The organism is Salinicola peritrichatus (assembly GCF_003206715.1).
Taxonomy (GTDB): Bacteria; Pseudomonadota; Gammaproteobacteria; order Pseudomonadales; family Halomonadaceae; genus Salinicola; species Salinicola peritrichatus.
In genome coordinates this window covers 4613-61171 of sequence record NZ_PZJU01000037.1, presented here as the reverse complement: position 1 = coordinate 61171, position 56559 = coordinate 4613, and the positions used below count along the sequence as shown (strand labels likewise).

The window sequence follows — 56559 nt, the reverse complement described above, 5'->3', positions numbered from 1 at the left end:
GAGGCGATGGGTCTCGAGCGTGTCAAAACCGAGATATCGGCACAGTACGTCGATCACAACCTGATCCAGGAGGACAATAAGAACCCCGACGACCACCGCTTCCTGCAGACGGCAGCGCAGCGCCTCGGGGTCTGGTTCTCGCGCCCCGGTAACGGCGTCAGCCACCCGACCCATCAGCAGCGTTTCGGCAAGCCCGGCAAGACGCTACTGGGTTCCGACAGCCATACACCGGCCGCCGGTTCGCTGGGCATGCTGGCGATCGGCGCCGGCGGCATCGACGTCGCCATGGCGATGGCCGGCGAGCCTTTTTATACCCGGATGCCGGAAGTGTGGGGCGTGCGTCTCGATGGCCGCCTGCCCGACTGGATCAGCGCCAAGGATGTCATCCTCGAGATGTTGCGCCGTCACGGCGTCAGCGGCGGGGTCGGCCGCATCATCGAGTACTACGGCCCTGGGCTCGAGCAGCTCTCGGCCATGGATCGCCACGTGATCGCCAACATGGGAGCCGAACTCGGCGCCACCACCAGCGTGTTCCCTTCAGACGCCGCGGTGAAGGCATTCCTATGCGCGGAGGGCCGGGGCGACGACTGGCAAGAGCTACTGCCCGACGACGGCTGTCGCTACGACTGCCGCGAAGAGATCGACCTGAGCCATCTCGAGCCGCTGATCGCCAAGCCGTCGAGTCCCGCCAATGTCGTGCCGGTGCGCGAGATCGCCGGCGAGCCGCTGTCGCAGGCCTATATCGGCTCCTCGGCCAACCCCGGCTACCGCGATTTCGCCGTCGCGGCCGCCATGCTCGAAGGGCGCACCGTCGACGACGACGTCTCGCTGGAGATCAATCCCACTTCACGCTCGATTCTCGAGACCCTGACCCGAGACGGGCATCTGTTCAGCCTGCTGGATGCCGGCGCACGCCTGCATCAGGCCGGTTGCAACGGCTGTATCGGCATGGGGCAAGCCCCAGCCAACGAGGTCAACAGTCTGCGCACGGTACCGCGCAACTTTCCCGGCCGCTCCGGCACCCGCGAGGATCGCGTCTTCCTGTGCAGCCCGGAAACCGCCACGGCCTCGGCGCTCAATGGCGTGATCACCGACCCGAGGACCCTCGACATGCCCTATCCCCGAATCGAGGAGCCCAGCGACCCGATCGTCAACACGCGCACGCTGATACCGCCGTTGGACGAGGAGAAGGCGCGCAAGATTCATCTGATCAAGGGACCGAACATCGAATCGCTCCCCGATTTCGAACCGCTGGAGACGCGCCTGACCCTTCCGGTCCTGGTGAAGGCCGGCGACGATGTCTCCACCGACGAGATCATGCCCGCCGGTGGCGAAGTGCTGCCCTACCGCTCCAACATTCCGAAGATCGCCGAATTCGCCTTTCGCGGGGTCATGGAAGGCTATGCCGCTCAGGCTCGCAAGACCGGCGATCATATCGTCATCGGCGGCAACAACTACGGTCAGGGTTCGAGTCGCGAGCACGCCGCCATCGCACCGCGCTATCTGGGGCTGCGCATCGTGCTGGCCAGGAGTTTTGCGCGCATTCACGAGCAGAACCTGATCAACTTCGGCGTGCTGCCGCTGACCTTCGTCGACGCCAGCGACTACGACACGCTGGAGATCGGCAGCGAGGTCGCGTTCGAGAATCTGCGCCAGGCGCTGGAAGCCAGCAATGAGATTGGCGCCAGGGCCGGCGACAAGACGCTGCGCCTCGAACACCGTCTGACGCCGCGCCAGATCGAGATACTATTCAGCGGGGGCTTGATCGCCTGGATGCGCGAACATCGCGCCGCCTGATTCCCGAATGCAGCGAGGATACTGACAAACGTAGCGAGCGATGGCCAGGCAAGGCGAAATCCGCCGAAGAAGCACAGTTTACGGGGTGTAAATGAGCATTCTGAGGCGGACTTCAACGCCGCATGGGCGAGCGCAGTAGTTTGTCAGCATTCTCAGCGGTCCCGCGAAGGGACCGCGCTTATGCCCAACGGGACAGCTTCAAGCACCGCCCGGGGCGGATTTGGCAGTCGACGTCTTTTTCATGCCGTCGTAGGTCATGTTGCCATCGGCGTCGATCTGGCAGGTAAGGTTGTACATTGCGTTGCCTCGGCCGAGCAGATCGACGAGGAGTTCGAATTCTTCGCCTTGTTCATAGTCCTTGGCGTTGGTCTCGTAGATGGATTTGCCGTCTATCTCTTCGGAGTGGTCTTCTTTTTGCACGGCGAGATCGCGGCACGCCTTCGCGAGTCGAGGGGCCCCCTGCGCTTGCACATCGGTTTCATGAGCCCCTTCCTGCTCATCGATCTGCGCACCCGATTGTTTGTTGACCTCGGGCTGATCACTCATCTTGTCCTGCGCCAGCGCGCTGCCGGTGATCATCATTGCGCCTAGCGCCAGTCCCATGCCGGCGCTCATCATCCTTTTCGGTAACATTGCACATCTCCCTGTTGTGCCAACTTGCACTCGCAGTATAGGAGAGCACATGCCGTCTGCACGCGCGGCAAACGCAAGAACGCCCCGATGCGTTGCACCGAGGCGTTCTTGCGTTCTGGACGTTCGCCCTAAGCCGTAGCCTTGGCGTGCCGGCTCAATCGCCCAGCGCTTCGGGCAGGTCGGTCACCGCGCCCTTGGAGGCGGAGCTGACCGTGCGCGCGTACTTGGCCAGGGCGCCCCGGGTATAACGCGGTGCCGGGCGCTTCCATGCCGCGCGCCGACGTGCCATCTCAGCGTCGTCGATGTGCAGGGTCATGACATCGTTTTCGGCATCGATGGTGATCTCGTCGCCATCCTCGATCAGCCCGATCGGACCGCCGACGAAGGCTTCCGGGGTGATATGCCCCACCACGAAGCCGTGGCTGCCGCCGGAGAAGCGGCCATCGGTGATCAATGCCACCTTGTCGCCCAGGCCGCGGCCCATGATCGCCGAGGTCGGCGTCAGCATCTCGCGCATGCCGGGGCCGCCCTTCGGCCCTTCGTAACGGATGACCACGACATCGCCGGCAACCACGGTGAGGTCGTTGATGCGCGCCTGCGCTTCCTCTTCGGAATCGAACACGCGGGCGCGGCCGGTGAAGCGGGTGCCTTCCTTGCCGGTGATCTTGGCAACCGCGCCTTCCGGGGCCAGATTGCCATAGAGAATGCGCAAGTGGCTGGTCGCCTTGATCGGTGCGTCCAGCGGCTTGATGATCTGCTGATCGACCGGGTAAGGCTTCACGTCGGCGAGGTTCTCGGCCAGCGTCTTGCCGGTGACGGTGATGCAATCACCGTGCAGCATGCCGGCGTCGAGCAGGATCTTCATCAGCGGCTGGATACCGCCGATCGCCACCAGCTCGCTCATCATGTAGTGGCCGCTGGGGCGCACGTCGGCGAGCACCGGCACGCGCTTGCCGATCTCGGTGAAATCGTCGAGCGAGAGTTCCACGCCAATGGTATTGGCGATCGCCAGCAGGTGCAGCACGGCATTGGTCGAGCCGCCGAGCGCAATGACCACGGTGATGGCGTTCTCGAACGCCTTGCGGGTCATGATATCGGACGGCTTCAAGTCCAGCTCGAGCAGCTTGAGCACCGCCTCGCCGGCGGCGCGGCAATCGTCGTGCTTGGTCTGCGAGACCGCTTCCTGGGCCGATGAGTTGGGCAGGCTCATGCCCATCGCCTCGATCGCCGAGGCCATGGTGTTGGCGGTGTACATGCCGCCGCAGGAACCCGGCCCGGGGATCGCGGTCTCCTCGATCTGCTTGACCTCGATCAGCGACTTGTTGCCCTGGGAGTAGGCGCCCATCGCCTCGAACACCGAGACGATGTCGGTGTGACCGGCGCCGGGCTGGATGGTGCCGCCATAGACGAAGATGCTGGGGCGGTCGAGGCGCGCCAGGCCGATCATGCAGCCGGGCATGTTCTTGTCGCAACCGCCGATGGCGACCACGCCATCGAAGCCTTCGCAGCCGGCCACCGCTTCGATCGAGTCGGCGATGATTTCGCGCGAGGCCATCGAGTACTTCATGCCCTCGGTACCGTTGGCGATGCCGTCGGAAATGGTGATGGTATTGAAGATCACGCCCTTGCCGCCGGCGGCGTCGGCGCCGTCACTGGCCGCTTCCGCCAGCACGTTGATATGGCTGTTGCACGGCGTCACGCGGCTCCAGGTCGAAGCGATGCCGACCTGCGGCTTCTGGAAGTCCTCGTCGGTGAAGCCCACCGCGCGCAGCATCGCGCGACTGGCGGCCTTGCCGGGACCATCGACCACCGGTGCCGAGTGGCGACGACGATGGTCGGCACCGGCCGGGGAATCCGGCTGATTCATGCCGGGGGAATCCTGCTGGCTCATCAAGCGCTCCTGTTTATTCGACTCAATCTGGCTGATCTGATTGCCTCAATCGGCAAAGATCGGTGAACGCCTACCGGGCTGGGGTGAAGCAGCGAAAGAGGACGATCGGCGTATCCTGGTGTCACGGTCAGGTGACTTTGCGCGAACGTAGCGGCTCTTGTGAAGCGGATCGAATACGCCCGACGCAGAAAGGGTTCCCCATTGTAGCGACGTTGGCCGGAATCGGACATCCGGCCTGGCGGAAATCGTGCCGCCGACCCGCCGGCGTCGGTATGCAATACTGACGCGTCTGCAGCCAGCTCATCCCATTCACCGCGCACCGGGTCCGCCATGTTCGACTTCAAGGAAATCGAAGCCTTCGTCTGGATCGTCCGCCTGGGCTCGTTCCGCCTCGCGGCGCGCCACCTGCACCTGACCCAGCCATCGGTGTCCGATCGCATCGCGCGGCTGGAGTCGATCGTCGGCGAGCCGTTGCTGGAACGCACCCAGCGTCCGATCAAGCCGACGCCCAAAGGACGTCAGTTCCATCGCCACGCCCTGCGATTGATGGAGGCACGCCAGGAAGCGCTGGCGATGCTCGAGCTGGCCACGCCCTTCCAGGGCACGCTGCGTCTCGGCGTGGTCGAATCGATCGCGCACAGCTGGCTGCCGCAGTTCCTCGCCGAACTGTCGCGCCGTTTTCCCGAGATGACGCTGGAGCTCGAAGTCGACAGCTCCCCGGGGCTCGCCAACAAGCTGCACAGCCGCGACATCGACATGGCGTTTCTGATGGGGCCGGTCAACGTCCAGGAGGTGCTCAATCGCTTTCTCTGTCATTACACCATGGGCCTGATCGCGAGCCCTGCGCTCGGGCTGGATCCCGAGGATTTCTCGTTGCAGCGCCTGCGCGGCCTGCCGCTGATCACCTTCGCCCGCGACAGCCGCCCCTATCGGGAGCTGGGTTCGTTGCTGCATCAGCAGAAGCTCGAACATCTCAAGCTGCATTGCTCGAGTTCACTCTGGACGATCGTGCGCATGACCCTGGACGGGCTGGGCATCGGCGCGATTCCGCCCCGCCTGGCGCACGAGGAATTGGTCGAGGGAAAACTGGTCGAGTTGCCGATCGCGCTGCCCGAGCTCGAATTCACCGCGTCCTGGCCCCGGCATCTCGACAACGACCTGGCCACAGGCATCACCGAGCTGGCGATAGAGATCGCCGGACTCGATCAACAACGCCATTTTCAGTATGCCCAGCGCCGCCAATGAAAGGATTTATCAATCAGTAAAAATCAAAAAAATCGATTTGCCTTATCAATGACCGCTTTCTATCGTCGGAACATAATCACAACGCGAGTCGCCTCATGACCGACGCTCAGATTCATGACCTCAGACAGCCCCTCGGCGCGCGACAGGCCATCCGTCATGGAGGATGGGACCGACATACCAGTGGCCTCGCGCCGGGTTACGCCCAGGCCAATCTGGTGATCCTGCCGGCGCGCCATGCCGAGGACTTCCTGCGCTTCTGTCAGCGCAATCCCCGCGCCTGCCCACTGCTGGACGTGACCGATCCCGGCGACCCGCATCCGCGATCGCTGGGTACCGATATCGATCTACGCCATGACGTGCCGCGTTACCGCCTTTATCGAGACGGAATATTGAGCGAGGAACCCACGGATATCGCCGATTGGTGGCAGGATGATCTGGTTACCTTCTCGATCGGCTGCTCGTTCTCGTTCGAGGATGCGCTGATGGCCGACGGGCTCGAAGTGCGTCATGTCCAGCTCGACCGTAACGTGCCGATGTACCGCACCCGGATACCGCTCGAACCCAGTGGGCCGTTCGGCGGCAATCTAGTCGTTTCGATGCGCCCGTTCACGCCGGCGGACGCCATCCGCGCGATCCAGATCACCACCGACATGCCGAGGGTGCACGGTGCTCCGGTGCATATCGGCCTGCCGGCATCGCTGGGCATTGCCGACCTTGCACAGCCGGATTTCGGCGATGCGCCGATCATTCACGATGATGAATTGCCGGTGTTCTGGGCTTGCGGCGTGACGCCCCAGGCCGCGATCGAGGCAGCGCGCCTGCCGCTGGCGATCACGCACAGTCCGGGGCACATGCTGATCACCGACATTCCCAACCAACGCTTGAAGTACGGCTAGCCCGAGCCGAACGGGCCTAGCTCAGACAATGCCAATTCAAAAATGCCCACCCCGACAATGCCAACAAGAGGTCCGACATCATGATTTGTTCTTCCCAAGTATGCGCCGACTGGCGCAAGCCGGTCGCCGTCCTCGCTGCCGCCGTTCTCTCGACCGCCGCCATGGCGATGCCCGCCATGGCGGAAACGTCGCTCAACGTCGTCGGTAGCTGGGGCAGCCTGGAGCTGCATCAGAAATTCGAAAAGCCGTTCTGGAGCGAGACCCTGCCGGAAGCCAGTGATGGTGACATCACCACCCAGGTCACCAGCTTCGATCAGATGGGAATCGCCAGCGGCGATGTCTTCCGCTACCTGGGCGACGGTCTGTTCGATGTCGGCATGACGGTCGGTGACTATACCGTCAGCGATGCCCCGGAACTCGAAGGCCTCGACCTGCCGATGATGGCCACCGAGGCCAGTAAGGCTCGGGCGGTGGCCGACGCCTTCCGCCCGATCGCCGAAAAGGCCATGAACGATCACTTCAACAGCCATGTACTGGCGATCGTGCCTTATCCCGCCCAAGTGCTGTTCTGCAACACGCCGATCTCGGGACTTTCCGATCTCGAGGGCAAGAAGGTTCGTGGCAGCGGTCGCTCCACCGGGGAGTTCCTCGAGGCGCTCGGCGCCCAGAGTCTCAATATCGCCTTCAACGAAGTGCCCGGCTCGCTCGAGCGCGGCGTCATCGACTGCGCCGTGACCGGCTCGATGTCCGGCTACAGCGCCGGCTGGTATGACGTTTCGAGCCATATATTGCCGCTGCCCATCGGCGGTTGGGACTATGTCATCACCGCGATCAATCAGGACAAGTGGGGCAGTCTGAGCGCGGACGAGCAGCAGTTGATTCAGGATCAGGTCAACCAGCAGTTCGTGGCACCGGTCTGGGCCAACGCCAAGACCGAGACCCAGCGCGGAATCGCCTGCCTTACCGGCCAGGGCGAATGTCCGCTGGGCGAGCCCGCCGACATGACGCTGGTCAAACCGACCGACGCCGATATCCAGCGCGCCCACCAGGCCCTGGAGGAGAGCGTCCTCCCCGCCTGGGCCGGCCGTGTCGATGCGGATACCCTCACCCAGTGGAATGCCAGCGTCGGCAAGATCGTCGGCCTGCAGGCCAAAACGCCCTGAAGCGGCCCCAAAGCGCGCTGGCCTGTCGGCCGGCGCCCTCCGATAGGAACACACCATGTCTGGATTGACCCGAAGTCTGGACGGGCTGGTACGTATCACCCGCGGCATTTCACGTCTCGCCGCGCGCCTGATCGGCCTGGCACTGATGGCGGTGGTACTGTTCATCGGCATCGAGATACTGCTGCGCAAACTGGCCGGTCATTCACTGCCCGGCGTGCATGAATACTCGGGCTACGTATTGGCCGTGCTGTCGGCCTGGGGGCTCTCCCACACGCTGCTAGAACGCGCGCATATCCGGATCGACGTACTGCATGGACGCCTTCCGGCGTTGTCGCAGCATACGCTCAACGTGATCTCGCTACTGGCGCTCAATCTGGTCGCCTGGATGATCGCGCTGAACGCCTATCCGGTGCTGACCAAGTCGCTGGCCAATGCCTCCACCGCCAACACGCCTCTGGCCACGCCTCTCTGGATCCCGCAACTGCTGTGGGCAACGGGATACTGCTGGTTCGCCTTCACCACCAGCGTCCTGGGGCTGCGGGTGCTGGCCGCACTGTTCCAGCGCGACACCAAAACGCTCGATGCGCTGATAGGCATGGACAACGGCGAGCTTGGCGAAGCCTCGACCCGGGAGGAGTCACGCTGATGCTGGGCTTTCTCTCGATCGGTATCGTGGTGCTGCTGCTGGCCGGCATTCCGGTGGCGGTAACGCTGTTCCTGCTGGCCTTCGGCGTCGACCAGTTCTTTTCCCTCTTTCCGCTGACCAAGGCGCTGGGACAGAATCTGTGGTCGGCGGCGGATTCCTTCCTGCTGATCGCGATTCCGCTGTTCGTGCTGATGGGCGAGATCATCGTGCGTGCCGGCATCGCCGAGAAGGCCTACCGAGCGATGGATCACTGGCTTTCGTGGCTGCCGGGCGGCCTGATTCACGCCAACATCACCACCGCCGCGCTGTTCTCCGCCACGTCCGGCTCCTCGGTGGCCACCGCCGCGACGATCTCGACCGTGGCTCTGCCCCAGGGCGAGAAACTTGGCTACGATCCGCGACTCTTCTGCGGCAGCATCGCCGCCGGCGGCACGCTGGGCATCCTGATTCCGCCTTCGATCAATCTGATCGTCTACGGCTTTTTGACCGAAACCTCGATTCCCAAGCTGTTCATGGCTGGACTGCTGCCCGGGCTGGGCCTGGCGCTACTGTTCATGCTGATGGCCCTGGTGTTGTGCTGGTGGAAACCCAGCCTCGGCGGCCCGCGCCATGTCGCCAGCTGGGAAGCACGCTTTCGCAGCCTGGCGTTCCTGCTGCCGCTACTGGTGCTGTTCGTGGTCATCGTCGGCTCGATCTATCTCGGCTGGGCCACTCCCACCGAAGCCGCCGCCGTCGGCGTGATCGTGTCGCTGGCGCTGGCCGCCTGCAATCGACGGCTCGACCGCCGCATGCTGATGGCAGCACTCGATGGCACGGTGAAAACCACCGCGATGCTGCTGTTCATCATCCTGGCGGCCTCGTTTTTGAACTTCGCGCTGACCTCATCGGGACTGGTGCAGAAACTGACCACGCTCTTGAACACCTACGACCTGTCGCCCTATGGCCTGCTGCTGGCGGTCATCGTGCTGTTCATCGTGCTCGGCTTCTTCATCGAGACGCTGTCACTGATGGTGATCACGATTCCCATCGTCACCCCGCTGATCGCCGCCGCCGGCTTCGACAAGGTGTGGTTCGGCGTGGTGATGATCCTGTTCGTCGAGATGGCGCTGATCACCCCACCGGTGGGGCTCAATCTCTATATCGTGCAGGCAGCGCGGCGCGGCAAGCCATTCGCGGACGTGGTAACCGGCACGCTGCCGTTCATCGTCGCCATGCTGCTGATGGCGGGCCTGCTGGTGGCCTTTCCCGGCCTCGCCCTGTGGCTGCCCAGCTCCTTGTGACCTTTTTCTGATCAGGACGACTCTCATGCTGACTTTCGAAACGCCCCAGGGCACGCTCTCCCTCGAACCGCAACGCCTGGCCATCGCCGGCTGGGCCGGCCGCGACCAGGCCGGCGTGCGCCATCACATCGAGGAGCTCGCCGAACTCGGCGTCAAGCCCCCCTCGACCACGCCGCTGTTCTATCGCGCCAGCACCCAGCTGCTGACCCAGGCCGAGAACGTCGAAATGCTCGGCGGCGAAGGCTCCGGCGAAGCGGAAGTCTGCTTGGTCAGCGATAGCGATGGCCGCTTGTGGGTGACGCTGGCTTCCGACCACACCGACCGTAAACTCGAAGCGGTGGGCGTGGCCGAATCCAAGCAGCTCTGCGCCAAGCCGATCGCCACCCAGGCGTGGGCGCTGGAGGAAGTGCGAGAACACTGGGATTCGCTGGAGCTCGAAAGCCGGATCGAAGAGAACGGCGAGGTCGTCGCCTATCAAAAAGGCACGCTCGCCGAGCTGCTGGATGTCGATACGCTGCTGGCCAAACTGCCCGCCGCGCTCAAGCAGGGAGAGTTCCTGGCACCGAATACGCTGCTGCTGTGCGGCACCGTCCCGGCCATCGGCGGCATTCGGCCCAGCCCGCGTTTCTCGATGACGCTCAACGATCCCGTTCTGAATCGCCGCCTGAGTCACAGCTACAGCGTCATCGAACTCGAGGTTGCCCAATGAACGGACAGGACGCAGCACGAGCCTTCTGGTCGCGCCCTCCCCGCCAACGCCGGCTGGCGGATTGGCGGGCCGCCTTTCTGCGCGGAGACTTCACCCCGGGCGATGCCGTCGAGGTGCTTGCCGAGCGCGTCCAGGCGCAACCGGACGTTGTCGCGAAGACATTCATCGAATTCGACGCCGATCGCCTGCGAGCACAACTGCCACGCATCGATGCCGGCGCCCCGCTGGCTGGCCTGACGCTCAGCATCAAGGATCTGTTCGACGTGCGCGGCGAGATCACCAAGGCCGCCTCCAAGGTGCTCCGCGGTGCGCCGCCGGCCGGCGCAGACGCCCCCGCCGTCGAGCGCTTGCGCCGGGCGGGGGCGGTACTGACCGGCCGCACCAACATGAGCGAGTTCGCGTTCTCCGGGCTTGGGCTCAATCGGCATTACGGTACGCCGCCCAACCCGTTCGATGCCGATCGCATCACCGGCGGCTCGACCTCCGGCGGTGCCGCTTCCGTGGCCTTCGGCCTGGCTGCCGCCACGCTCGGCAGCGACACCGGCGGCTCGCTGCGGATTCCGGCGGCCTTCTGCGGCCTGACCGGGTTCAAGCCCAGCCAGGAAGCGGTGCCCGGCGAAGGCGCCTATCCGCTGGCACCGAGTCTCGACTGCGTCGGCCCGATCGCCCCCAGCGTCGATTGCTGCGCCCGGCTGTGGTCGGTACTCGCCGGCCAGCCGATGCCGGTGCTCGATCCCACCCCGCGCCCGCTGCGCCTGGCGATTGCCGAAGGCGGCCTGTTGGGCGAACTGGATGATACCGTCCGCGATGGCTTCGAAGCGGCCGTGGCCCGGCTCGAAAAGCTGGGCTGCCATATCGAACGCCTGCCGATGGCCGCCATCGACGGTACCCTGGCGATCAATCAGCAAGGCGGCCTGGTGGTGCCGGAAGCCGCCGCGCTGCACCGCGCAATGCTGGAACGCGCCGAGTCCGACTATGACCCACTGATTGCCGAGCGCTTGAACGGCGGCCACGGCGTCAGCGCGGCCGACTATCTCCAGCGCCTGTGGCCGAGGACGGGCTGGCAACGCCGCTTCAAAGAGGAAGTGGCAGGATTCGACGCCGTACTGCTGCCCACCGTGGCTACTCTTCCGCCAAAGCGGGCCGAACTCGAGAACGACGCCGCCGCGTTTCAGCGGGCAAACCGGCTGGTGCTGCGCAACACCAGCGTCTTCAACTACCTCGACGCCGCCTCGATCTCGTTGCCTTACTTTCCGGCAGGTAGCGACTTGCCGATCGGCCTGATGCTGTCGCGCCCCCAGGGCGACGACGCGGCGCTGCTGCAGCACGCCTGCGTCGTGGAAGCGATGCTGGATGCGTGATGGCGCCCGCTGTAACGATGTCTCGGGAAGATGCGCTCGCCTGGCCGGCGACCTCACCGTTGGCTTCAGCGTCTATCGGTCCGGGCACCAAGCCAACCGCCGAGTCTCCGGCCGATCTTCTCGATCAACCACAGCGGCGGCATGGCCGGCATGTAGAAGCGCGGGATCGGGGGTGACGGCGGGCGTGCCATATCCATCCGCGGGGAAACGTTTTGACTCGGCTCCGTGCCGCTCCCCTGCCTATCCGAGTGATATCCGGCCAGCACCGTCGCCAGGGCGATCACCGCAAAGACAACGAAGCAGACAGTGTATCCTGCGCTGCCGATCAGATAGCCGGCCAACGGCGAGCCGATGACCTGGCCGATAGCGATCATCAGAAAAGGCAGCCCCAGCCCGATCGCCGGCCGATCCGCGTAGAGCCTGACGCCCCAGACCAGATAGACCCCGGTGAGCATGATATAGGCGGCGCCGAAGAGGCCCGCGGAGACGAACACCATCGGCAGGTTCGAGGGGCTCAATACCAATAGCCACAACGACAGCGCCAGCATTGCCAGCGTCCCCCGATGGACGACATTGAGCCCAAGTCGGTCGATCAGATCGCCGGCCGCCGCGCCCGCCAGTCCGGCCATGCCGATCACGATCCACGTCACATTGGCCACGCCCTGATCGAGATGCCCCTGCGTGAGGATGACATCGCTGGAGAAGGTCCAGAAAGCGGCGCTGGCCATGCCCATGCCGGTGGCCGCCGCGATCAGCACCAGCGCACGCGGGCGCTGGAGAGCTCCGCCATGAACCTGTTGCCGGACATCACGCCGACGGTCGCCACCGGCATTCGCTCGCGGCACACTGATCAACAGCAGTAACGCATTGAGCAGCGCAGCAACGGCGAAGACGGCATAGGCGATCCGCCACTGGCCGGTGGCAAGAAAGGCGACCGGCCCGGAGACGGCGACACCGAGGCTGGTGCCGGCATTGATGACGGTATTGGCGCGTCCCTGCCTGTCCACCGGGACCGCGCTCGAGACCGCCTGTGCCATGGGCGGCGATGCCAGCCCGGTGCTCAGCCCCGCGAACAGAACGCCGCCGGCCAACCAAATCGCACTGGTGCTGACGGCGACGACTGCCATGCCACCTGCTGCGATCAGTGCTGCGGCGACCGCCATCCGGCGCGCGCCGAGACGCTCCACCAGTAGCGCGCTGGTCACGATGGCAACGCAATAGCCGACATAGGCACCGCTAGCGATGATGCCGGCCGCGGCGGAGCTCAAGCCGACATCGTCGCGCATGCTCGGCAGGAACAGACCGTAGGCGAAGCGCGCCAGTCCGTAGCTCACGCCGATCAGCATGGTGCCGGCAATGACCAGTCGACGTTCTTGGCGGGTCATATCGGAATTCTCCTTGGCTGATGAATCGGACGCTACCGAAACGCCCCAGACAATAGCCGTGATGTAAAATGATCGTTTTCCTTACAGTCGTAGCGAATCCGCCGGCCTTGACCGGAGGATAGAGCCATGGTGCTGTCAGGCTGTCAGAGTTATTGATTGCCGTGCCCGAACGGCATCCGCTAAGCGCGGGCGTCCGTGATCAGCCGCCGCGCTGCCCGGCGAGCGCCGGCGATAGCCGCGCTGCCGCTATAGGCCGCGGCATGGGTCGCGCCCTCGAACAGCAGCAGAAGCGCTTCGGCGAGTTCGTCGTCGCGGCGGCCGATCTCCGCCACGACGATTTCGTCGATGCGTTCCTGCAGGCGCTGCTTGTGTCGCGCCATCGCCTCGGCGATCTCCGGTACGTCACCGCCGGTTTCTCCCCAGGCCCGCAGGAACAGACAGCCCCGCGCGCCTTCCTGGTCGATCCACGTTTCCAGTGAGGCGAACAGCGCATCGACGCTGTCGACAGTCATCAAGCGATGAAAGCGACGATCCCGTTCGCCCAGGACGGCCGCCATCAGACCGTTCTTGCTGCCGACGTGCTTGTAGAGCGTGCGGCTGGAGATCCCTGCGGCCTGCGTCAGCCGGTCCATGCCGGTGGCGGTGAAACCGTACCGGTCGAAAAGTCGCTCGGCGGTCGAGATGAGTCGTGTGCGAATATCCATGGCCTCAATGTAAAACGATCATTTTACCCATGCAAGCCTGGACTTCGCTACGAGTCGGCACACTGACACCGCCACTTGCCCGTCACCTGAAGCTGGACCATTCGATCAAGGTTGGGTCCGCCTGACGATTCATCGATGCTAAGATGCCGTCCCGCTCACAACAGGTGGCCGTTCGTGTCTTCAGCATCGACTTCCCGTTCTCCGTTACCAGCCTGGCTGTGGCTACTGGCCTTCGGCCTGGCGGCGATCAACCTGCGTGCGCCGATCGTGGTGATCGGCCCGGTGCTCGATCCGATCATGTCGACGCTCTCCATCGGCGCCGGCACGGCAAGCCTGTTCACCACCGGAATGATTCTCTGCTTCGGGCTGCTCTCGCCGTTGGCGCCGGGATTCGCCGACCGAGTCGGCCTCGACCGCGCCATCGCCTGCGCCATCACGCTGATCGCCATCGGCGGCGTGTTGCGCGGCGTCGAGAGCCTGACGATCATGCTGCTGGGAACGCTGTGCGCGGGACTGGGCATCGCTTTCGGCAACGTTTTCATGCCGAGCCTGGTCAAGCGCGACCGCGGCGATCGCCTGGGCCGCACCATGGGACTCTATACAGTGATGATGGGCGTCGGCGCCACGATCAGTGCCGGCAGCGCGATTCCGCTGATGAATCTTTCGGGGAGCTGGTCCACGCCGATCTGGCTGTGGGCCGTCTTCGGCATCGGTTCCGCCATCGTGTGGTGGCGCGTGGCGCTATCTCTGGCACCGGAAGAACAGGCCGCCACGCGCCGCCCGCCGATGTCGCGCCTGTTCAGGAATCCGGTGGCGTGGACCCTGACGCTGTTCATGGGCGCTCAGTCACTCGGCTTCTACACCCTGCAGACCTGGGTGCCGGCGGTGGCAATCCAGGCCGGCGTACCCGAGGCGACCGCCGGGATCATGCTCTCGCTGATCAACCTGACCAGCATCCCGGGCAGCTACTTCATCGCCCGGCTGGCCTCGCGCCTCACCCACCACAGCCTGCTGGTGCTGGGACTCTGCGCACTGGTCGCCATCGCGCTGTTCGGCCTGCTGCTGGCGCCCACCGCCTCGCCGATTCTCTGGGCGCTGCTGCTCGGCGCCGGCCAGGGCGGCTGCTTCAGCTTCGCGCTGACCATGATCGTGCTGCGTACGCGACAGCCCCAGCACGCCGCCATGCTCTCGGGCATGTCCCAGAGCATCGGTTACCTGATGGGCGCCAGCGGCCCGCTGCTGTTCGGTGCCCTGCATGGCCTGAGCGGCGACTGGCAGCTATCGCTGATCTTCCTGATCGTGCTGCTCGCCGGGCAGAGCGTGGCCGGGGTACTGATCGGCCGGCCGAAGATGGTCAGGCTGGGAGAGGAGTAAAACCGCGCCGCTTCGCTTTGCAATTGCTACACGCCTCCTATCCTTAAGGTCACGACTCAGGAAAGAGGCCATGCCTGGAGTGAAAGCATGGCACGTCAGGACGGACAAGGAGAGCGGACATGGGCATCAAACTGAAGCACCTCGAAGATCAGGTCGTCGTGATTACCGGCGCGACCTCCGGCATCGGTCTATCCACGGCGCGCATGGCCGCCGATCGCGGCGCGCGCCTCGTGGTTTCGGCGCGCAACGAAGACACGCTGATTCAGCTGGTGGAGGAACTCCGCCAGCGTGGCACCGAGGCGGTGCACGCCGTGGCCGACGTGGGCGATCCCGCTCAGGTGCATGGCATCGCCGAAACCGCGTTCGAGCATTTCGGCGGCTTCGATACCTGGATCAACAACGCCGGGGTGTCGGTGTACGGCTATATGCTCGATGTGCCGCTGGAAGATCATCGCAAGCTGTTCGAGACCAACTTCTGGGGCGTCGTTCACGGCTCGCTGGAAGCGGCGCGTTATCTCTCCACACGCACCGCGGGGCACGGCGGCGCGATCATCAATCTGGGTTCGCTGGTATCCGACCGCGCGATCCCGATTCAGGGCATGTATTCCGCCTCCAAGCATGCCATCAAGGGCTTTACCGATGCGCTGCGCATGGAGCTCGAGGCCTTGGGCGCGCCGATTTCCGTCACCCTGGTCAAACCCGCCAGCATCGCCACGCCCTATGCCGAGCACGCCCACAACCATCTCGAGCAGGAACCCAGCCTGCCGCCTCCGCTATATGAGCCGAGCGTCGTCGCCAAGGCGATCCTGCATTGCGCCGTCCATCCCAAACGCGATATCCGTGCCGGAGGCGGCAGCAAGGCGATCGCGATGCTCGGCGACCTCGCGCCGCGTCTGACCGATCGCATCATGAAAGGTCCGATGATCGATCGGCAGAAGTCGGGGCACGCGGAGCATCGTCACGCTTTTGCCCTGCACGAACCCGGCATCGATATGCGCGAACGTGGCAGCTATCCGCACCATGTTTCCACAACCAGCCTCTACACCCAGGCCTCGATGCATCCTGTCATCACCACGGCGGTCGTCGCGGGCGCTCTGTTTGGTCTTGCCGCGCTGAGCCGACGTCGTTGACCAACGTGAATGGACGAGGCGCGGCCAAGGCGGCTCAAAAAGCGGCGAACTCTGAACTACGCGCGTGTCGTCGACTCGCGCTGAAACGGGTAGACGTTGCCGATTTCCAGCAGCTGGGTCAGCTCATCCAGCGCCGTGAGCGTCTCGTCGGCGAGCTGCGGGTCGGCCAGCTCGTCCGGCGTCAGGCTGTCGCGGTAGTGACGCTCGACCCAGCCCGTCAGATCGGCATACAGCGCGTCGTCCAATAGCACCCGGCCGCTCAGCGCCTGGCGCTCGGCCGCGGAGAGCACCACGCGCAGGCGCAGGCAGGCAGGGCCGCCGCCGTTGCGCATGCTCTGCTTGACGTCCTTGACCAGGACATCGCTGATCGGGTTGTAGCCCGCCAGCAGCAGATCCTGAATCGTGCGCCAGACGGATTCGTTCTCCTGGCACTCGCCCGGCACCACCAGCGTCATGCTGCCATCCGGATTCGACAGCAGCTGCGAGTTGAACAGATAGGTCGATACCGCGTCCTCGAGACTGATCGCTTCGCTGGGCACACGTATCGGGATGAGTGGCGTCGTCATTCGTTGGCGCAACGCATCCAGCGTCTTCTCCTCGTCGAGAAACGCCATCTCGTGATAGAGCAGCACCGGCCCGTTGCCCACCGCGATGACGTCGTTGTGGAACACGCCGGCATCGATGGCATCGGGATGCTGCTGAGCAAAGACGACCTGCGAATCCTCGAGGCCATGCTGGCGCGCGACCGCCTGGCTCGCCTCCAGCGTCTGACGCGCCGGATAGCGTTTGGGCGAGCGTTCGCCGCCGAAGGCGTGCCGACCGTAGACGAACAGATGCACGCCGGGCTCGTGATGATCGCCACACAATCGGGTGTGATTGGCCGCACCCTCGTCGGAGAACGCCGGCGTCGCCGGCAGCACCGGATGATGGGCGAAATGGCACTCGTCGCGGAAGATCGCCGCCAGCACGCGCCCCGTGGTCTCCGGCTCGAGATAGCGATGGAAGCTCGATTGCAGGTTGGCGGGCGTGAAGTGCACGCGACCGTCGGGCGCATCGAGGCTCGGCGAGATCGTGGCCGCGTTGGCGGTCCACATGGAAGACGCCGAGCACACCGCGCGCAGCAGCTGCGGTGCCTCCTGCGCGGCACGAGCGAGGATCGCGGCATTGCTGCCGTTGAACCCCAGGGCGCGCAGCGCACCCAGGTCGGGACGCTGCTGCGGCGGCAGTACGCCCTGGGCGTAACCGGCATCCATCAGCGACTTCATCTTGGCCAGCCCCTGCAGCGCGGCCTCGCGCGGGTTGGAGGCGAGCCCGCCGTGGCGCATCGAGGCCACATTGCCATGGGCCAGGCCGGCATAGTTGTGGGTCGGCCCGACCAGGCCGTCGAAATTGACCTCGCGTACGTCGCTATCGCTCGACATGCTCATAGCACGACTCCCGGCGGCAGCTCTGCCGGCATCGTCAAAGTGTCGGCCTCCATCGAGGCGACCGGATAGGCGCAGTAGTCGGCGGCGTAATAGGCGCTGGGGCGATGATTGCCGCTGTCGCCGATGCCGCCGAACGGCGCGTCGCTGGAGGCGCCGGTGGTCTGGCGGTTCCAGTTGACGATGCCGGCACGAATGCGTAGCAGGAAATCGTCCCAGTCGGGCTGGTCGCCGCCGATCAAGCCAGCGGAAAGTCCATAGCGGGTATCGTTGGCGAGTTCGATCGCCTCGTCCCAGTTCTCGTATCGATGGACCTTGAGCAGCGGCCCGAAGTGCTCCTCGTCCGGCACCTCGCAGCCGGTGACGTCGACCAGCCCCGGCGAGAGCAGACTGGTGCCGGCCTGCAGCGACTGCATGCGTACCAGCACACGACCGCCACGGGCCTCGAGATCACGCTGCGCCTCGAGCAGGCCTTCCGCCGCCTGCGGACTGACCAGCCCGGCATAGAACGGCGCCGGCTCGCTGAAGGGTTCCGCCACGCGCAGTTCGGCCAGGGTCTGCGCCAGTTTCTCGACCAACCGGTCGCCGGATTCACCCGCCGGCACGATCAGGCGACGCGCACAGGTGCAGCGCTGGCCAGCGGAGAGAAATGCCGACTGGACGATGGTCAGCACCGCCGCGTCGAGATCGCGCACATCCTTGACCACCAGCGGATTGTTGCCGCCCAGCTCCAGCGCCAGGATCTTGCTCACCTGACCGCCGAACTGACGATGCAGCAGCCCGCCGACCCTGGCGCTGCCGGTGAACAGCAGGCCGTCGATATCGGCGTTGCCCGCCAACGCCTGGCCGACCTCCGCCGCGCCCTGGACCAGGTCGATCACGCCGGCGGGCAACCCGGCCCGCTCCCAGCATTGCAAGGTCAGATCGGCGGTCATCGGCGTCTGTTCGCTGGGTTTGAACACCACGCAGTTACCCGCCAGCAGCGCCGGCACGATATGGCCGTTGGGCAGATGTCCGGGAAAGTTATAAGGACCGAAAACCGCCAGCACACCATGCGGGCGATGCCGCAGCACCGCCCGCGTGCCGCCGGCATCCCGGGCACGTTCGCCGGTGCGTTCGTGATAGGCGGTCAACGAGATCGCCACCTTGCCGATCATCGCGCCCACTTCGGTGCGCGCTTCCCAGATCGGCTTGCCGGTCTCGTGCGCGATGCACTCGGCCAGCGGTTCGCGATTGGCCTCCAGCTCGTCACGGAAACGCTCCACGATGGTCTGGCGTTCGGCAAACGGCCGACGCGCCCAGTCAGGAAACGCACGCCGCGCGGCCGCGATCGCCTCGTCGACCTGCTCCGGCGAGGCCGCCGCGGCCTGCCACAGCGTCTCTCCCGAGATGGGATCGCGCTTGTCGAAACGCGCGGCGGCGCCGTCGATCCAGCGGCCGTCGATCAGCAGTTGTTGCCTGGCGTGCATATGTCGCTCCTGGTTGTTCTGAAACGAGAAGGAAGAGATAAGAGGTCAGAAAGAAGAAGCAAAAATCCAACCATCACTACAAAACCCAACAACCGACTTTTCGCTTTTGACTTGGCTTTTTCTTCCAACTTATGACTTCTAGCCGCGTCGCGGCGCTTATCTCTTCCGACTGATGTCTTCTCAAGTTTCCAGCACCCTCAACCGGTCGCCACTGGCTACATCCAACCGCTCGGCTTCCGCGACGGTGAGCGTGATCACGCCATCCTTGCCGGGGCCGCGGCCGATCCAGCTGCAACGGAAGTCGCTCATGCCGGTGGTCGCCGCCAGCCAGCCCGGACGCTCCGGCTGCGAGAGCGGATCGCCGCTGACCTCGACCGTGACGCAGGATGAGTGGCGAATGGCGCGAACGTCGTCGATATAGGCCTCCACCGTGGGGCCGCCGTCGAAGATGTCGATATAGCCTTCCCAGCGCAGCCCTTCCTTCTTGAGCATTTCCAGCGCCGGCCGGGTGTGCTCGTGGACCTGGCCGATGCAGTCGCGTGCCGCCTGCGGCAGGAATGGCGTATAGATCGGATACTTCGGCATCAGCTCGCCGATGAAGCTCTTCTGTCCCATGCCGGTGAGCTGGTCGGCCTGCTTGAACTCCATCGGGAAGAAGTGACTGCCCAGACTCTGCCAGAACGGGCTGACGCCTTCCGGACTGAAGACACCGCGCATTTCCGCCAGCACCTTGGCCGGAAAGCATTCGCGGAACTCGGCCATGAACAGCCAGCGCGCCTTGGAGAGCAGCGTGCCGTTGCGGTCGCGGCGATAAGCCGGACGCAGGAACAGCGAGGCGACTTCGGCATCGCCGGTGTGGTCGGAGCTCAAAAACAGCGTATCGATGGTGCGGTGCAGGTCGAGCTGGACCGAAGAATGGGCCAGCTTGCCGACGCGATAGTGATAGAACGGCGTATCCCGACCGACCTCGGCCTCGATCGCACAGCAGCCCGCCAGTTCGCCGTTCGACTCATCTTCCAGCACGAAGAAATAGAGCCGCTCGGGCTCGGGAACGCGGCCTTCGAAAGCGGCCACCGCCTTGTCGATCTTGGCCGTCAGGAATTCACGACTGTTCGGCAGCGACGTGAAGCCGACGCCGGTCTCCTGCGCCAACGCCTGCAGCTCGTCGATATCGTGATGCCCAATGGGTCGCAGGCGCATTACAGTTCTCCCTCGTCCAGCGCGTCTTCGACATTGGGTAACGCCAGCGGCGCGACCAGTACCGCACGGCCCTCCTCGACGCCGAGCAGCGCCGCCTGCGCTTCCGACAGCATCAGTTGCCCCGTCGGCGTGAGCGCATAGCGGGCGACGGTGCAGCGAAAATCCGCCAGTTGCTGGTTGGCGACCATCGCCGGTTCGGCATCCGGCAGCGAGGCCTCCGGGCGAATCCGCACCGGATGCCAGCCGCAGTGGGTCAGGGTCCGCAGCCGCTGGCGCTCGCCACGCAGCACCGGACCGGCATCGAAGATATCGACGTGACGCGAACGCACGAAGCCTTCGGCCAGCATCTCCTGCAGTGCCGGTTCATGGGCGGGATGCTCGCGCCCGATCGCCGCGCGGGCCTGGGGGCTCAGCAGCGGCAGATAGAGCGGAAACTGCGGCATCACCTCGGCGATGAAACTTTTCGAGCGCACGCCCGCCAGCAGATTGATCTCGTGGTAGCCCTGCTCGAAGAAGTGACGACCGACACTGTCCCAGAACGGCGAACCACCGTCCTCGTCGAGGTAGCCGGGGAAGGCAACGCCCAGCGTCTCGGCGAAGCGCTCGGGATACTGGGCGATGAACATCAGCCGCGCCCGTCGCAGCAGTGTCGCCGCGCTGGTACCGCGATAGCGGGAATCCAGCGACAACGCGCAAAGCAGCGAGACTTCCGACATCTCGTGAGACAGCGACAGCGTCTGTACCTCGTGGCGCAGGTTGAGCTGCTGAGAGGCGTGGATCAGGGTTTCCTGGCGATAGGTGTAATAGACATCCTGCGCCCCCGCCTGGGCCCGGATGCTCGCGGTGCCGACGACTTCGCCCAGATCCCGGTCCTCGAGCACGAAGGTGTAGATCTCGTCGCCGGGAAAATCGACGTTGTGCGAAAGCGACCTCGAGGAGCGGGCGATCCGCTCCTCCAGCCGATCGCGATGCGCGGGCAGGTTGGTCAGTTTGGGCGTGGCAGCGCCGGCAAGCCGCTCGATCGCCGCCAGATCGCCCGACTGCGCCGGGCGAACCAGTAGGTGACCCACGCTTCGCGCTGTGGCCTCCCCCGCGGCGCCCGGGAAAACATCGGCATCGATCATGACGGGTTAACGAGTTGCCCGATGGCCAGTTCCAGCCGTGACATGCCTTCCTGGATATCCGCTTCCGGGATCACCAGCGACGGCGCCATGCGCAGCACGTTGGGACCGGCCACCAGGATCATCAGGCCCTGTTTCAGCGCCAGCGGTAGAATGTCCCGCGCCTTACCCTGGAAGTCGTCACTCATCTCGGCGCCGATCAGCAGGCCCATGCCGCGAATCTCCTTGAACACGCCATACTTACGGTTGATGGCCTCGAGATGCTCGCGGAAGAGTTCGTGACGACGCTCGACGCCATCCAGAACTTCAGGCGTATCGATGGTGGTCAGTGCCGCCAGGCCGACGGCGCAGGCCAGCGGGTTGCCACCATAGGTGGAACCGTGGGTACCCACCGCCAGCGACGGCGCCACCCGGTCGGTGGTCAGCATGCCACCGATGGGAAAACCGCCGCCCAAGGCCTTGGCCGTGGTCAGGATGTCCGGCGTCACGCCGTAATGCATGTAGGCGTAGAGCTTGCCGCTGCGGCCGACGCCGGACTGCACCTCGTCGAACACCAACAGCGCCTGGTGCCGGTCGCATAGCTCGCGCAGACCGCCGATGAATTCCTGGCTAGCGGGGGTGACGCCGCCCTCGCCCTGGATCGGCTCCACCACCACGGCACAGGTATCGTCGTCGATCAGCTCGCGCACGCTGTCGAGATCATTGAACTCGGCATGCACGATGCCGCCCGGGATCGGGCCGAAACCCTCGGAGTACTTGGGCTGACCACCGACGCTCACGGTGAACAGCGTACGGCCGTGGAACGCCTGCCTGAACGAGATGATCTTGTGCTTCTTCTCGCCGAAGTTGTCGTATGCCCAGCGCCGGGCGAGCTTGAACGCCGCTTCGTTGGCCTCGCCGCCGGAAGAGCAGAAATAGGCCTTGTCGGCGAAGGTCCGCTCGACCATTTCCCTCGCCAGGGAGAGCGCCGGCTCGTTGGTATAGACGTTGGAGAGATGCCAGACCTTGTTGGCTTGCGTGGTCAGCGCATCGACCAGTGCCGGATGACAATGACCGAGGGCATTGACCGCGATGCCGCCGGCGAAATCGATGTACTCCTTGCCCGTCTGATCCCACAGGCGGCTGCCCTCGCCGCGCACCGGAATCGCCTGCTGCGGCGAGTAGTTGGGCGTCATGTAGCGGTCGAAATCGTCACGTGTCGGGCTAGCGGCCATCTTGTTCTCCCTGAAGGTTAGGGTTGTGTCAGTTGAGTATAAGGAGGCGGTGTCGCCTCGGCTTTCAGCGATGGGACGGCTATTTGCGAAAAGCGCCCCGATGTGGAAGTGTACTCCTGCGACTTTCGTCGAGACCATGGTTGCCAGGATCAGGGAGCAGCATCTTTTCCGTTACCGAAGGCAAGGAGAACCCTCATGAAGATCGATCTGTCGGGCAAGACCGCCATCATCACCGGCTCCACCGCGGGCATCGGGTTGGCCATCGCCAAGGGACTGGCCAATGCCGGCGCCGGCGTCACCGTGACCGGGCGTACCCGGCCCCGAGTCGACGCGGCGGTCGCGACACTCAGGCACGAGCTGCCGAGCGCCTCCGTGGATGGCGTCGCTGCCGATCTGGGCACTGCCGAGGGCTGCCGCCTGTTGATCGGACAGAAGCCTTCCTGCGACATCCTGATCAACAACGTCGGCATCTTCGAGCCCAGGGATTTCTTCGAGATCAGCGACGAAGAGTGGCAGCAGTTCTTCGATGTCAATGTGATGAGCGCCGTGCGCTTGTCGCGCCATTACGCTCAGGGCATGAAGCAGCGGAACTGGGGTCGGATCCAGTTCCTGTCGAGCGAGTCCGCGCTCAACATCCCGCCCGAGATGGTCCACTACGGCATGACCAAGAGCGCCGTGCAGTCGATTTCACGCGGGCTGGCCAAGGTGCTGACGGGCACCCGGGTCACGGTCAACGCGGTGCTGCCCGGGCCGACCAAGTCCGAAGGCGTGGGCAAGATGATCGCCGACATCGCCAAGCAGCGGGGCATCAGCGAGGCCGAGGCCGAAGCCAACTTCGTCAAGGAGAACCGCCCCTCCTCGATCATCCAGCGTGTCGCCGATGTCGACGAAGTCGCCAATCTCTGCGTCTACCTCGCCTCGCCCCAGGCCAGCGCCACCACCGGCGCGGCGATGCGCGTCGAAGGCGGGATCGTCGATACGATGGCCTGACCCTCCGGGTCAGTAAGCGGAAAGAGCGGCGCTTCGCGCCTGGAAGCTGTAAGTTGTAAGGAAAAGCAAAAGCCAAATCGAACCCCATTGAATCGCTGGGAGTTCAGTCTCAGCTTTTGACCTTGCCTTTTCTTCAAACTTCCAGGCGCAAAGCGCCGCTCTTATGGCTTACAGCTCCGGGCGAAGCCCGGTCAGAACCGCTTGAAGATCACGCTGGCGTTGACGCCACCAAAACCGAAGCCGTTACAGATGGCGTGTTCCATCGATATCTTGCGCGACTCGCCGTGAACCACGTCCAGGTCCGCCGCCAGCGGATCGGGATCGGTGTAGTTGCGCGTCAATGGAGCGGTCTGATCGCGCAGCGCCAGCAGCGTAAAGATCGCCTCGACGCCACCGGCCGCGCCGAGCAGATGGCCAGTGGCCGCCTTGGTCGCGCTGATCGCCGGCGAATGCTCACCGAACAGACGGTGAATGGCCGCGAGTTCGCCACGATCGCCTACCGGCGTCGAGGTGGCATGGGCATTGAGGTGCTGAATGTCGGATGCCTCCAGCCCCGCCTGTCGCAGTGCGATCCGCATGGCGCGAGCGGCGCCGTCGCCATCCTCGGGGCCGGCGGTCATGTGATAGGCGTCGGAGGTGGTGCCGTAGCCGACCAGCTCGGCGATCGGCGTCGCGCCCCTGGCCTGGGCGTGCTCGAGCGTCTCGATCACGATCAGCCCCGCGCCCTCGCCCATCACGAAACCGTCGCGGGCCTGGTCGAACGGCCTGGAAGCCTGCTCCGGCGTGTCGTTGAAGTGCGTCGACAACGCCTTGGCGGCGGCGAAGCCACCGAGACTGACGCGATCGATGCACGCCTCGCTGCCGCCGCACAGGGCGATATCGGCCTCGCCGGCATGGATCATGCGGGCGGCGTCGCCGATCGCCTGCAGGCCGGCGGCACAAGCGGTCACCGGCGCGGCCAACGGTCCCTTGAAACCATGCCGGATGGAGACCTGGCCACAGGCGAGGTTGGCGAGAAACGAGGGAATGGTGAACGGCGACAGCCGGCGCGGGCCACGGCTGTCGACGGTGCGGACCGCCTCGGCGATTGCCGGAAAGCCGCCGATGCCGGAGCCGATCAGGGTCGCGGTGCGCTCCTTCTCGGCTTCCGTCTGCGGAACCCAGTTGGCCTGGGTCAGCGCTTCCTGCGCCGCGACCACCGCCATCTGAATGAAGCGGTCCATCTTGCGCCGCTCCTTGGGATCGATGGTGGCATCGGGATCGAAGCCGGCGCTGTCTTCCTCGATGGTCGGCACCGGGCCGCCAACGCCGGCGGCCAGCCCCTCGACGGTCTCGGCCGGTAGCCGACGCAGCCCGGAGGCGCCCGCCAGCAGTCGTTGCCATACCGTCTCGACGCCGCAACCGAGCGGCGAGAGGATGCCCATGCCAGTCACTACGATACGTCGCATGACATTGTCCTTTCAGTCGTTGATCGGGTGCCAGTCCCCGCAGGCGGGCTCGGAGTCGGCCGGCGTGTCGTCGGGGCTGGCGGAAAAAGCGCAGGCGTTCTCGAATGCCGCCTGCATGCGTTCGGCACGCAGGCGAATCGCCGGCGTGGCATCGGGTCCGGGTACGAGTCTGACGTCGCCCAGATCGAGCGGGCCACCCTGCCGGCCGTCATGGAGAGTCGGTTCGATCGGTTGCCGTGTCAGCCGATGAACGAGCCATTGACCCCGGGCTTCGATCGGCAGGTGATGCTCCCCCCACTGATAGAGCGTGAGAATCACCGGCGCCAGAGCGCGCCCTTTCTCGGTCAGGCGATACTCGAAACGCGGTGGGCGCGTCTGGTAACGACGCTTCTCGAACAATCCATTGGCGACCATGCGGTCGAGACGGCGGGTCAGCATGTTGGAAGCGATGCCCAGATCGCGCTGGAACTGATCGAAACGCGTCGCGCCCTGCAATGCGTCACGCACGATCAATAGCGTCCAGCTGTCGCCGACGCATTCCAGCGCACGGGCGATCGGGCAGAATTCGATGCCCTTACTCACTTTCATAATGAAAGCGACTTTAACGGATTCCGTCCGGCGGGAAAAGCGCTTGTTACTGCGGAATGTAATGCAATCTCACCCGTGGCAGACGCTCGCCGTGGCGCTCGACCCAATCCTCCGCGACCTGCGACCAGCCACGCGCCAGCAGACTCGGCGCCAGCACCAGGCTGGCGTCGATGGTGATCGACTCATGCCCAGCCTCGCGCAACGCCGCCAGCGTGAGCGCCAGCAACTGCGAGCCGATGCCCTGACGCGCGACGGAGGGCCAGACGTAGAGCGTTTCGATGCGTCCTTCCGTGGCGTCTCGCTCGCAGAAGCCGATACAGTGGCCGTCGCACTCGGCGACCAAGGTGGGATAGAGTGCCTGACGCGCCATCCATGCCTCGGCGGTTCGAGGCAATGCCGCCGCCCAGGCCTCGCGCTGGGCCAGGCTGTAATGGCTGGAAGCGCCTTCCATCACGGCGTGATGGAACACTTCGGCCTGATCCGCGGCATCGCGCGGCAGGGCTTCGCGAAAACGGGTACGCTCAAGCATCGTGCGCTCTCCTGGATCGATGAGGGCGGCGCATTCCGCTCACGCCGCAGCGTCGCCGACCAGCGCCTCGAAGCGTGGAAAACGCTGTGCGATATCGCTGGTCGTCTCGGCTAGATGATGCGACTCGACATTGCTCAAACTCAAGGTCACGAAATCCGGCTGCGGTCCCATGTCGAACCAGTGCGGCACGTTCGCCGGAATCGAGATCAGGTCGCCGCGCTCGCAACCGACGACATAGACACGGTAGCCCAAATGCAGGTAGAAGATCGCCTGACCGTGCAGGAACAGGTGCCAGTTCTCGCTGGCACTGCGAGATTCGGTGGAAAGCAGCTCGCGTCGCAGGTCGCCATCGGGATAGACCGGACTCATGCCGCGCAGCTCGACACGCCGGCAGCCGCTGAGCTGGCAGAGCTCGTCGATGATCGCCGCGTGCTGGTCGAGTACGGCGTCGGCGGTGGCGCTCGGCATCAATGGCGGCAACGTATAACGACGAAACTGAATCTGGTTGGCCACCAGCTCCAGCCCGATACGTTCGGGGTCCTGGGTCATCAACAGCGATTGATCGCCATCGGCCTCGTGATAGACATGTAGGAAACTCATCTCGAACCTCTCCCTGGTCGTTCGGCATACCGATCACGTTGCGCCGCCTTCGTCGAAACCGCATCCGCCCCACGCGACCGTGGGCCGAACCACCTTCCCTTGGTATGCTGCGAGCGAAGGAAACGCATCCGGTCACAGTATGGCACCGTTACGGAATTTCTCCTCTTGAAGACCTCCGCCACCGATTTCGAGGCCATCGACGCCTTCTCTCTCTCCGCGATCGGCCATGTCTCGAGCGACTATCCCGACAAGTTCGGTATCCCCCGCCAGCCCGGTCTGGCCCCGACGGCGCGGGCGATCGTCTATCTCGATTCGGCGTTCGACGATCCGCAAACGGTGGAAGGGCTCGACACCTTCAGCCATCTCTGGCTCACCTTCGTCTTCGACCGCAGCCCGACTCGCTGGTCGCCACGGGTGCGTCCGCCACGGCTCGGCGGTAACCGGCGCATCGGCGTTTTCGCCAGCCGCAGCACGCATCGGCCCAACCGTCTGGGGCTCTCGCTGGTCGAACTGGTGAATATCGAGTCCAGCCCGCGGCCGACTCCGGCGGCGCTTCCCATCGCCGGCTCCCGGCTCGAGAAGCATCGCAGCAGAGTGAAGCTGCACCTGCGCGGCCACGATCTGAGCGACGCGACACCGATCCTCGACATCAAGCCCTATCTGCCCTGGGCGGAATCGCGACCGGAGGCCCGCGCCGGATTCGCACCGGCAGCCCCGCCGGCGTGCCCGGTCTCGTTCAGCGCCGATGCCGTTCGCGCGCTGGCCGAGCATCCCGACGGTCAGACGCTGACTCGTCTGATCGGAGAGGTGCTGACGCAGGATCCCCGCCCCGCCTATCACGATACGTCACGCGAGTACGGTATCTTCCTGCGGGATGTGAACGTGCGTTTTCGCGCCGTCGAGCGCGACGGTGAAACCGAACTCATGGTCGAAGCGGTCGAACGCCGATGACACGGCCGAGCGTTCCGGCTAGGCTGTCTTCCCGACGATTATCTGGAGTATTTCGATGCTGAAGTCGCTATGGTGCCTGGGTCTGATTACCCTGTCTCTGGTCGCCCTGCCGGCGCTGGCGGATGCGGATCATCCCCATGTGCGCCTGGCAACCAGCCAGGGCGACATCGAGATCGAACTCGATGCCCAGGCGGCGCCGAACACGGTGAAGAACTTCCTGCGCTACGTCGGCGAAGGTTTCTATGCGGATACCGTGTTCCACCGCGTGATTCCCGGCTTCATGATCCAGGGCGGCGGCATGAGCGCCGAACTCGAACCCAGACAGACGCATGACCCCATCGCCCTGGAGAAGAGCGGCCTGAAGAATACCCGCGGGACGATCGCCATGGCGCGGACCGCCAATCCCGATTCGGCCACCAGCCAGTTCTTCATCAATCTGGTCGACAACGCCGCGCTCGATTATCGCGATCTCTACACTCCGGGCTATACTGTATTCGGCCACGTCGTCTCGGGAATGGATGTGGTCGACGCCATCGCCGAGGTGCCGACCGGACGCCAGGGGCCGCATGCCGACGTACCGCGCGAACCGATCGCCATTCTCGGTGCCGAGCGGGTCGACTGACAGCGCCGCATCGGCCTGGGTTTCGCTGTTGCCGCCGTTGCACATGAAGAAGCCCCGACAGCTCGGCTGTCGGGGCTTCCGGTATCGGTCAGGACAAGCACCGCAAGAACAAGCGCCTTAGCCGAACGTGATCCCCAGCCGACGCCCCACTTCCTCGTAAGCCTCGATCACGCCGCCCAGTCCCTGTCGGAAGCGGTCCTTGTCCATCTTTTCCCGCGTTTCGGCGTCCCACAGACGGCAGCCATCGGGCGAGAACTCATCGCCGAGGACGACTTCGCCGTCGAACACGCCGAACTCGAGCTTGTAGTCGACCAGCAGCATGCCGGCATCGAGGAACAGCTGCTTGAGCACCTCGTTGACGCGGAAGGTCAGCGACTTCATCGTCGCCAACTGCTCGGGCGTCGCCCAGCCGAAGGTTTCAGCCAGCGACTCGTTGATCATCGGGTCGCCCTTTTCGTCGTTCTTCAAGAACAGCTCGAAGGTCGGCGGGTTCAATGCGATGCCCTCCTCGACGCCGAGGCGGCGCACCAGACCACCGGCGGCCAGATTGCGCACCACGCATTCGACCGGGATCATCTCGAGCTTCTTGACCACGCACTCGGTATCGGAGAGCAACTGCTCGAAATGGGTCGGAATCCCCGCCGCCTGGAGCTTGCCCATGATGAAGGCGTTGAACTGGTTGTTGACCAAGCCCTTGCGTGCCAGCGCCTCCTTCTTCTTGCCGTCGAAAGCGCTGGTATCGTCGCGGAAATGCAGCACCAGCCGCTGCGGGTCGTCACTCAGGTAGACCGACTTGGCCTTGCCGGCATAGAGAAGGTCGCGTTTGTGCATGGGGGCTGTCTCCGCGTCGCGGCCCCGTCGGGGCAGCTGATTCTTGAGTATGAAAACTTAGCGATGTCTGAAGCGACGCAACGGGTAGCGTCACGCGACGTGCTGCCAATCGGTTCCCCGGTCCTGTGCCGAGACCAGCAGCCGTGATTCATCGCCGTCGAGCAGTGGCACCAGGGCCGCCAGCGCCAGCTCGGGGTGGTTATTTTGCTCCGACAGATGCGAGCAGACAATCCGCTGCAGCCGATCGAGCCCCAATTGACGCAGCAGCTCGGCCGCCTGGCCGTTGGCCAGATGCCCCCAGCGGCCGGCGACCCGGCGCTTGAGATAGGGCGGATAAGGCCCTTCGGCGAGCATGCGGGGATCGTGATTGCATTCGAGGAACAGCGCATCGCAGCCGCGGAAGGCCTCGACCACATGCGCCGTCGGATGCCCCAGATCGGTCAGCACGCCGAGGCGGCGACCGTGGGCGCGGAAACAGAACTGAATCGGCTCGCGGGCGTCGTGGGGCACGGTCACCGGGTCGATCTCCAGCCCGCCGATGGCGAAGCGCGCCTGGGGCACCAGCAACTCGTGCCTGGGTACCTCGCCCAGCTTGCCGGAAAGCCAACTGCCGGCGCTGAGATAGACCGGCAACTGGTGCCGCCGCGCCAGCGCGCCGACCCCGGTGATGTGATCGCTGTGCTCGTGAGTCACCAGCACCGCCGCAAGCTGCCGCGGGTGGACGCCGAGCCGCGCGAGACGCTTTTCCGCCTCGCGCACGCCGAAGCCGCAATCCACCAGCACTAGGGTCTCGCCGTCGCTGACCAGCGTCGCGTTACCCTTGCTGCCACTGCCCAGCGAGGCGAAATGCAGCCCTGGTGAGGAGCGCAGCCCTGCTGCCGACGGTTGCGCCATCAGCGCAGTGTCGCCGCGATCGCGTCGAGCAACTCCCGCGCCGCGGCGCCCGGTACTTCGCCCCCATCGGGATCGCTGACCGTCAGCGTAGTCGTGGCGGCATCGGAGTCGAGCTGCAGGCGGTAGTGCTGGAACCCGTCATTGTCGTCGCCGAACCAGTCGAACCAGCCGCCGCTGTCGGCATCGAGCGGGCGATAGTCGACGTAGAACTGACCGGCACTGCGATTCTGGTCGACCAGCTTCAAACGCTCGGCGTCGAAGTTCTGCAACTGATAGAGCAGCTCGGACCAGGCGCGCTCGGCATCGAGTGCCAGGTCGAGCTGCCAGTGCCCCTGACGGTTGAGCAACTTGACGCGCTCGTTCTGGTCGAGCGGCTGGGCCGCCAGCGACACACCGCTGTCCGCGCCGCCGTTGGCTTCCAGATAAGCCTTGACCGCGCTCAGACACTGCGCACTGCCACCGATGTCACAGCGCACTTCGCTGGTGCCGCTACGCAGTCCCTGACGCAGGCTCAAAGCGCCCTGAGCGGTCTGGATTCGGCCATTGGCGGCATCGATGGCGGTCGTGTTGACGCCGTGATCGACGGCAAAGCCCTGCAACCGCGGCCATACGCTGGCCGGTGCCGCGTTGATCAGCAGCCAGCGTTCGCTGCCCGCCTCGCGCAGCTCGACGTAGGGCTGGTCGTCGCCCTGACTGGCCGCGAGAGGCTGGGGACGCGGTGCGTCACCGTCGGCCTCGGAAGCCATGAAATCACTATCGGCCTGCGGAACCGGCATGGAATCCTGATAGCGGATCGGATTGCGCGAATCCGGCAACTGCAACGGCTCGCTCATCTTGGCGTTGCGGTACTCGTCGTTACGGTCGTAGTAATTGCCATCTTGAAACAGGCCGCAGCCGGCAAGCGCCAGCGACGAGCACAACATCAGGAGCATCCATTTGAGGATGGGCTTCATGCATCCACCTTATGTTCGTGGCAAGGATTCGTGGCAATGGTTCGAAGCGATGGGCTGGAACAACGCAGCAAATCGGCTTACGCGGATTCGATGCCCGCCAGTTGCAACGCCTCGCCGACGTTGCTGTGGTAGCGCTCGGAGAGCCACGTCAGTGGCAACCGGATGCCCTTGTCCGCGTAGCCCATGCGGTTGAGCGCCCACTTGACGGGGATCGGATTCGATTCGATTCCCAGCGCGGTATGCAGCGGCGCCAGCCGGGCATTGATCTGGTGCGCCTTCTCGCGCTGGCCGCTGGTTGCCGCGACGCAGAGATCATGCATCGACTTGGGAGCGACGTTGGCGGTAACCGAGATGTCGCCATGGCCCCCCATCAACATGAAATCGCAAGCGGTGGAGTCATCACCGGAATAGAGCGCGAAACCGCTGCCCTTGAGGCGCTCGATCAACTCTTCGGCACGTTCGAGATTGCCGGTCGCATCCTTCAGGCCGACGATGCGTTCGAGCTCGGCCAGACGGAAAACCGTCTCGTTGTAGATGTCCGAACAGGTCCGGCCCGGTACGTTGTACAGGATGATCGGCAGTTCGCTGGCCTCGGCGACGGCCTTGAAGTGCTGGAACAAGCCTTCCTGGGTCGGCTTGTTGTAGTAGGGCGCCACCGACAGGCAACAGTCGGCACCGACTTCGCTGGCGTAGCGGGCCAGCTCGACAGCCTCGGTGGTGTTGTTGGCACCGGTACCGGCGATGACCGGAATGCGACCGTTGACTTCTTCGACCACCGTGCGAATCACATCGAAGTGCTCGGCGAACGACATGGTGGTCGGCTCGCCGGTGGTACCGGCGGCGACGATGGCGTCAGTGCCGTGATCGAGATGGAAGTTCACCAGGCGGCGCAGCGCCTCCCAATCGATCTCGCCACCGGCTTTCATCGGCGTCGCCATGGCGACGATGCTGCCTGTGATCATCTTGCTGTTCTCTCCCTAATGACCGGATAGGCGTGGAAGCCCGTCGAAGGCCGGTGAAGCGCATTTCGCCAACTCTGCCGAGCCGTGCCGGCTCCTGACGTCCGCACCCTTGCCTGCGTATGGCAGGGCATCACCGTACCGGGCACGGTTTCGCAAACACCAGATGGTACTCAGGCAGCACCAGCGTGTACAGCCAACCGCCCCTCGATCAGCGCTTCCTGCCGGTACGGGCATGCACCGGAATCTACTTCGCTACCGAGCATTGACCGCCGAGATCAGCTATCGTTCGGTCCCAGCGGCACCGCTTCCGCCTTTTCCACCGCAACTCTTTCATCACGACTCTTTCATCACAATCAGGAGACCAGCATGGCAATCAGCGTCGGGCAGCCCGTCGAAGATTTCACCGCCGAAGCCACCAGCGACACGACCTTCCGCCTGAGCGACTATCGCGGCAAGCAGGTCGTGCTCTACTTCTACCCCAAGGACAGCACGCCCGGCTGCACCACCGAAGGCGGCGATTTCCGCGACCGGGCCGAGGCGTTTGCCGATGCCAATACCGTGATCTTCGGGGTCTCGCGGGATGGCGTGAAATCCCACGAGAACTTCAAGGCCAAGCAGGGCTTTCCGTTCGAACTCATCTCCGACCGCGGCGAAGCGGTGTGCCAGCAGTTCGACGTCATCAAATTAAAGAAGATGTACGGCAAGGAGCATCTGGGCGTCGAGCGCAGCACCTTCCTGATCGACGCCGACGGCAAGCTCGCCCGCGAATGGCGCGGCGTGAAAGTCCCCGGTCATGTCGACGAAGTCCTGGCCGCGGCACGCGAACTAAACGGTTGAATCCGTCTCGCCCGCTACGTGTCTTCCACGATTTCGGCCTGGCGCGACTCGCCTCGCGGCCAGGCCTGCACCAGCGCCTTGATCAGCGTGGCCAGGGGGATGGCGAAGAACACGCCCCAGAAGCCCCATAGCCCGCCGAAGAACAGCACCGCCAGGATGATCGACACCGGGTGCAGGTTGACCGCTTCCGAAAACAGCACCGGTACCAGCACGTTGCCATCGAGCGCCTGCAGAATGGCGTAGGCGACCAGCACGTAAAGAAACTGTTCGCCCATGCCGAAGTGAAACCCCGCCACCGCGGCCACCGGCAGCGTCGCCACCGCCGCACCGATGTAGGGCACCAGCACGGAAAGGCCCACGACCAGCCCGAGCAGCGCCGCGTAAGGCAGGCCGAAAGCCCAGAAGGTAATGAACGCCACCCCGCCGACGATGATGATCTCGATGGTCTTGCCGCGCACATAGTTGGCGATCTGGTCGTCCATCTCCTGCCAGATGCGGGTCATCAGGGTGCGCTTGCGCGGCAGCAGCGAGAGCAGGAACTCGACCAGCCGTTCGCGATCCTTGAGCATGAAGAAGACCAGTATCGGTACCAGTACCAGATAGATGATGACCGCCATCAGGTTGCCCAGGGAGGCCAGCGAGAAGGTCAGTGCGCGCTGACCGAACTGCGAGGCTTGGCGTCCGGCGGTGGCGGTCCAGTCCTGCACCTGGTCCGGCGTCACTATCGTAGGGTACTGGGCTTGCAGGTCCCCCAGCCACTGTTGTCCGCTGGCGAACATACTCGGCGCTTCCTGCACCAGCTCCACCATCTGGTTCCATACCAATGGCAGCACGACCAGGGCCAATGCCAGCAACGCCCCCACGAACAGCAGGAACACCAGCCCCACCGCCAACAATCGAGGCAGGCCGCGCCGTTCCAGCCAGGCTACCACGCCCTGCAGCAGAAAAGCGACGACCAGCGCGGTGAGGAATGGCGCCAATGCCTTGCCCAGCCAGATCACCAGGGCGAAGCCGCCGACCAGCAACATCAGCAGGGTAATGGCTTCTTCATCGGAAAGGTAACGCTCGAACCAGTTACGCAGAACGCCTTTCAAGCTCATGCAGTCGTTTCCTTACCCGCTTTGCGCAGCCAATAACGATAACCGCCCTCGTCGGCGACGCGCTCGACCAACGAGTGTCGACTGTGCTCGACGAAGCTCTCGAAATCCCGCCACGAACCGGCATCGGTGGCGATCACTTCCAGCAGTTGCCCCGGCTGCATACCCGCCAGCGCCTGCTTGGCCTTGAGCAAGGGCAACGGACAGCGCAAACCGGAGGCATCGAGTCGTTGATCGGGCTGTTGGGGCATGACATATCCTGGAACGGGTAATGGATCGTCCGGGCCGCAGCGCCAGTTGCATACCATGACGTTTGCAGGCAACGTCTGCGGCAAGCTGCGGTCGAAGGCATGATAACGCAGAACCGTTGGAGCCTGTTCACGATCTAGCGAGCTAGGATCAAACTAGGCGAAAACGACTAAGGGAAGGACCGGGCTCGCGCTTGAGTTTACATAGGGGTAAATGAGTATTCCGAAGTCGTTTCAACGACGTTTGGCCGACGCGCAGCAGATTGTGAACAGGCTCTTACCGGCTACCGCCGCTTTCGCCTGTCTATAGGGACTCGGCATGAGGAACAGATTCATCGCACCCGTCAAGGGTCGCCTGATCGCCATCTCACTACTGGGCGCCACTCTCGCGGCTACCACACCGTCGGTGCAAGCCCAGCAGAGTTACCAGCTCCCCGATCTCGGCAGCACCAGCGCCACGGTCACCACCAGTGACGAGTATCACCTGGGCCGCGCCTGGCTACGCCAGTTCCGCGCCCAGACCGAGCAGTGGCAGGACCCTATTGCCCAGACCTATGTACGCTCGGTACTGGCCAAACTGGTGCCCTACAGCGGTGTCGATGCGCGCCTGGTGGTCACGTTGGTGGATAGCCGTCTGCTCAATGCCTTCGCCGTGCCGGGCGGCGTGGTCGGCGTCAATGCCGGACTGTTCGCTTCGGCGCCGGACGAGGACGAGTTCGCCTCGGTGCTGGCCCATGAGCTCGGCCACCTCGCCCAGCGTCACTATGCACGGCGCATGGAGCGTGTCGAGGAGACCCAGCTGCCGACCATGGCAGCGATGCTCGCGGGCATGATCATTGCCGCGGGCGGCGGCGGCAGCGCGGGTATCGCGACCATGATGGGTTCCCAGGCCGCCTTCATTCAGGATCAGCTCGCCTACTCCCGGCGTTTCGAACAGGAAGCCGACCGCGTCGGGCTCAATGCCATGGCCAAGGCCGGCTACGACCCGCAGGCGATGCCGGAGATGTTCCGGGCACTGCAGAAACTCGCCGCGCTGCAAGGCGGCAATCCACCGGAGTTTCTGCTCACCCACCCGGTGACCGAGTCGCGGATCAGCGATACTCAGGCGCGCGCCGATCAGTTACCCTCGCCGGCGCATCGCGACGATCCGTCCTATGCCATGATCCGGGCGCGCGCGCTGCTGATGCTCAATCAGGACATGCCATCCCAGGCGATGACCGAGCTCGAGCAGGACGATCCCCCCGAGGCGGCCGTGCGCTATCTGGAGGCGCTGAACGACGCCAGGCAGACCCGGTACGTCGCCGCTCTCGACAAGCTCGACGCGCTGGCACGCGACTACCCCGACCTCTCCATGATCCCGGCAACGGCGGCACAGATCGCCTATGACGCCAATCATCGCGAGGATGCGCTGGCCCGAGCCCGGCGCATCCTCAGGCTGTCGCCGAGCTACTACCCGGCGCAGTGGGTACAAGCGGAGGCATTGCTGCAGACGCAGCCGGCGCAGGCGTTCGACGTGCTGCGCGACATGAGCGAACAGTATCCGGAGGATCCCAACGTCTTCGGCCTGCTCGCCGAAGCCGCAGGTCGCAGCGGCCGCGATGCCTGGGGCCAGCTCGCCCGCGCCGAGCAGTTACAGCTCGAAGGCCGCATCGACACCGCGATTCGACAGCTCGACTCCGCCGAGCAGGTCGCCAAGGAGAGCGGCGACTACGCCATGGCCAGCCGCATCGAGCAGCGCCGCAAGGATTTCATCGGTTACCGGGAAACGATGCAGAATTTCTAGAAAAGGTACGATGGTGGGTCGTGTAGGATTCGAACCTACGACCAATTGGTTAAAAGCCAACTGCTCTACCAACTGAGCTAACGACCCGGAACGTACGATCGGCGATGGAATGCCGAATCGATGCCATGAAGGCGGTGAAGAGATCGATGGTGGGTCGTGTAGGATTCGAACCTACGACCAATTGGTTAAAAGCCAACTGCTCTACCAACTGAGCTAACGACCCACGAACCTTTGTTCAATCGCACTTGCGATAAAAACATCGACCCGTCGGAAAGTGGTGGGTCGTGTAGGATTCGAACCTACGACCAATTGGTTAAAAGCCAACTGCTCTACCAACTGAGCTAACGACCCCTTCCGACTGGGCGCACATGGTACTGATAAGCCTCGGAGCAGGCAAGCGTTTTTTCCAATCCCCCGAGGATACGATCAACCTGGCTCAAGGGGGCTCGTTCAAGACTCCTCACGCCGCGGGCGGCGCGGCTTCTTCATTGCCGTCACCGGGCGACGCTTGTGCTTGTCGCGGTTCCAGCGGTTCTTCTCCTGAGGAGTCAGTTCCGGCACCTGGCGCGGTTCGAGCCCCGCCATGGCGGAGAGTTCATCGATCTCGTCCTGGGAGAGTTCCAGCCATTCACCGGCCTTGGCCCGCTTGTCGAGAAAGATGTTGCCGTAGCGCACGCGCTTCAAGCGGCTGACGGTGAGCCCCTGGGATTCCCACAGCCGGCGCACCTCGCGGTTGCGGCCTTCCATGATCACCACGTGGAACCAGGTATTGATGCCTTCGCCGCCGAACTCCTGCACGTCGGTGAAACGCGCCGGGCCGTCCTCGAGCATCACGCCTTCGACCATGTTGACCACGTGTTCGCGCTGCACGTTGCCCATGACGCGCACCGCATATTCGCGCTCGATCTGATGCGATGGGTGCATCAATCGATTGGCCAGCTCGCCATCGGTGGTGAACAACAGCAGGCCGCTGGTATTGATGTCGAGACGACCGATCGCGATCCAGCGTTCGCCCTTCAGCCGCGGCAGGCGCTCGAACACGGTGCGACGGCCTTCCGGATCCTTGCGCGTGCACAGCTCGCCTTCCGGCTTGTTGTACATGATAACCCGGCGCGGCACTTCGTCGTTGGCGCGCAGGTTGACCGGGCGATCGTCGAGCGATACCCGGTCGCGCTGGCCGATCCGGTCGCCCAGCGTGGCGACCTGGCCGTTGACCTTGACGCGCCCGGCGCTGATCGCCGTTTCCATCTCGCGGCGGGAGCCGTAACCGGCACGTGCCAGAACCTTCTGCAATTTTTCGGTAGTGGTATCGGTCATGAGTTGTCATTGCCTCATCGGCTAGTGGAAGCGCCGCCTCGCCCGGACGCTCACGTTTCGTCGTGGGGCTCGTCGCGGGCATCCGGCGCTTCTCGGGTGTCCGCGCCCGTCTCGTCAATGGCCGGTGCGGAGCCCTGCTCCGCCTCTTCGGCCGCACGTTGACGGGCGCGTTCGGCCAGTCGCGCCTCGAGCTCGGCAAAACTCAGCGACTGGCCGGGGGACGCCATCTCGGCGTGTTCGTCGTCGGCCTCCGCCGACTCTGCCGATCCCTCTTCTTCCGTTACCGATTCCGCTTCTTCCGTTACCGATTCCGCCGTCGGCTGGTCGGCTTCCGGCGCGGTCTGGGGAACCTCGGGTTCGCCCCCTTCCTCGGGCGCCTCATCAGGCGAATCGGGAAACGGTTCGTGCATGGCCGTTTCGAACGTCTCGAAGCGCTTGAGTTCATGCATCGGCGGCAGCGAATCCAACGTCTTCAAACCCAGATCATCGAGAAACGCCCGCGTGGTGGCGTAGACCGCCGGACGCCCCGGCACGTCGCGATGCCCGACGACACGAATCCAGCCGCGTTCCACCAGGGTGCGCATGATCGAGCTGCTGACCGCGACCCCGCGCACCTCTTCGATGTCGCCACGGGTCACCGGCTGGCGGTAGGCGATCAGCGCCAGGGTTTCCAACAGCGCCCGCGAGTAGCGCTGCGGCTTTTCATCCCACAACCGCGAGACCCAGGGCGAGTAGCGCTGCCGGATGCGCACCTGATAACCCGATGCCGACTCGCTCAATTCCAGTGCGCCGCCACTCGCCAGCCGCTCGGAGAGCTTGTTCAGCGACTCGCGGATCGCCGCCCGCGACGGCGGCTGCCCTGAATCGAACAGCGATTCGATCCGCTCCAGCGATACCGGCTCGCCGGCGGCCAGCAGGACCGCTTCGAGAATTTCATCGAGCGCCGGCGCCAAGTAATGGGGATCGGTCAGGCGGTTCATGCTTGCGCCTCGCCATCGTCGGTATCGCCATCGCTCTCGAAGACCGCCTCGTCGTCGCCGAATGGCGGCATCTCGTCGCCCTCCAGCCCTGCGCTCCCGCTCGAGGCGCCGTCTTCCAGCGCCAGTCGGGCGCGAACGTGAATCGGCGAGAGCGGCGCATTCTGCACGATTTCGATCATCGACTCACGCGCTAATTCGAGAATCGCCATGAAGGTGACGATGATGCCGGCACGGCCCTCGGCAAGTTCGAACAGCGCCTCGAACGGGGTGTAGTACTCGGCATTCAACCGCGACATGATCGACAGCATCCGCTCGCGGGTCGACAGCACCTCGCGACTGATGCGATGGGACTGACGCAGATCGGCGCGCTTGAGCAGGCTGCCGAGCGCGCCGAGCAGATCCCCCAACGAGACCTCGGGGTGGATCACCCGCGGCTCCAGTTGCGGCAGTGCCGCCTGGGCGGGATGCCAGTCGCGCCCCATGCGCGGCAGCGCGTCCAGTTCTTCGGCGGCGCTCTTGAGCTGCTCGTACTCCTGCAACCGGCGGATCAGCTCGGCGCGAGGATCCTCCTCGCCTTCTTCGTCATCGCCCTTGGGCGGGCGCGGCAGCAGCGTACGCGATTTGATCTCGGCGAGCATCGCCGCCATCACCAGGTACTCACCGGCGAGATCGATCTCCATCGCCTGCATCAGCTCCACGTACTCGACGTACTGGTGCGTGATCGCCGCCACATTGATCGCCAGGATATCCAGGTTCTGACGCCGGATCAGATAGAGCAGCAGATCGAGCGGCCCCTCGAAGGTCTCGAGAAAGACCCGCAACGCCTCCGGGGGAATATAGAGATCCTGCGGCAGCTCGGTCAGCGGCTCGCCATTGAGGCGTGCCCATACCGTCGTCACCGAGTCACCGGAGATCTTCTCGCCATGCATGGGTTCGACGACGTTCACAGCGTGACCTTCCTCCCCGCCTTGCGTTCGCTGCCAGCTTGAAACGGACAGTCTACCAAGCCCGGCACGGGCATCCCACAAGCCTGCCCACGCGGGCCTACGCAGCGCCAGAGCAGACATTCCAAAGCCGCCGCAAAACGCAACTTCCTTAGGGAAACGCTGAATAAATCGGCGAGCAGGATGAAGTGGGCGGCACTCCGTCGCAAGGCGCACGGAGCNNACCGCGCAACGAAGCCCATTCGCCTGCGCAGACATTCATGCAGTGTTTCCTTAGCACTCCATGCGTGAAAAGGTGAATTTCCATGCCGGAACCGCCACGGCGGATACAAATCGGCGGCGTCCTGAAGATATAATTCGTCAATAACACAGATCAGGTTTTCAAATGTCACTTTTGTATTGACGGGAGTCCTGTCCCCCTCGTGCTCAGAAGGAGTTTTCATGGAGAATCTGTTGACCGGCGATGGTCAATTCGCTCAGTTGGCCCAGATGGCTTACGGCATGGTCATGACCTATGCGCCGAAAGTGATACTGGCGATCATTACCCTGGTCGTCGGGCTATGGCTGATCAATCGTTTCGTGGCCGTGCTGCGGTCCCGGCTGGGAAGCAAGGACCCGACGCTGGGTCAGTTCCTGTGCGGTCTGACCAGCATTACCCTGAAGATCATGCTGCTGATTTCGGTGGCGTCGATGGTCGGCATCGCCACCACCTCCTTCGTCGCCGTCGTCGGTGCCGCCGGCCTGGCCATCGGTCTCGCGCTGCAAGGCAGCCTGGCGAACTTCGCCGGTGGCGTGCTGATCCTGCTGTTCAAGCCCTTCAAGGTCGGCGACGCGATCGATGCCCAGGGCTATCTCGGCAGCGTTGCCGAGATCCAGATTCTCTATACCATTCTCAACACCTTCGACAATCAGCGCATCATCATCCCCAACGGTAGCTTGGCCAACGCCAGCATCACCAACTTGAGCGCCTATCCGACGCGCCGTTGCGACATGACCATCGGAATCGGCTACGGCGACGACATCGATCACGCCAAGGCCATCATCAAGCGCCTGATCGGTGAGGACCCGCGTACCCTCAAGGATCCCGAGCCCATGATCGTGGTGGGAGCGCTGGGCGAAAGTTCCATCGATCTGACCGTGCGCGTGTGGACCAGTGCCGCCGATCTCTGGCCCTATCACTGGGATATGCTGGAAAAGGTGAAGAAAGCCTTCGATGCCGAAGGCGTCTCCATCCCCTTCCCCCAGCGCGACGTGCATCTCTACGAAACCAAGCAGGGTTGATGTCGCTATGGCCCGGTCATGGCCGGGCCAGTTCAGACCTGTAAGCGTGAGAATCGCCGATAAGTGAAATCGTCGTCGCGCTGAGAGTCGACGATCGCCAGCGTCTGGATCTCGTCATGATAGGGCGAGCGCTCGCAGACCGGGTCCATCTGGCGGGCGTCGCCGGTCAGCATCAACGCCTGGCAACGGCACCCGCCCCAATCGATTTCACGGCGCTCGCAACTCTGGCAGGCATCGGGCATCCAGGCGGTGCCACGAAAGGCGTTGAACGCCGGGCTGTGTTGCCAGATATCGCCGAGCGCACGGTCGCGCACGCTCCAGAATTCGAGCCCGGGAATGGTCTCGGCGGCGTGACAGGGCAGTACCTTGCCAGAGGGAGAGACGTTCAACGACTGCCGCCCCCAGCCGTTCATGCACGGCTTGGGCAGGCGGGCGTAATAGTCCGGCACCACGGCGTCGATCACCAGCTTGCCTTTCAGCCTTTCCCGCGCCGCTTCCACCTCGTCGAGCGCCCGCATCACCTGATCGCGCGGCGGCATCAGCGCGCCCCGGTTCTCCAGCGCCCAACCGTAGTACTGCGCATGTGCGATCTCCAGCCGGTGCGCGCCGAGTTCCAGCGCCAGTTCGACCAGATCGGGAATCTGGTGCAGGTTGGCGCGGTGAATCACGCTGTTGAGCGTCAGTGGCAACCCGGCGTCGACCACCTCGCGGGCAAAGGCGCGCTTCTTCTCGAACGCGCCGGGCAGGTTGGCGATGCGGTCGTTGACCTCGGCCGTGGCGCCCTGCACCGAAAGCTGGACATGGTCCAGTCCGGCATCCGCCAGGGCATCGAGGCGTGGGCGAGAGATGTTGACTCCGGCGGTGATCAGGTTGGAATAGAGGCCGCTCTCGGCGCAGCCCGCCACCAGCGCCTCGAGATCCGCTCGCGCCGCCGGCTCGCCACCGGAGAGATGCACCTGCAACACGCCCAGGTCGGCGGCTTCGCGAAACACCCGCTGCCAACTCTCGGTGTCGAGCTCGTCGCGCTTGCGCGTGAGTTCCACGGGATTGGAACAATAAGGGCACTGCAGCGGACAGCGATGGGTCAGTTCCGCCAGCATGCCGAGGGGCGGCGGCTGTTGCGCCTCGAACGTTTCCCGCGCGGCGCTCATGCCATTTCCAGCACGTTCTTGGCGATCAGATCGCTCAACATGGCACGCACGTCGACCGATATGCGTTCCCGCGGCGCGTCGAAGGCCTGGGCCAGGTCGTCGACGATGGCGGCGATATCGCGCCGGCCATCGACACGCGTGAGGACTTGCACGGCGATCGCATCGAGTTGAAAGACCCGCTCCGGCGCCAGCAGCACCCAGCCGCCACGAGCCTTGTCCTCGCGCAGGCGTACGCCGCGCGGCAGGCGCACCACGTCGCTTTCATCAGGTTCGACCATTGTCAGCTCCCCTCGCCATCCCAGGCACCCGGCGGCACCTGGCCCGATGAATTCGAGCCGGAGCCGACGTAGGCGTGCTGGAGCGCGTCGAGCATTGCCCACAGCACGCTGCACTTGAAACGCAGCGCATCGATCACCGCCTGCTGCTGGTCGGCCCGCAGCGCATGGCGCTTGACGTAGTCGAGCGCCATTTCGGCATCCCGCGGCGCCTGGATCAGGCGCGGCTCGAAGTAGGCCAGCGTCTCGCGGGAGACGAAATCATAGTGTTCGAGCATGCCGCGCACGCGCTGGCCGATCACCATCGGCGAGAACAGTTCGGTCAGCGACGAGGCGATCGCTTCGAGCAAGGTGCGATCGCGCACGAAATGGGTATAGGCTTCCACCGCGAAACGGGTCGCCGGCAGGATCATGCGAGTGGAGACGACCATCTCGCGGTCGAGCCCCAGGCCATCGGTCAGCTTGAGCCAGCGCTCGATACCGCCCTCGCCCGGCGCCTCGCCGTCGTGGTCGACCAGCCGCGAGCGCCAGATCCGGCGCAGGTCCGGGTCGTCGAGCCGCGCGATCAGCGAGGCATCCTTGATCGGAATCATCGCCTGATAGTAATAACGGTTGAGCGCCCAGGCCTGGACCTGGCGCTTATCGAGCTCGCCGTTCTGCAGCATCAGTTGAAACGGATGCCGATGGTGATAACGGGTCTCGCCGACCTCGCGCAGGCGCGCTTCCAGCGCCTCGACGCTCAACGGCTCGACGAGATCCGGATGATTCTCGAAGTTCAACAGCTCGACTCCATACCGTCGAAGGCGATCTCCCAGCCGGCGCGCTCGGCCGCCTGGCGCTCGGGAGAGCCGTCGATCAACACCGGATTGGTGTTGTTGATATGCACGTAGACCCGCCGGCCCAGCGAGAGTTCGGCCAGCGCGGCGATGCTGCCATCGTCGCCGGACATCGACATGTGGCCCATGCGCCGCCCGGTCTTGACGCCGACGCCGGCGGCGATCATCTCGTCGTCGCGCCACAGGGTGCCGTCGAACAGCAGCAGATCGGCGCCATCCAGGCGCGCGGCCAATCGAGGCGTCATCGCCGCGCAGCCGGGAATGTAATAGGCGCGCTTGTCGCCGTGAAGGAGTTCCACGCCGACGGTACTCTCGCCCTCGACACCGATCTCGACCCGGTCGCCCTCGAGATAGAGCGCGGCCTTGCCGGGCACCGCAAACAGTCGCGCCCGGAGTCCGTCGAGCAGCTCGAACGGTTGGTCCAGCGCGACCGGCTCACGACTGACGTATTCGGGATTGAGCACATCGAAGATGGGATTGTCTTTCAGCACGTCGTGAATCATTGGCGTGGCCAGCAGCCGGTAAGGCGAACTCTCGCGCAGGCTCAACAAGCCACCGATATGATCGACGTCGGCGTTGGTCAGCAGAATCGAGCCGATTGGCGTGTGGCGGCTGCCGTGTCGCGGATGCAGCGCCGGGGTCTGACGAATCTGGTACAGAACGTCGGGTGCGCAGTTGATCAGCGCCCAGTGTTCGCCATCGACGCTGACGGCGATGGAGGACTGAGTCCGCGGGGTGACGCGAGGGTCGCCCTCCCAGACCAGGCGACATACATCGCAGCGGCAGTTCCATTGAGGCGAACCGCCACCGGCGGCCGCCCCCAGTACGCGCAGCTGCAGTGTGGCCGCCGCATGCGCGTCTTCATTGCTCATCAAAATTCAGCGGGCATGTAGTCGTTGATTTCCATGCCGACGCAGATTTCCTTCACTTCCGGGGTCGTCCAGCTCATGGGTGGCTCCTTGCATTCCAGGTTGGTGAATACGCTCGGATGAGCGCAGCCCCCATTCTAGTCAAACTCATCTCATCCACCGCAACAAATTCGTTAGTTTGTGAACGACTTTTCTTCGTCACCGGCAGCCGCCGCCTTGCGATAGCGTCCCGTGTAGTCGAACAGTTTCTCGCCGATCCGCCAGTGGCGCCCCGTTCTGCGCGCGATGACGAAATCCGGCGAACGCAGCCGGCCCGCTTCACGCTCGGCTTCCTCCGCCGACGCCGGCTGCCAGCCGCTTCCCGGCGCGCGCAGATGCTGGCGTAGAAAGACCCGCTCGAAGACATGCCGCTGGGCCGGCGTCTCCAGGCCGAACCACTCATCCAGGGTGTCGCCGTCCTCGTCGTGATAGATCACCTTGAGCCGGGGAACGCCACGCCCGTTGGTGGTCGCCTGGAGCTGCATGCCGCTGACCCTCAGCACCTTGGCATGCTTGAGCTTGAGCGCGTCGCGCAATTTGTCGTCGGGATCGACCAGGCGTTCGCCACAGTCACCGCAGGCGCGAGCGGCGATGTCGTTCTCGCCGCCGCACTGCTCGCACACATTGAAGCGGAACCGAAACGTACATTGTCGGCCCTCCAGGGCGCCCGAAGCCGCGCCTTGCTTTCTACTGGCGCCCGAAGCCGCGCCGGCATCCGCTTCCCTCGTCAGGTTTGGTCTTTCGCCTTTCGCGCGGGGTTGGGCGCGATAGAGAGAGCCGCGTGTAGATAGCACCAGCCCCTGGCAACGGCGCCCGTGATGCTCGATGACCCGCTCGCCATCGCGCTTGCCCCAGAAAGTGTTGGCGAAGCCACACTCCGGACATTCGACCTGCACCGGCTCACTATCGCTATCCGGCCTTGCCTGGGCGATCTCCGGCGCGTAGAGGTCCCAAGGATTGCCGGCATAGTCGAGAACCAGACAGTCGCGCTTGCCAGGCGACAGGCGCAGACCGCGGCCGACGATCTGCTGATAGAGGCCGACAGACTCCGTCGGCCGCAGGATCGCGATCACGTCCACATGCGGCGCGTCGAAGCCGGTGGTCAGTACCGCCACGTTGACCAGATACCTGATGTCGCGCGCCTTGAACGCCGCGATCAGCCGCTCGCGCTCCGGCCCCGACGTGGCGCCGGTGACCAGCGCGCTCTCCTCCGGGGGCAACAGCCGCAGTACCTCTTCGGCATGCGCCACGGTGGCGGCAAAGACCATCACCCCCTGGCGGTCGTGAGCCCGTTCGATCACGTCCGCGACGATCCGCGGCGTGGCACGATTGCCCCGAACGACACCATTGAGATCGCGCTCGGCGAACTGGCCGTTGCGCTGTGGCGTCAGCCGCGAGAAGTCATAGAACGCAAGCGCGCCATCGATACGCCTGGGCTCGGCGAGATAACCCTGGCGCACCATCACCCGCAGCGGCTGCTCGAACACGCAATCACGGAAGAAGGCGTCCTCCGGCCCACGCACCATACCGTGATAGTGGCGATGATAAATAAAGCCTTCGCCAAGCCGGTACGGCGTTGCCGTCAGCCCCAGCACCTTGAGATTGGGTCGCGCCTCGCGCAGCCGTGAGATCACTTTTTCGTAGGTGGAAGCGCTGCGCTGGCGATCATCGTCGACCTTTCCGGCGCCGCGGGTCAGCGCCTCTCTTGACATCGATAGGCGATGGCACTCGTCGATCACCAGCAGCGTGAAGTCGCCGCCGGCAAAAACATCCAGCCCGTTGACCACCGACTGCACCGAACCGAACACCACCTGGCGCCCGCTCTCCTTGCGTCCCAGTCCGGCACTGAAGATGTCCGCCTCCAGCCCATAGGCGAGATACTTGGCGTGATTCTGTTCCACCAATTCACGTACGTGGGCCAATACCAGCACCCGGCCACGGGCACGCCGCGCGAGTTCGGCAATCACCAGCGACTTGCCGCTGCCGGTGGGCAACACCACCACGGCGGGATCGTCGCCCGCGCGAAAATGCGCGACGACGTTATCGACGGCCTGGTTCTGGTAAGGACGGAGTTGAGGTACGGCGTGCGGCATGGGCGCATGGTACGCAGATTGTGGCGAGGCGGAAATGCCTTGGCGGTTTCGATCATGGATGCCCGTTCCGCCCTGGATGCCACGATCCTCCAGCCCGATACGCTATCGGTGGGCATCGATTCCTGACCCGGCCGGTGGGCCTGGCTTACAATGAAGGCAGTCGGCGCCATGGCGCCAGAGATTCGCATTGCCCGGAGCGCCATCATGCAAGCCAATACCCCGTTGGAACGCTACATCGAACAGCTGCGCGCGATGGAGATCGATATCGAAGCGATGGATACCCACGCCGCGCGCATCCGTCAGGACGACCTGGAGTTCGTGCTGGTCGTCGCCGCCGATGAACCGGCCTTCTTCCAACTGATGCTGCCGGGCGTCTGGCAGACAGCCGCCGCAACCCACCGCAGCCAGTTACTGGAAACCGCCAACGATGTGATGAATACCATCAAGGCGGCCAAACTGGTGGTGCACAATGAAGCCGTTCATGTCAGTGTCGAACAGTTCGTCGAAGGCCCCGATCAGGGCGTGGCGCTGGTTCCCGGCATGCTGGAACTGCTCAAGAGCGCCGTCGCCGAATTCCAGGAACGCCTCGGCATGGGCGAGGCGCCACGCGTACATTGAAACTTGCGACTTCACTTCCCTCGAACAGGAGAGCGTCATGGCCGAGACCAAACACTTCGTGGTTATCGCCGAGTTCCATATCAAACCGGGCCAGGTACCGGCCTTTCTCGCCCTGGCGCATAACGATGCCAGCGAGTCGCTGGCCAACGAGGAGGGCTGCCTGGCCTTCGACGTGCTGACGCCGGAAGGCAGCGAAGATCTGGTCGTGCTCCATGAGGTCTATCGCGATCGCGCGGCCTTCGAGCATCACATGCAGATGCCTCACTACCCGCCGTTCAAGGAAGGCACGGCACCGCTGCTGGCCAGCGAGCCGAGCGTACGCTTCTTCTATACCGCCCAGCGCCCGGCGTAGCGGATTTTCTCCATGCCCCATCATGAACCAGTCGTCTTCGGCCAGGCACCGCTCCCGCTGGAGTCGGTGGTCGCGCTGGCCGAGCGTCGGGCCGATTCTCGACTCGACGATGATCCCGGATGGCAGGCGCGGATTCGCCGGGGAGCGGCGGTGGTCGATGGCCTGCTCGATCGCGAAGGCCAGGTCTACGGCATCACCACCGGTTACGGCGACTCCTGCGTCACCGCCGTGCCGCTGTCCCAGGTCGAGGCGCTGCCGCGCCAGCTCTATACGTTCCACGGTTGCGGCCTGGGCCGGTTTCTCGACGCCCAGGGGGCCCGGGCGGTGCTTGCCACTCGGCTGCAGTCGCTGTGCCAGGGCGTTTCCGGCGTACGCCTGGAACTGCTCGAGCGGCTGCACGCCTGTCTCCGGGAAGACCTGTTGCCACGCATTCCCGAAGAAGGATCGGTAGGCGCCAGCGGCGACCTGACGCCGCTTTCGTATGTCGCCGCGATGCTGTGTGGCGAACGCGAGGTCATCTGGCAGGGGCGCGTCCGCCAGGCGTCGGAGGTCCACACCGCGCTCGGCTGGGAGCCGCTGACCCTGCGCCCCAAGGAAGCCCTGGCGCTGATGAACGGCACCGCGGTGATGACCGCCCTGGCCTGCCAGGCTTTCATGCGTGCGGCGTACCTGCTCAAGCTGGCGACCCGCATCACCGCGCTCAACATGGTCGCCCTGCGCGGCAATCCCGCTCACTTCGATGCCCGCCTGTTCGCGGCCAAGCCGCATCCGGGTCAGTGCCGCATCGCCGCCTGGCTGCGCCAGGATCTGCAAGCGGACGACGCCCGGCCCCGACAGCGCCTGCAGGATCGCTACTCGCTGCGCTGTGCACCCCATGTGCTGGGCGTATTGGCGGATAGCCTCGGCTGGCTGCGCGGTTTCATCGAGACCGAACTCAACAGCGCCAACGACAATCCGCTGATCGATCCCGAAATCGGCGACGTGATGCACGGCGGCCACTTCTACGGCGGCCACATCGCCTTCGCCATGGACAGCCTCAAGACCCTGACCGCCAACGTCGCCGATCTGCTCGACCGCCAACTCGCGCTGCTGGTCGACAGTCGCTACAACCACGGCCTGCCGAGCAACCTCTCCGGCGCGCCGGCGGACCGCGCGATGATCAATCACGGCTTCAAGGCGGTACAGATCGGCGCCTCGGCATGGGCCGCCGAGGCGCTCAAGGGCACGATGCCCGCCAGCGTCTTCTCCCGCTCCACCGAGTGCCACAACCAGGACAAGGTCAGCATGGGCACCATCGCCGCCCGCGACGCCCTGCGCGTGCTCGAACTCACCGAACAGGTCGCCGCCGCGGCGCTGCTCGCCGGACTGCAAGGCGTTTACCTGCGCGGCGACCCCCTTCCCGCCCCGCTTGCCGAGATGGTCGACACGCTGCGCGAAGACTTCGCCCCGGTGACCGAGGACCGCGCACTGGATGGCGAACTCAGACTCTGCCTGGAGCGGATTCGGGCGCGATACTGGACGCTTTATGGATAAGCGTTTCAGCATCATTTCTTGATGATAGCGATGAGGCTGGGCGAATCGGTGATGGTGAAGGTCTCCACCCCAATGACGCCTATTCAGGACGATACCGAACGATGAGCATCCAAACCGGGGCGCGCGACATGGATGTCGCGCGAGGCGCGTTGGGACAGGGATGTCCCTAGGCGCCGACCCGAGTTTGGTGCTCAGACGTTCGGGACTTCATCGTTCTGTGGCGTCAAAAAGGGGAGCGCGAGGGGCTTGCCCCTCGTAATAACGTGCATAAGGGCAGTAAAAGCGCCATCAGTCGTAACCTCGCCAAGATAGAGCCAACCGCCCAGCCAGGCGCTCATAAAAAAACCGGCTTGCGCAAGGGTATAGAACCCACGGCAAGCCGGTTTCCATTGTCACGCCACAACGCTGGCGCCAATCGTCCCTGCAATAATCAGTCGACCCAGACGCGGGCATTGCGGAACAACCGCATCCAGGCGCCATCCCGCCTCCACTCCGGCGGGCGCCAGGAGTTGGTCACCGCGCGGGCGACGCGCTCCGGGTGCGGCATCATGACGGTAACGCGACCATCCGGCGTTGTCAGCCCGGTGATACCGGCTGGCGAGCCATTGGGGTTGGCCGGGTAGCGCGTGGTCACCTGGCCTTCGTTGTCGATGTAGCGCAGGGCGATCTGGCCGTTGGACTGCATGCTGCGCAGGTGACCGCCATCCTCGAACAGCGCGCGGCCTTCGCCATGAGCGACCGCGATCGGCAACGTCGAACCGGCCATGCCGGCGAGCAGAATCGACGGGCTCTCCTCGACCTGGACCATCGACACCCGGGCCTCGAACTGCTCGGAGCCGTTGCGCACGAAGCGCGGCCAGCGCTCGGCGCCGGGAATCAGCTCCTTGAGTTGCGAGAACATCTGACAACCGTTGCAGACGCCGAGACCGAAGGTGTCCTGGCGCGCGAAGAAGGCGGCGAACTGGTCGCGCGCGCGGGCGTTGTAGAGCGCCGACTTGGCCCAGCCGCCGCCGGCGCCGAGCACATCGCCGTAGGAGAAGCCGCCGCAGCCGACCAGGCCTTTCATGTCATCCAGCGTGATGCGCCCTGCGATGATGTCGCTCATGTGCACGTCGACCGCCTCGAAGCCGGCATGGTCGAACGCGGCGGCCATCTCGAAGTGGCCGTTGACGCCCTGCTCGCGCAGGATCGCCACCCGCGGGCGCACGCCACGCTGAATGTAGGGCGCGGCGATATCCTCGTCGACGTCGAAGGTCGGATTGGCCGAGAGCCCCGGATCGCGCAGGTTGAGCAGGCCGTCGAACTCGCTCTTGGCCGCTTCGGGATTGTCGCGCAGCGCCTGCATGCGGTAGCTGGTTTCCGACCAGGTGCGCTGGGTGATGGCACGGGTCGTCTCCAGCAACGGCTCCTCGAACAGCGTCACCCGGACCTGGTCGTCGTAGCGCGGGCGGGCGATCACGCCACAGGTCTCGATGCCGGCGGCGGCGAACTGGGCAAGCACGAACTCGGTATCCTGGCGATTGACCTGGATCACCGCGCCCAGCTCCTCGGCGAACAGCGCGTCGACCGCGCCGGTGGCGTCGTCGATCAGCCAGTCGAGCTTGATCTCGAGTCCGCCATGACCGGCGAAGGCCATCTCCAGCAGGGTCACGATCAGGCCGCCATCGCTGCGGTCGTGATAGGCGAGCAGCTTGCCGTCGGCATTGAGTCCCTGGATCACGTTGAAGAAGGCGACCAGATCCTCGGCGTCGTCGAGATCCGGGCAGACGTTGCCGACCTGGCCGTAGACCTGCGCCAGCGCCGAGCCGCCGAGACGGTTCTGGCCACGGCCGAGATCAATCAGGATCAGATCGCTCTCGTCCTGATCGAGCCGCAGCTGCGGCGTGAGCGTGCGCAGCGCATCGGTGACCGGTGCGAAGCCGGTGACATTCAGGGTCAGCGGCGCGGTGACGCTCTTGTCGTCTTGCGCCTCCCCTTCTTCTCCGGTGGCCTGCCAGGCGGTGCGCATGGACATGGAGTCCTTGCCCACCGGCACGGCGATGCCCAGCGCCGGGCACAGCTCCATGCCGACGGCATGAACGGCGTCGAAGAGCGCCTGGTTCTCGCCGACGTGGTCGGCGGCACTCATCCAGTTGGCGGAGAGCTTGATGTCGGAAAGCTTTTCGATCGGCGCCGCGGCCAGGTTGGTGATCGCTTCTGCCACCGCCAGTCGGGCGCTGGCGGCCGGTTCGATCAGCGCCACCGGCGGCCGCTCGCCCATCGCCATCGCTTCGCCGGCGTGGGTGTCGAAGCTAGCCGTGGTCACCGCGCAGTCGGCCACCGGCACCTGCCACGGTCCGACCATCTGGTCACGCGCGACCAGGCCGGTGATCGAGCGGTCGCCGATGGTGATCAAGAAACTCTTGGACGCTACGGTCGGCAGGCGCAGCACACGATCCAGCGCCTCGCGCAGGTCGAGATTGTCGAGCCCCAGCCCGGGCAGGCTGAGCGTATGACGATCGAAGCTGCGCTGCATCTTGGGCGGCTTGCCGAACAGCACGCTCATCGGCAGGTCGACCGGGTCGGCCTCGAAATGACCGTCGCGCACGGCCAGATGGTGCGCTTCGGTGGCTTCGCCGACCACCGCGTAGGGGCAGCGCTCGCGGGCACAGATGGCATCGAACGCCTCGAGCTGCTCGGGCGAGACCGCCAGCACGTAACGCTCCTGCGCTTCATTGCACCAGATTTCCAGCGGGCTCATGCCCGGCTCGACGTTGGGCACCGCGCGCAGATCGAACAGCCCGCCGCGACCGCCGTCCTTGACCAGTTCCGGCAGCGCGTTGGAGAGTCCGCCGGCGCCGACGTCGTGGATGAAGGCGATGGGATTGGACTCGCCGAGCGCCCAGCAGCGGTCGATCACTTCCTGGGCGCGACGCTCGATCTCGGGATTGCCACGCTGCACCGAGGCGAAGTCGAGATCCTCGCTGGAGGCGCCGGAGGCCATCGACGAAGCGGCACCGCCGCCGAGACCGATCAGCATCGCCGGGCCGCCCATCACGATCAGCTTGGCGCCAACCGGGATCTCGCCCTTGAGCACATGCTCGCCGCGCACGTTGCCATAGCCGCCGGCGATCATTACCGGCTTGTGATAGCCACGGCGCTCGATACCGCCGGCACCGACGGCATCGAGCTCGAAGGTGCGGAAGTAGCCGTTGAGGTTGGGGCGGCCGAACTCGTTGTTGAAAGCGGCGCCGCCGATCGGCCCCTCGAGCATGATGTCGAGCGCCGACTGGATGCGCTCCGGCTTGCCGTAGTCGAAGGCTTCCCACGGCTGCACGAACTCGGGGATGCGCAGGTTGGAGACGGTGAAACCGGTCAGCCCCGCCTTGGGCTTGCCGCCGCGTCCGGTGGCGCCCTCGTCGCGGATTTCGCCACCGGCGCCGGTGGCTGCGCCCGGGTGCGGGGCGATCGCCGTCGGGTGATTGTGGGTCTCCACCTTCATCAGGATATGGATCGGCTCGTCGGCGGCGCCGTAGACCTGGGTCTCGGGAGACGGGAAGAAACGCCCCGCGCTGGTTCCCTCGATGATCGCGGCATTGTCGCTGTAGGCGGAGAGCACCTTGTCGCTCGATTGCTCGAAAGTGTTCTTGATCATCTTGAACAGCGAGTGGCTCTGTACCTCGCCGTCGATCACCCAGTCGGCGTTGAAGATCTTGTGGCGGCAATGCTCGGAGTTGGCCTGGGCGAACATCATCAGCTCGACGTCGGTCGGATTGCGTCCGAGCTCCTTGAAGGCGCCGACCAGATAGTCGATCTCATCCTCGGCCAGGGCGAGACCCAGCTCGGCGTTGGCGGTTGCCAACGCCGGGCGGCCGCCACCGAGCACGTCGACCGTCGCCAGCGGCGTCGGCGCATGATGCGCGAACAGCTTGGCGGCATCGCTCGAATCGAACAGCACGGTTTCGGTCATCCGGTCGTGCAGGCGGGCGACCAGCGCGCTGTAGGCCTCGGCGCCCGGGGCATTCTTGAGCGTCACCCGATAGGCGATGCCGCGTTCGATACGCTCGATCCGCGACAGACCGCAGTTATGCGCGATATCGGTGGCCTTGGAAGACCACGGGGAGATGGTGCCGATGCGCGGCACGACCAGGAACAGGTGGCCGTCCCGGGCCACCTCGCCTTCGGACTCGGCCCCCCGGCCTTCGAAACCCTGGGCTTCGAAACCCTGGGTTTCAAAACCATAGTCCAGCAGCCGGTCGAGGACCTGGCGGGCGGCGGCGTCGAGTTCACCGTTGTGATCGATGAAATGGACGTAGTGCGCCTTGAGGGTGTCGACTTCGGGTACGACGGCGCGCAGATCGGCGAGCAGTTTGGCGTGACGGAATGCAGATAGCGCGGGAGCGCCTTGCAATTCGAGCATGGCGGTGAAAGCCTCCAGGACGGTCGAGGATCGCGGGTCTTGGCAGCGACTCGGTGATGACGGGACACCGCGATGCCGGGATCAGGGCGCCATGATACTGGAAAGCGACGGCAGTCGCTAAGGAGACTCTGATTGACTGCTGCGACGTGAATCAGAACCTCCCCAAACCGGGACATTGGAAGCCGCGGCGACCGCAACCCATGATACAAAAAATTACCTTTAACAATCAACTGGTTTACGTTCTTCTTACAACTTAAAGCTTCTGGATTAAGACGATTCCGCTCACAGCGCCTGGCGAAGCCGGGTTGGCAGCAATGCCCGGGGCGGCTATGGTGTGACCTCACGCCGTTATCGATCCCATTGCATGTCCAATCTCCCGACGCGCCTGCGTGTCGCGTTGACAGTACTGCTGGCCCTGGCGACGCTCGTGTGTCCGGCAGAGTTGTCGATGCGCTTCAGCGACGGACTCGACCCGATTCGCAAACGCGATTTTCTGCAGGTGGCGACCCGCAACGGCCCCATCACCTTCTATGAAGGCGGGCATGGACCCACCGGCTTCGAGTACGAGCTGATGCGCCGCTTCGCCCGTTCGCTGGACGTCAGCCTGGCAGTGAAGAACGACGCCAGCATCAACGGCGTGCTCGAGGACGTGCGCAGTGGCCAGGCCGATATGGGCGCGGCCGCGCTGGCGCTCGATCTCGGCCAGCCGGGCATCCGCTACAGCCAGCCGATTCTGGAACTGCAGCCGCTGGTGGTCTATCGCCGCGGCCTGCCACCGGTGCGTACGCTGGATGATCTGGTCGGCCTGCGCATCGGGGTGATTGCCGGCTCCGGCAACGCCGGGGCACTGCGATCGCAGCAGGAAAGCCTGCCGGAGCTGGGCTGGCGCGAGGCGGACGGTTTGACCATCGCCGATCTGATGGAGATGGTCGAACGCGACGACCTCGACGCTGCCGTCGTCTATAGCCATCAATTCAAGCTCAACCGGCTGTTCTTCCCCGATGTCGAACGCGGCTTTGCCCTGGGCAACCCCCTGAGCCTGGCTTGGGCCTTCGCTGCCGATACCCCGCTGGATCTGCTCGACGCCACCAATGCCTTTCTCGAAGAGCAGCGGCGCAGCGGTGAACTCGATGAGTTGATCGCGCGCTACTTCGGTCACGACGACTATCTGGAATACGTCGGCGCGCGACTGTTCATTCATCATGTCGGCAGCCGGTTGCCGCGCTTCGTGCCCTATTTCAAGGAGGCGGCGCGAGAAACCGGGTTCGACTGGCGGCTGCTCGCCGCGCTGGGCTATCAGGAATCGCACTGGGAGGCCGACGCCACCTCCCCGACCGGCGTGCGCGGACTGATGATGCTGACCCGCCCCACCGCCGACGAGGTCGGCATCGACGATCGCCTCGATCCGCGCCAGAGCGTCGACGGCGGCGCGCGTTATCTGGCCCACGTCAAGCAGCGCCTGGCCGCTGACATTCCCGAGCCCGACCGCACCTGGATGGCCCTGGCGGCCTATAACGTCGGCCTCGGGCATCTGTTCGACGCTCAGGAGATCGCCCGTCTGCGCGGCGGCGACCCCAAGCGCTGGGCGGATGTGCGCGAGTCGCTGCCGCTACTGCAAAAACGCGAATGGTATTCCCAGGTCCGGCACGGTTACGCTCGCGGCGGCGAGCCGGTAATCTACGTGCGTAATATCCGTCGTTATTATGAGATATTGAAGTACGTGAACCATAGCCAGCAGCAGTTCAATCAACTGGGCGAGCGCGATCTCGACTCGGACGACCTGGCACCTTTCGAGGTCGTAGCGCCGATACTGTGAGTTGGCGGTGTGTGTTGGCGAAAGTACCGAGGAGAACAATAACCCCATGCCGCTGGCGTCACGCTTTGCACTCTATCTGGCATTGCCGGCCCTGCTTCTGGGGACTTGGCCAGATATGTCGCCAGATCAGCGCTGGGTATTGATGCCGTTGATGGGTCTGTTGTGGTTCGGCCAGCTTGCCAGCCAGCATCAGTGGATTCGCGCCAGTCGTTGGCTGTTGATACCGACCGGCCTGCTGGCACTGACGATCGTCGCCAACTTTCTCATCGCCGAGAACTGGATCACGGTCGCGGCCTGGCAGCACTGGCTCGACACATTGCCTGGCGGCTGGCTGCTCTATCATCTCCGCCCGCCGATTCTCTCCGCCTGCATGATCTTCGGACTGGCACTCAACCTGTTGTTGCTGTCGCGGCTGGGGTTGGGCTCGCCAATGCTGTTGCTGTTGATCCTGTTTTCGGGCGCCTGGTTGAGCTACCGTGCGCTGGCGCCGCTGCCGGTGCACGTCACCAGTACCGTGGTCGCACCATCAGGCGTCATCGTGGCCCTGTGGCTTTTGTGGTTATCCCAATTGCTGGATCTGCTGCCGATTCTGCGCCGCTACTGGCGGCGTATCCTGCCACCATTGACCGTGGGCGCTACGATCGCGCTGCTGGCAATGATCAGTTGGCAGGAGCAACGCCGGGCCGACGACGACCACCTTTATCGCTTGATCGCCAACGATGGCGATCGCATCGCTTCGCTGCTGGCCTCGGAGACCGACGCCCACCTCAAGGCGATGCGCCGTTTCACCAGCTTCTGGGACATGCTGGGCCATGTTCCCACCCGCTCCGAATGGGAACAGCAGGCCAAGCGATACCACGACGACTTCAGCTATTTTCGGAATATCGCCTTCATCGATTTCAGCGGCACCGTCATCCGGGTCTACCCCCGGCGTGGCAACCAGGCGCTGGTAGGTATCAATCTGTTCGACGCTCAACCGGATAATCGCGCGGCCCTGGAGCGGCCCTTGGTCTGGGGGATCGAGGGCAAGACGGGGATCGTCGACTTCCTGCAGGGCGGGCGCGGCGTGATCAGTTATCTGCCGGTCAGAAATAGCGTCAATGGTACGCTGCTCGGCGCGGTGGGCATGGTGGTCAGCATCGATACCCTGCTCAACTCGCTGCTGCTGCATACCGACAACCATGCCCAGGCAGTGACGCTAAGCGGTGTTGATCAGCTTTATTTCCATTACGGGCCCGTTGGCGATCTCGCCAACTGGCGCTACGCACAACAGGTACCGCTCGGCGCCGACCGGCTGACGCTCAGCGTCCAGCCCAGCCTCAACCGGCTGCTGGAATTGCGCAGCCGATTGCCCGAGGTAACGCTGATCTTCGGCATCCTGCTCGCCTATCTGCTGCACACGGTACTCTATATCTATCGCCGCCTGGCGCATCAGCATCGGCTGGCGAAGGCCGCCAACGATTCGCTGCGGCAGGAGATGGACAAGCGCGAACGGTTGCAGCAGGAAATGGAATGGATGGCACGTCACGACGAGCTCACCCAACTGCCCAATCGGCGCCAGTTGCTGCGCTGGATAGACGAGCAGAGCGAGCATTTGCCATTGACGCTGATGATCTGCGATCTCGATCACTTCAAGAGCGTCAACGACCATTTCGGACATCTCGAAGGCGACCGCTATCTCAAGTCACTGGCCCAGCGCTGCCGCGCTCCGGTAGAAAAGGCCGGCGGCCTGTTCGGCCGCTACGGCGGGGAGGAGTTCGTCGCTTGCCTGCCCCATTGCGATCGGGCACGGGCGGCGCTCATCGCCGACGAGCTACGCCTGGCGGTCTATCACAGCGATCTGGTTCTGCCCAACGGTCGGCCGGTGACCTTGAGCATCGGCATCAGCGTCTGCGAGAACGCCCCCGTCAATCGCGACCAGATGTTCCAGCTGGCCGACGAATCCCTTTACCGTGCCAAACAGCGCGGACGCAATCGGGTCGAACTGGCGACAGGGACGCCTTGAGTCTTCTCCGCCTCCGCAGGCTAAGGAAACACTGCATAAATGTCTGCGCAGGCGAATCGCTACGTTGCGCGGTGCT

General features: G+C 64.5%; 50 protein-coding genes and 3 tRNA genes (1 of these 53 running past the window's edge). 21 read left to right on the top strand and 32 right to left on the bottom strand.

The window, feature by feature from the left end:
- Window positions 1-1797: the 3' portion of an aconitate hydratase gene (locus DOM57_RS14230; RefSeq protein ID WP_110649858.1), read on the top strand. Its footprint begins 147 nt before the window's first position; the window shows 1797 of its 1944 coding nt (coding positions 148-1944); its start codon lies beyond the left edge, outside the window; the stop codon is at window positions 1795-1797.
- Between the two features lie 198 nt (window positions 1798-1995).
- On the opposite strand, the gene DOM57_RS14225 is transcribed toward DOM57_RS14230, so the two are convergent.
- Window positions 1996-2400 (bottom strand): hypothetical protein, encoded by a 405-nt coding sequence (locus DOM57_RS14225; protein ID WP_162619546.1) that lies wholly within the window; start codon window positions 2398-2400, stop codon window positions 1996-1998.
- Window positions 2401-2584: 184 nt separating this feature from the next.
- Window positions 2585-4297: a dihydroxy-acid dehydratase gene (gene ilvD, locus DOM57_RS14220; protein WP_110649867.1), complete on the bottom strand. Its 1713-nt coding sequence runs from the start codon at window positions 4295-4297 to the stop codon at window positions 2585-2587.
- Window positions 4298-4651: 354 nt separating this feature from the next.
- Between ilvD and DOM57_RS14215 the strand changes: the two genes are divergently transcribed.
- From DOM57_RS14215 to DOM57_RS14185, 7 genes are all read left to right on the top strand, one after another.
- Entirely contained in the window at window positions 4652-5566 is a 915-nt protein-coding gene (locus tag DOM57_RS14215) for a LysR family transcriptional regulator (RefSeq protein WP_110649856.1), read from the top strand.
- A 95-nt stretch (window positions 5567-5661) separates the two neighbouring features.
- Window positions 5662-6462 (top strand): putative hydro-lyase, encoded by an 801-nt coding sequence (locus DOM57_RS14210; protein ID WP_110649855.1) that lies wholly within the window; start codon window positions 5662-5664, stop codon window positions 6460-6462.
- 80 nt (window positions 6463-6542) lie between these two features.
- Entirely contained in the window at window positions 6543-7625 is a 1083-nt protein-coding gene (locus DOM57_RS14205; RefSeq protein WP_110649854.1) for a TRAP transporter substrate-binding protein, read from the top strand.
- Window positions 7626-7680: 55 nt separating this feature from the next.
- Window positions 7681-8271 (top strand): TRAP transporter small permease subunit, encoded by a 591-nt coding sequence (locus tag DOM57_RS14200; RefSeq protein ID WP_110649853.1) that lies wholly within the window; start codon window positions 7681-7683, stop codon window positions 8269-8271.
- Complete coding sequence (locus DOM57_RS14195; protein ID WP_110649852.1) at window positions 8271-9551, top strand: TRAP transporter large permease; 1281 nt, start codon at window positions 8271-8273, stop codon at window positions 9549-9551. The genes DOM57_RS14200 and DOM57_RS14195 overlap by 1 nt, the downstream gene beginning before the upstream one ends.
- A gap of 25 nt (window positions 9552-9576) precedes the next feature.
- Entirely contained in the window at window positions 9577-10260 is a 684-nt protein-coding gene (locus tag DOM57_RS14190) for a DUF2848 domain-containing protein (protein WP_110649851.1), read from the top strand.
- On the top strand, window positions 10257-11621 hold the full coding sequence (locus DOM57_RS14185; protein ID WP_110649850.1) for an amidase: 1365 nt from the start codon (window positions 10257-10259) through the stop codon (window positions 11619-11621). Before DOM57_RS14190 ends, DOM57_RS14185 begins: the two co-directional genes overlap by 4 nt.
- 65 nt (window positions 11622-11686) lie before the next feature.
- Here the strand turns inward: DOM57_RS14185 and DOM57_RS14180 are convergent, their stop codons facing one another.
- Together DOM57_RS14180 and DOM57_RS14175 are read right to left on the bottom strand one after the other, a co-directional pair.
- Window positions 11687-13006, bottom strand: coding sequence for an MFS transporter (locus tag DOM57_RS14180; RefSeq protein ID WP_110649849.1), 1320 nt, complete (start codon window positions 13004-13006; stop codon window positions 11687-11689).
- A 179-nt stretch (window positions 13007-13185) separates the two neighbouring features.
- The gene (locus DOM57_RS14175; protein WP_110649848.1) at window positions 13186-13710 is read right to left on the bottom strand and encodes a TetR/AcrR family transcriptional regulator; all 525 of its coding nucleotides are present in this window, start codon (window positions 13708-13710) and stop codon (window positions 13186-13188) included.
- Between the two features lie 174 nt (window positions 13711-13884).
- Here DOM57_RS14175 and DOM57_RS14170 point away from each other — a divergent pair, with 174 nt between their 5' ends.
- Both DOM57_RS14170 and DOM57_RS14165 read left to right on the top strand, forming a co-directional pair.
- On the top strand, window positions 13885-15084 hold the full coding sequence (locus DOM57_RS14170) for a CynX/NimT family MFS transporter (RefSeq protein WP_110649847.1): 1200 nt from the start codon (window positions 13885-13887) through the stop codon (window positions 15082-15084).
- Between the two features lie 119 nt (window positions 15085-15203).
- Window positions 15204-16214: an SDR family oxidoreductase gene (locus tag DOM57_RS14165; RefSeq protein ID WP_110649846.1), complete on the top strand. Its 1011-nt coding sequence runs from the start codon at window positions 15204-15206 to the stop codon at window positions 16212-16214.
- 56 nt (window positions 16215-16270) lie between these two features.
- On the opposite strand, the gene astB is transcribed toward DOM57_RS14165, so the two are convergent.
- From astB to DOM57_RS14140, 5 genes are all read right to left on the bottom strand, one after another.
- Window positions 16271-17641, bottom strand: coding sequence for an N-succinylarginine dihydrolase (gene astB, locus DOM57_RS14160; RefSeq protein WP_110649845.1), 1371 nt, complete (start codon window positions 17639-17641; stop codon window positions 16271-16273).
- A complete protein-coding gene (gene astD / locus DOM57_RS14155; protein WP_110649844.1) occupies window positions 17638-19107 on the bottom strand; it encodes a succinylglutamate-semialdehyde dehydrogenase in 1470 nt (489 codons plus the stop codon). Before astD ends, astB begins: the two co-directional genes overlap by 4 nt.
- Before the next feature lie 180 nt (window positions 19108-19287).
- A complete protein-coding gene (astA, locus tag DOM57_RS14150) occupies window positions 19288-20307 on the bottom strand; it encodes an arginine N-succinyltransferase (protein ID WP_110649843.1) in 1020 nt (339 codons plus the stop codon).
- Complete coding sequence (locus DOM57_RS14145; protein WP_239496238.1) at window positions 20307-21377, bottom strand: arginine N-succinyltransferase; 1071 nt, start codon at window positions 21375-21377, stop codon at window positions 20307-20309. The genes astA and DOM57_RS14145 overlap by 1 nt, the downstream gene beginning before the upstream one ends.
- Before the next feature lie 50 nt (window positions 21378-21427).
- Window positions 21428-22642: an aspartate aminotransferase family protein gene (locus DOM57_RS14140; RefSeq protein ID WP_110649841.1), complete on the bottom strand. Its 1215-nt coding sequence runs from the start codon at window positions 22640-22642 to the stop codon at window positions 21428-21430.
- Between the two features lie 195 nt (window positions 22643-22837).
- Here DOM57_RS14140 and DOM57_RS14135 point away from each other — a divergent pair, with 195 nt between their 5' ends.
- On the top strand, window positions 22838-23632 hold the full coding sequence (locus tag DOM57_RS14135) for an SDR family NAD(P)-dependent oxidoreductase (protein WP_110649840.1): 795 nt from the start codon (window positions 22838-22840) through the stop codon (window positions 23630-23632).
- 191 nt (window positions 23633-23823) lie between these two features.
- Here DOM57_RS14135 and fabF read toward each other — a convergent pair whose 3' ends face one another.
- The 4 genes from fabF to DOM57_RS14115 are packed head-to-tail and all read right to left on the bottom strand — an operon-like array spanning window position 23824 to window position 26797.
- Window positions 23824-25080, bottom strand: coding sequence for a beta-ketoacyl-ACP synthase II (gene fabF, locus DOM57_RS14130; protein WP_110649839.1), 1257 nt, complete (start codon window positions 25078-25080; stop codon window positions 23824-23826).
- 12 nt (window positions 25081-25092) lie between these two features.
- A complete protein-coding gene (locus tag DOM57_RS14125) occupies window positions 25093-25668 on the bottom strand; it encodes a winged helix-turn-helix transcriptional regulator (protein ID WP_110649838.1) in 576 nt (191 codons plus the stop codon).
- A 46-nt stretch (window positions 25669-25714) separates the two neighbouring features.
- Entirely contained in the window at window positions 25715-26197 is a 483-nt protein-coding gene (locus DOM57_RS14120) for a GNAT family N-acetyltransferase (RefSeq protein WP_110649837.1), read from the bottom strand.
- A 39-nt stretch (window positions 26198-26236) separates the two neighbouring features.
- A complete protein-coding gene (locus DOM57_RS14115) occupies window positions 26237-26797 on the bottom strand; it encodes a cupin (RefSeq protein ID WP_110649836.1) in 561 nt (186 codons plus the stop codon).
- A gap of 165 nt (window positions 26798-26962) precedes the next feature.
- On the opposite strand from DOM57_RS14115, the gene tsaA reads away from it, so the two are divergent.
- Window positions 26963-27748 carry a tRNA (N6-threonylcarbamoyladenosine(37)-N6)-methyltransferase TrmO gene (tsaA, locus tag DOM57_RS14110; protein ID WP_239496237.1) on the top strand — a complete coding sequence of 262 codons (786 nt, stop codon included), beginning with the start codon at window positions 26963-26965 and terminating at the stop codon, window positions 27746-27748.
- A gap of 55 nt (window positions 27749-27803) precedes the next feature.
- Window positions 27804-28370 carry a peptidylprolyl isomerase gene (locus DOM57_RS14105; RefSeq protein ID WP_110649835.1) on the top strand — a complete coding sequence of 189 codons (567 nt, stop codon included), beginning with the start codon at window positions 27804-27806 and terminating at the stop codon, window positions 28368-28370.
- 117 nt (window positions 28371-28487) lie between these two features.
- Here DOM57_RS14105 and purC read toward each other — a convergent pair whose 3' ends face one another.
- The 4 genes from purC to dapA all read right to left on the bottom strand — a co-directional run bounded on the left by purC (window position 28488) and on the right by dapA (window position 32010).
- Entirely contained in the window at window positions 28488-29201 is a 714-nt protein-coding gene (gene purC / locus DOM57_RS14100; RefSeq protein ID WP_110649834.1) for a phosphoribosylaminoimidazolesuccinocarboxamide synthase, read from the bottom strand.
- Window positions 29202-29291: 90 nt separating this feature from the next.
- Window positions 29292-30095: an MBL fold metallo-hydrolase gene (locus tag DOM57_RS14095; protein WP_110649833.1), complete on the bottom strand. Its 804-nt coding sequence runs from the start codon at window positions 30093-30095 to the stop codon at window positions 29292-29294.
- Window positions 30095-31048 carry an outer membrane protein assembly factor BamC gene (gene bamC / locus DOM57_RS14090; protein ID WP_110649832.1) on the bottom strand — a complete coding sequence of 318 codons (954 nt, stop codon included), beginning with the start codon at window positions 31046-31048 and terminating at the stop codon, window positions 30095-30097. Before bamC ends, DOM57_RS14095 begins: the two co-directional genes overlap by 1 nt.
- A 77-nt stretch (window positions 31049-31125) precedes the next feature.
- Complete coding sequence (gene dapA / locus DOM57_RS14085; protein ID WP_110649831.1) at window positions 31126-32010, bottom strand: 4-hydroxy-tetrahydrodipicolinate synthase; 885 nt, start codon at window positions 32008-32010, stop codon at window positions 31126-31128.
- A gap of 366 nt (window positions 32011-32376) precedes the next feature.
- On the opposite strand from dapA, the gene DOM57_RS14080 reads away from it, so the two are divergent.
- The gene (locus DOM57_RS14080) at window positions 32377-32847 is read left to right on the top strand and encodes a peroxiredoxin (protein ID WP_110649830.1); all 471 of its coding nucleotides are present in this window, start codon (window positions 32377-32379) and stop codon (window positions 32845-32847) included.
- A gap of 14 nt (window positions 32848-32861) precedes the next feature.
- Here DOM57_RS14080 and DOM57_RS14075 read toward each other — a convergent pair whose 3' ends face one another.
- Together DOM57_RS14075 and DOM57_RS14070 are read right to left on the bottom strand one after the other, a co-directional pair.
- On the bottom strand, window positions 32862-33947 hold the full coding sequence (locus tag DOM57_RS14075; RefSeq protein WP_110649829.1) for an AI-2E family transporter: 1086 nt from the start codon (window positions 33945-33947) through the stop codon (window positions 32862-32864).
- Window positions 33944-34195: a sulfurtransferase TusA family protein gene (locus DOM57_RS14070; protein ID WP_110649828.1), complete on the bottom strand. Its 252-nt coding sequence runs from the start codon at window positions 34193-34195 to the stop codon at window positions 33944-33946. The genes DOM57_RS14075 and DOM57_RS14070 overlap by 4 nt, the downstream gene beginning before the upstream one ends.
- A 316-nt stretch (window positions 34196-34511) precedes the next feature.
- On the opposite strand from DOM57_RS14070, the gene DOM57_RS14065 reads away from it, so the two are divergent.
- Window positions 34512-35975, top strand: coding sequence for a M48 family metalloprotease (locus tag DOM57_RS14065; RefSeq protein ID WP_110649827.1), 1464 nt, complete (start codon window positions 34512-34514; stop codon window positions 35973-35975).
- Between the two features lie 11 nt (window positions 35976-35986).
- On the opposite strand, the gene DOM57_RS14060 is transcribed toward DOM57_RS14065, so the two are convergent.
- From DOM57_RS14060 to DOM57_RS14035, 6 genes are all read right to left on the bottom strand, one after another.
- Window positions 35987-36062 (bottom strand) — tRNA-Lys (locus DOM57_RS14060).
- A 60-nt stretch (window positions 36063-36122) separates the two neighbouring features.
- Window positions 36123-36198, bottom strand: a tRNA-Lys gene (locus tag DOM57_RS14055).
- A 52-nt stretch (window positions 36199-36250) separates the two neighbouring features.
- A tRNA-Lys gene (locus DOM57_RS14050) sits at window positions 36251-36326 on the bottom strand.
- Window positions 36327-36425: 99 nt separating this feature from the next.
- Window positions 36426-37292, bottom strand: coding sequence for a 23S rRNA pseudouridine(2605) synthase RluB (gene rluB, locus DOM57_RS14045; protein WP_110649826.1), 867 nt, complete (start codon window positions 37290-37292; stop codon window positions 36426-36428).
- 50 nt (window positions 37293-37342) lie between these two features.
- Window positions 37343-38272, bottom strand: a complete 930-nt coding sequence (gene scpB / locus DOM57_RS14040; protein WP_110649825.1) for an SMC-Scp complex subunit ScpB — start codon at window positions 38270-38272, stop codon at window positions 37343-37345.
- Window positions 38269-39201: a segregation and condensation protein A gene (locus DOM57_RS14035; protein WP_110649865.1), complete on the bottom strand. Its 933-nt coding sequence runs from the start codon at window positions 39199-39201 to the stop codon at window positions 38269-38271. The genes scpB and DOM57_RS14035 overlap by 4 nt, the downstream gene beginning before the upstream one ends.
- A gap of 456 nt (window positions 39202-39657) precedes the next feature.
- On the opposite strand from DOM57_RS14035, the gene DOM57_RS14025 reads away from it, so the two are divergent.
- Complete coding sequence (locus DOM57_RS14025; RefSeq protein WP_110649823.1) at window positions 39658-40497, top strand: mechanosensitive ion channel family protein; 840 nt, start codon at window positions 39658-39660, stop codon at window positions 40495-40497.
- Window positions 40498-40529: 32 nt separating this feature from the next.
- On the opposite strand, the gene pqqE is transcribed toward DOM57_RS14025, so the two are convergent.
- From pqqE to DOM57_RS13995, 6 genes are all read right to left on the bottom strand, one after another.
- The gene (pqqE, locus tag DOM57_RS14020; protein WP_110649822.1) at window positions 40530-41648 is read right to left on the bottom strand and encodes a pyrroloquinoline quinone biosynthesis protein PqqE; all 1119 of its coding nucleotides are present in this window, start codon (window positions 41646-41648) and stop codon (window positions 40530-40532) included.
- Window positions 41645-41926, bottom strand: a complete 282-nt coding sequence (pqqD, locus tag DOM57_RS14015; RefSeq protein WP_110649821.1) for a pyrroloquinoline quinone biosynthesis peptide chaperone PqqD — start codon at window positions 41924-41926, stop codon at window positions 41645-41647. Before pqqD ends, pqqE begins: the two co-directional genes overlap by 4 nt.
- A 2-nt stretch (window positions 41927-41928) precedes the next feature.
- Window positions 41929-42702 carry a pyrroloquinoline-quinone synthase PqqC gene (pqqC, locus tag DOM57_RS14010; RefSeq protein WP_110649820.1) on the bottom strand — a complete coding sequence of 258 codons (774 nt, stop codon included), beginning with the start codon at window positions 42700-42702 and terminating at the stop codon, window positions 41929-41931.
- Window positions 42699-43631: a pyrroloquinoline quinone biosynthesis protein PqqB gene (gene pqqB, locus DOM57_RS14005; protein WP_110649819.1), complete on the bottom strand. Its 933-nt coding sequence runs from the start codon at window positions 43629-43631 to the stop codon at window positions 42699-42701. Before pqqB ends, pqqC begins: the two co-directional genes overlap by 4 nt.
- Entirely contained in the window at window positions 43631-43708 is a 78-nt protein-coding gene (pqqA, locus tag DOM57_RS22730) for a pyrroloquinoline quinone precursor peptide PqqA (protein ID WP_075569317.1), read from the bottom strand. The genes pqqB and pqqA overlap by 1 nt, the downstream gene beginning before the upstream one ends.
- A 93-nt stretch (window positions 43709-43801) precedes the next feature.
- Window positions 43802-45760, bottom strand: coding sequence for a DEAD/DEAH box helicase (locus DOM57_RS13995; protein ID WP_110649818.1), 1959 nt, complete (start codon window positions 45758-45760; stop codon window positions 43802-43804).
- Between the two features lie 204 nt (window positions 45761-45964).
- Between DOM57_RS13995 and DOM57_RS13990 the strand changes: the two genes are divergently transcribed.
- The 3 genes from DOM57_RS13990 to DOM57_RS13980 are packed head-to-tail and all read left to right on the top strand — an operon-like array spanning window position 45965 to window position 48263.
- Window positions 45965-46378 (top strand): hypothetical protein, encoded by a 414-nt coding sequence (locus DOM57_RS13990; RefSeq protein WP_162619544.1) that lies wholly within the window; start codon window positions 45965-45967, stop codon window positions 46376-46378.
- A 37-nt stretch (window positions 46379-46415) separates the two neighbouring features.
- The gene (locus DOM57_RS13985; protein ID WP_110649816.1) at window positions 46416-46730 is read left to right on the top strand and encodes a putative quinol monooxygenase; all 315 of its coding nucleotides are present in this window, start codon (window positions 46416-46418) and stop codon (window positions 46728-46730) included.
- A gap of 12 nt (window positions 46731-46742) precedes the next feature.
- Window positions 46743-48263, top strand: a complete 1521-nt coding sequence (locus tag DOM57_RS13980) for an HAL/PAL/TAL family ammonia-lyase (protein WP_110649815.1) — start codon at window positions 46743-46745, stop codon at window positions 48261-48263.
- Window positions 48264-48693: 430 nt separating this feature from the next.
- Here the strand turns inward: DOM57_RS13980 and purL are convergent, their stop codons facing one another.
- Window positions 48694-52662, bottom strand: coding sequence for a phosphoribosylformylglycinamidine synthase (gene purL, locus DOM57_RS13975; RefSeq protein ID WP_110649814.1), 3969 nt, complete (start codon window positions 52660-52662; stop codon window positions 48694-48696).
- A 364-nt stretch (window positions 52663-53026) separates the two neighbouring features.
- On the opposite strand from purL, the gene mltF reads away from it, so the two are divergent.
- Complete coding sequence (gene mltF / locus DOM57_RS13970; protein ID WP_110649813.1) at window positions 53027-54478, top strand: membrane-bound lytic murein transglycosylase MltF; 1452 nt, start codon at window positions 53027-53029, stop codon at window positions 54476-54478.
- Between the two features lie 46 nt (window positions 54479-54524).
- A complete protein-coding gene (locus DOM57_RS13965) occupies window positions 54525-56483 on the top strand; it encodes a sensor domain-containing diguanylate cyclase (RefSeq protein ID WP_110649812.1) in 1959 nt (652 codons plus the stop codon).
- Window positions 56484-56559 lie beyond the last annotated feature (76 nt).

What these genes read in the sequence shown, in the direction of transcription:
- DOM57_RS14225 (WP_162619546.1), bottom strand. Translation starts at nt 2,400, where the DNA reads ATGGGACTGGCGCTAGGCGCAATGATGATCACCGGCAGCGCGCTGGCG.
- ilvD (WP_110649867.1), bottom strand. Translation starts at nt 4,297, where the DNA reads ATGAATCAGCCGGATTCCCCGGCCGGTGCCGACCATCGTCGTCGCCAC.
- DOM57_RS14215 (WP_110649856.1), top strand. Translation starts at nt 4,652, where the DNA reads ATGTTCGACTTCAAGGAAATCGAAGCCTTCGTCTGGATCGTCCGCCTG.
- DOM57_RS14210 (WP_110649855.1), top strand. Translation starts at nt 5,662, where the DNA reads ATGACCGACGCTCAGATTCATGACCTCAGACAGCCCCTCGGCGCGCGA.
- DOM57_RS14205 (WP_110649854.1), top strand. Translation starts at nt 6,543, where the DNA reads ATGATTTGTTCTTCCCAAGTATGCGCCGACTGGCGCAAGCCGGTCGCC.
- DOM57_RS14200 (WP_110649853.1), top strand. Translation starts at nt 7,681, where the DNA reads ATGTCTGGATTGACCCGAAGTCTGGACGGGCTGGTACGTATCACCCGC.
- DOM57_RS14195 (WP_110649852.1), top strand. Translation starts at nt 8,271, where the DNA reads ATGCTGGGCTTTCTCTCGATCGGTATCGTGGTGCTGCTGCTGGCCGGC.
- DOM57_RS14190 (WP_110649851.1), top strand. Translation starts at nt 9,577, where the DNA reads ATGCTGACTTTCGAAACGCCCCAGGGCACGCTCTCCCTCGAACCGCAA.
- DOM57_RS14185 (WP_110649850.1), top strand. Translation starts at nt 10,257, where the DNA reads ATGAACGGACAGGACGCAGCACGAGCCTTCTGGTCGCGCCCTCCCCGC.
- DOM57_RS14180 (WP_110649849.1), bottom strand. Translation starts at nt 13,006, where the DNA reads ATGACCCGCCAAGAACGTCGACTGGTCATTGCCGGCACCATGCTGATC.
- DOM57_RS14175 (WP_110649848.1), bottom strand. Translation starts at nt 13,710, where the DNA reads ATGGATATTCGCACACGACTCATCTCGACCGCCGAGCGACTTTTCGAC.
- DOM57_RS14165 (WP_110649846.1), top strand. Translation starts at nt 15,204, where the DNA reads ATGGGCATCAAACTGAAGCACCTCGAAGATCAGGTCGTCGTGATTACC.
- astB (WP_110649845.1), bottom strand. Translation starts at nt 17,641, where the DNA reads ATGAGCATGTCGAGCGATAGCGACGTACGCGAGGTCAATTTCGACGGC.
- astD (WP_110649844.1), bottom strand. Translation starts at nt 19,107, where the DNA reads ATGCACGCCAGGCAACAACTGCTGATCGACGGCCGCTGGATCGACGGC.
- astA (WP_110649843.1), bottom strand. Translation starts at nt 20,307, where the DNA reads ATGCGCCTGCGACCCATTGGGCATCACGATATCGACGAGCTGCAGGCG.
- DOM57_RS14140 (WP_110649841.1), bottom strand. Translation starts at nt 22,642, where the DNA reads ATGGCCGCTAGCCCGACACGTGACGATTTCGACCGCTACATGACGCCC.
- DOM57_RS14135 (WP_110649840.1), top strand. Translation starts at nt 22,838, where the DNA reads ATGAAGATCGATCTGTCGGGCAAGACCGCCATCATCACCGGCTCCACC.
- fabF (WP_110649839.1), bottom strand. Translation starts at nt 25,080, where the DNA reads ATGCGACGTATCGTAGTGACTGGCATGGGCATCCTCTCGCCGCTCGGT.
- DOM57_RS14125 (WP_110649838.1), bottom strand. Translation starts at nt 25,668, where the DNA reads ATGAAAGTGAGTAAGGGCATCGAATTCTGCCCGATCGCCCGTGCGCTG.
- DOM57_RS14120 (WP_110649837.1), bottom strand. Translation starts at nt 26,197, where the DNA reads ATGCTTGAGCGTACCCGTTTTCGCGAAGCCCTGCCGCGCGATGCCGCG.
- DOM57_RS14115 (WP_110649836.1), bottom strand. Translation starts at nt 26,797, where the DNA reads ATGAGTTTCCTACATGTCTATCACGAGGCCGATGGCGATCAATCGCTG.
- DOM57_RS14105 (WP_110649835.1), top strand. Translation starts at nt 27,804, where the DNA reads ATGCTGAAGTCGCTATGGTGCCTGGGTCTGATTACCCTGTCTCTGGTC.
- purC (WP_110649834.1), bottom strand. Translation starts at nt 29,201, where the DNA reads ATGCACAAACGCGACCTTCTCTATGCCGGCAAGGCCAAGTCGGTCTAC.
- DOM57_RS14095 (WP_110649833.1), bottom strand. Translation starts at nt 30,095, where the DNA reads ATGGCGCAACCGTCGGCAGCAGGGCTGCGCTCCTCACCAGGGCTGCAT.
- bamC (WP_110649832.1), bottom strand. Translation starts at nt 31,048, where the DNA reads ATGAAGCCCATCCTCAAATGGATGCTCCTGATGTTGTGCTCGTCGCTG.
- dapA (WP_110649831.1), bottom strand. Translation starts at nt 32,010, where the DNA reads ATGATCACAGGCAGCATCGTCGCCATGGCGACGCCGATGAAAGCCGGT.
- DOM57_RS14080 (WP_110649830.1), top strand. Translation starts at nt 32,377, where the DNA reads ATGGCAATCAGCGTCGGGCAGCCCGTCGAAGATTTCACCGCCGAAGCC.
- DOM57_RS14075 (WP_110649829.1), bottom strand. Translation starts at nt 33,947, where the DNA reads ATGAGCTTGAAAGGCGTTCTGCGTAACTGGTTCGAGCGTTACCTTTCC.
- DOM57_RS14070 (WP_110649828.1), bottom strand. Translation starts at nt 34,195, where the DNA reads ATGCCCCAACAGCCCGATCAACGACTCGATGCCTCCGGTTTGCGCTGT.
- DOM57_RS14065 (WP_110649827.1), top strand. Translation starts at nt 34,512, where the DNA reads ATGAGGAACAGATTCATCGCACCCGTCAAGGGTCGCCTGATCGCCATC.
- rluB (WP_110649826.1), bottom strand. Translation starts at nt 37,292, where the DNA reads ATGACCGATACCACTACCGAAAAATTGCAGAAGGTTCTGGCACGTGCC.
- scpB (WP_110649825.1), bottom strand. Translation starts at nt 38,272, where the DNA reads ATGAACCGCCTGACCGATCCCCATTACTTGGCGCCGGCGCTCGATGAA.
- DOM57_RS14035 (WP_110649865.1), bottom strand. Translation starts at nt 39,201, where the DNA reads ATGCATGGCGAGAAGATCTCCGGTGACTCGGTGACGACGGTATGGGCA.
- DOM57_RS14025 (WP_110649823.1), top strand. Translation starts at nt 39,658, where the DNA reads ATGGAGAATCTGTTGACCGGCGATGGTCAATTCGCTCAGTTGGCCCAG.
- pqqE (WP_110649822.1), bottom strand. Translation starts at nt 41,648, where the DNA reads ATGAGCGCCGCGCGGGAAACGTTCGAGGCGCAACAGCCGCCGCCCCTC.
- pqqD (WP_110649821.1), bottom strand. Translation starts at nt 41,926, where the DNA reads ATGGTCGAACCTGATGAAAGCGACGTGGTGCGCCTGCCGCGCGGCGTA.
- pqqB (WP_110649819.1), bottom strand. Translation starts at nt 43,631, where the DNA reads ATGAGCAATGAAGACGCGCATGCGGCGGCCACACTGCAGCTGCGCGTA.
- pqqA (WP_075569317.1), bottom strand. Translation starts at nt 43,708, where the DNA reads ATGAGCTGGACGACCCCGGAAGTGAAGGAAATCTGCGTCGGCATGGAA.
- DOM57_RS13995 (WP_110649818.1), bottom strand. Translation starts at nt 45,760, where the DNA reads ATGCCGCACGCCGTACCTCAACTCCGTCCTTACCAGAACCAGGCCGTC.
- DOM57_RS13990 (WP_162619544.1), top strand. Translation starts at nt 45,965, where the DNA reads ATGCAAGCCAATACCCCGTTGGAACGCTACATCGAACAGCTGCGCGCG.
- DOM57_RS13985 (WP_110649816.1), top strand. Translation starts at nt 46,416, where the DNA reads ATGGCCGAGACCAAACACTTCGTGGTTATCGCCGAGTTCCATATCAAA.
- DOM57_RS13980 (WP_110649815.1), top strand. Translation starts at nt 46,743, where the DNA reads ATGCCCCATCATGAACCAGTCGTCTTCGGCCAGGCACCGCTCCCGCTG.
- purL (WP_110649814.1), bottom strand. Translation starts at nt 52,662, where the DNA reads ATGCTCGAATTGCAAGGCGCTCCCGCGCTATCTGCATTCCGTCACGCC.
- mltF (WP_110649813.1), top strand. Translation starts at nt 53,027, where the DNA reads ATGTCCAATCTCCCGACGCGCCTGCGTGTCGCGTTGACAGTACTGCTG.
- DOM57_RS13965 (WP_110649812.1), top strand. Translation starts at nt 54,525, where the DNA reads ATGCCGCTGGCGTCACGCTTTGCACTCTATCTGGCATTGCCGGCCCTG.